General features: G+C 68.0%; 49 protein-coding genes and 1 tRNA gene (1 of these 50 running past the window's edge). 28 read left to right on the top strand and 22 right to left on the bottom strand.

Features of this window, described 5'->3' with window-relative positions:
* The 7 genes from secA to nhaR form a co-directional block, all read left to right on the top strand.
* Positions 1-2,478, top strand: the 3' portion of a protein-coding gene (gene secA / locus QHF89_RS18800; RefSeq protein WP_136969066.1) for a preprotein translocase subunit SecA. Its footprint begins 561 nt before the window's first position; the window shows 2,478 of its 3,039 coding nt (coding positions 562-3,039); its start codon lies off the left edge, out of view; the stop codon is at positions 2,476-2,478.
* Entirely contained in the window at positions 2,475-4,541 is a 2,067-nt protein-coding gene (locus tag QHF89_RS18795; RefSeq protein ID WP_136969067.1) for a hypothetical protein, read from the top strand. The genes secA and QHF89_RS18795 overlap by 4 nt, the downstream gene beginning before the upstream one ends.
* A gap of 89 nt (positions 4,542-4,630) precedes the next feature.
* Complete coding sequence (locus QHF89_RS18790) at positions 4,631-8,500, top strand: hypothetical protein (protein WP_136969068.1); 3,870 nt, start codon at positions 4,631-4,633, stop codon at positions 8,498-8,500.
* A gap of 44 nt (positions 8,501-8,544) precedes the next feature.
* Entirely contained in the window at positions 8,545-9,270 is a 726-nt protein-coding gene (locus QHF89_RS18785) for a Crp/Fnr family transcriptional regulator (RefSeq protein WP_136969069.1), read from the top strand.
* Between the two features lie 125 nt (positions 9,271-9,395).
* Positions 9,396-9,773, top strand: coding sequence for a dihydroneopterin aldolase (folB, locus tag QHF89_RS18780; protein ID WP_136928950.1), 378 nt, complete (start codon positions 9,396-9,398; stop codon positions 9,771-9,773).
* A 36-nt stretch (positions 9,774-9,809) separates the two neighbouring features.
* Positions 9,810-11,207, top strand: a complete 1,398-nt coding sequence (locus QHF89_RS18775) for a CehA/McbA family metallohydrolase domain-containing protein (protein WP_284720668.1) — start codon at positions 9,810-9,812, stop codon at positions 11,205-11,207.
* 82 nt (positions 11,208-11,289) lie between these two features.
* Positions 11,290-12,189: a transcriptional activator NhaR gene (gene nhaR / locus QHF89_RS18770; RefSeq protein ID WP_284720667.1), complete on the top strand. Its 900-nt coding sequence runs from the start codon at positions 11,290-11,292 to the stop codon at positions 12,187-12,189.
* Between the two features lie 9 nt (positions 12,190-12,198).
* Here the strand turns inward: nhaR and cobA are convergent, their stop codons facing one another.
* Entirely contained in the window at positions 12,199-13,809 is a 1,611-nt protein-coding gene (cobA, locus tag QHF89_RS18765; RefSeq protein ID WP_136969071.1) for a uroporphyrinogen-III C-methyltransferase, read from the bottom strand.
* Positions 13,810-13,918: 109 nt separating this feature from the next.
* Between cobA and QHF89_RS18760 the strand changes: the two genes are divergently transcribed.
* The gene (locus tag QHF89_RS18760) at positions 13,919-14,692 is read left to right on the top strand and encodes a GAF domain-containing protein (RefSeq protein WP_136969072.1); all 774 of its coding nucleotides are present in this window, start codon (positions 13,919-13,921) and stop codon (positions 14,690-14,692) included.
* Between the two features lie 36 nt (positions 14,693-14,728).
* Here the strand turns inward: QHF89_RS18760 and QHF89_RS18755 are convergent.
* Positions 14,729-14,803: transfer RNA gene (locus tag QHF89_RS18755), tRNA-Cys, on the bottom strand.
* A gap of 156 nt (positions 14,804-14,959) precedes the next feature.
* Here QHF89_RS18755 and QHF89_RS18750 point away from each other — a divergent pair.
* Entirely contained in the window at positions 14,960-16,177 is a 1,218-nt protein-coding gene (locus tag QHF89_RS18750; RefSeq protein WP_136969073.1) for a hypothetical protein, read from the top strand.
* Between the two features lie 4 nt (positions 16,178-16,181).
* On the opposite strand, the gene QHF89_RS18745 is transcribed toward QHF89_RS18750, so the two are convergent.
* On the bottom strand, positions 16,182-17,393 hold the full coding sequence (locus QHF89_RS18745; protein WP_136969074.1) for a hypothetical protein: 1,212 nt from the start codon (positions 17,391-17,393) through the stop codon (positions 16,182-16,184).
* A gap of 42 nt (positions 17,394-17,435) precedes the next feature.
* Positions 17,436-18,821 (bottom strand): sigma-54-dependent transcriptional regulator, encoded by a 1,386-nt coding sequence (locus QHF89_RS18740; RefSeq protein WP_136928956.1) that lies wholly within the window; start codon positions 18,819-18,821, stop codon positions 17,436-17,438.
* 288 nt (positions 18,822-19,109) lie between these two features.
* On the opposite strand from QHF89_RS18740, the gene QHF89_RS18735 reads away from it, so the two are divergent.
* A complete protein-coding gene (locus QHF89_RS18735) occupies positions 19,110-20,633 on the top strand; it encodes a tetratricopeptide repeat protein (protein ID WP_136969075.1) in 1,524 nt (507 codons plus the stop codon).
* Between the two features lie 56 nt (positions 20,634-20,689).
* Here QHF89_RS18735 and QHF89_RS18730 read toward each other — a convergent pair whose 3' ends face one another.
* The gene (locus QHF89_RS18730; protein ID WP_136969076.1) at positions 20,690-22,603 is read right to left on the bottom strand and encodes a hypothetical protein; all 1,914 of its coding nucleotides are present in this window, start codon (positions 22,601-22,603) and stop codon (positions 20,690-20,692) included.
* Between the two features lie 147 nt (positions 22,604-22,750).
* Here QHF89_RS18730 and QHF89_RS18725 point away from each other — a divergent pair, with 147 nt between their 5' ends.
* Entirely contained in the window at positions 22,751-24,025 is a 1,275-nt protein-coding gene (locus tag QHF89_RS18725) for a metallopeptidase family protein (RefSeq protein WP_136969077.1), read from the top strand.
* Between the two features lie 53 nt (positions 24,026-24,078).
* Positions 24,079-25,110, top strand: coding sequence for a peptidyl-prolyl cis-trans isomerase (locus QHF89_RS18720; RefSeq protein ID WP_136969078.1), 1,032 nt, complete (start codon positions 24,079-24,081; stop codon positions 25,108-25,110).
* 6 nt (positions 25,111-25,116) lie between these two features.
* On the opposite strand, the gene QHF89_RS18715 is transcribed toward QHF89_RS18720, so the two are convergent.
* Positions 25,117-25,932 (bottom strand): hypothetical protein, encoded by an 816-nt coding sequence (locus QHF89_RS18715; protein ID WP_232379501.1) that lies wholly within the window; start codon positions 25,930-25,932, stop codon positions 25,117-25,119.
* A gap of 105 nt (positions 25,933-26,037) precedes the next feature.
* On the bottom strand, positions 26,038-26,661 hold the full coding sequence (locus tag QHF89_RS18710) for a zinc ribbon domain-containing protein (RefSeq protein ID WP_284720666.1): 624 nt from the start codon (positions 26,659-26,661) through the stop codon (positions 26,038-26,040).
* A 67-nt stretch (positions 26,662-26,728) separates the two neighbouring features.
* Between QHF89_RS18710 and QHF89_RS18705 the strand changes: the two genes are divergently transcribed.
* The 3 genes from QHF89_RS18705 to QHF89_RS18695 are packed head-to-tail and all read left to right on the top strand — an operon-like array spanning position 26,729 to position 28,270.
* Positions 26,729-27,025 (top strand): 4a-hydroxytetrahydrobiopterin dehydratase, encoded by a 297-nt coding sequence (locus tag QHF89_RS18705; protein WP_136969079.1) that lies wholly within the window; start codon positions 26,729-26,731, stop codon positions 27,023-27,025.
* Between the two features lie 19 nt (positions 27,026-27,044).
* Complete coding sequence (gene rnc, locus QHF89_RS18700) at positions 27,045-27,830, top strand: ribonuclease III (protein WP_136969080.1); 786 nt, start codon at positions 27,045-27,047, stop codon at positions 27,828-27,830.
* Between the two features lie 23 nt (positions 27,831-27,853).
* Complete coding sequence (locus QHF89_RS18695; RefSeq protein ID WP_136928964.1) at positions 27,854-28,270, top strand: hypothetical protein; 417 nt, start codon at positions 27,854-27,856, stop codon at positions 28,268-28,270.
* Between the two features lie 76 nt (positions 28,271-28,346).
* Here QHF89_RS18695 and QHF89_RS18690 read toward each other — a convergent pair whose 3' ends face one another.
* Entirely contained in the window at positions 28,347-29,507 is a 1,161-nt protein-coding gene (locus QHF89_RS18690) for a hypothetical protein (RefSeq protein WP_136969081.1), read from the bottom strand.
* 104 nt (positions 29,508-29,611) lie between these two features.
* On the opposite strand from QHF89_RS18690, the gene QHF89_RS18685 reads away from it, so the two are divergent.
* A complete protein-coding gene (locus QHF89_RS18685; protein WP_284720665.1) occupies positions 29,612-30,130 on the top strand; it encodes a tRNA (cytidine(34)-2'-O)-methyltransferase in 519 nt (172 codons plus the stop codon).
* A gap of 56 nt (positions 30,131-30,186) precedes the next feature.
* Entirely contained in the window at positions 30,187-30,660 is a 474-nt protein-coding gene (locus QHF89_RS18680; RefSeq protein WP_284720664.1) for a hypothetical protein, read from the top strand.
* A 90-nt stretch (positions 30,661-30,750) separates the two neighbouring features.
* On the opposite strand, the gene QHF89_RS18675 is transcribed toward QHF89_RS18680, so the two are convergent.
* The 3 genes from QHF89_RS18675 to QHF89_RS18665 all read right to left on the bottom strand — a co-directional run bounded on the left by QHF89_RS18675 (position 30,751) and on the right by QHF89_RS18665 (position 33,517).
* Positions 30,751-31,257 carry a CarD family transcriptional regulator gene (locus QHF89_RS18675; protein ID WP_136920397.1) on the bottom strand — a complete coding sequence of 169 codons (507 nt, stop codon included), beginning with the start codon at positions 31,255-31,257 and terminating at the stop codon, positions 30,751-30,753.
* A gap of 443 nt (positions 31,258-31,700) precedes the next feature.
* Positions 31,701-32,651 carry a Ppx/GppA phosphatase family protein gene (locus tag QHF89_RS18670; protein WP_136969082.1) on the bottom strand — a complete coding sequence of 317 codons (951 nt, stop codon included), beginning with the start codon at positions 32,649-32,651 and terminating at the stop codon, positions 31,701-31,703.
* 41 nt (positions 32,652-32,692) lie between these two features.
* A complete protein-coding gene (locus QHF89_RS18665; protein ID WP_136928968.1) occupies positions 32,693-33,517 on the bottom strand; it encodes an OmpA family protein in 825 nt (274 codons plus the stop codon).
* Positions 33,518-33,896: 379 nt separating this feature from the next.
* Here QHF89_RS18665 and QHF89_RS18660 point away from each other — a divergent pair, with 379 nt between their 5' ends.
* The gene (locus tag QHF89_RS18660) at positions 33,897-34,238 is read left to right on the top strand and encodes a histone H1 (protein WP_136928969.1); all 342 of its coding nucleotides are present in this window, start codon (positions 33,897-33,899) and stop codon (positions 34,236-34,238) included.
* A gap of 219 nt (positions 34,239-34,457) precedes the next feature.
* Positions 34,458-35,714 carry a spinster family MFS transporter gene (locus QHF89_RS18655; RefSeq protein ID WP_136969083.1) on the top strand — a complete coding sequence of 419 codons (1,257 nt, stop codon included), beginning with the start codon at positions 34,458-34,460 and terminating at the stop codon, positions 35,712-35,714.
* Here the strand turns inward: QHF89_RS18655 and QHF89_RS18650 are convergent.
* Complete coding sequence (locus tag QHF89_RS18650) at positions 35,711-37,315, bottom strand: hypothetical protein (protein ID WP_136969084.1); 1,605 nt, start codon at positions 37,313-37,315, stop codon at positions 35,711-35,713. The two genes, QHF89_RS18655 and QHF89_RS18650, sit on opposite strands and share 4 nt — an antisense overlap.
* A 15-nt stretch (positions 37,316-37,330) precedes the next feature.
* Positions 37,331-37,978: an AgmX/PglI C-terminal domain-containing protein gene (locus tag QHF89_RS18645; RefSeq protein WP_284720663.1), complete on the bottom strand. Its 648-nt coding sequence runs from the start codon at positions 37,976-37,978 to the stop codon at positions 37,331-37,333.
* 78 nt (positions 37,979-38,056) lie between these two features.
* Here QHF89_RS18645 and QHF89_RS18640 point away from each other — a divergent pair, with 78 nt between their 5' ends.
* Positions 38,057-38,518, top strand: coding sequence for a hypothetical protein (locus QHF89_RS18640; RefSeq protein WP_136969086.1), 462 nt, complete (start codon positions 38,057-38,059; stop codon positions 38,516-38,518).
* A gap of 35 nt (positions 38,519-38,553) precedes the next feature.
* Positions 38,554-38,994: a hypothetical protein gene (locus QHF89_RS18635; RefSeq protein WP_284720662.1), complete on the top strand. Its 441-nt coding sequence runs from the start codon at positions 38,554-38,556 to the stop codon at positions 38,992-38,994.
* Here the strand turns inward: QHF89_RS18635 and QHF89_RS18630 are convergent.
* Complete coding sequence (locus QHF89_RS18630; RefSeq protein WP_284720661.1) at positions 38,991-39,656, bottom strand: HNH endonuclease; 666 nt, start codon at positions 39,654-39,656, stop codon at positions 38,991-38,993. The genes QHF89_RS18635 and QHF89_RS18630 overlap by 4 nt on opposite strands.
* A 192-nt stretch (positions 39,657-39,848) precedes the next feature.
* Between QHF89_RS18630 and QHF89_RS18625 the strand changes: the two genes are divergently transcribed.
* From QHF89_RS18625 to coaD, 4 genes are read left to right on the top strand one after another with little or no spacing between them, the layout of a single operon-like run.
* A complete protein-coding gene (locus QHF89_RS18625) occupies positions 39,849-40,715 on the top strand; it encodes an SDR family oxidoreductase (protein WP_284720660.1) in 867 nt (288 codons plus the stop codon).
* Complete coding sequence (locus QHF89_RS18620; RefSeq protein ID WP_136928975.1) at positions 40,715-41,557, top strand: 3'-5' exonuclease; 843 nt, start codon at positions 40,715-40,717, stop codon at positions 41,555-41,557. Before QHF89_RS18625 ends, QHF89_RS18620 begins: the two co-directional genes overlap by 1 nt.
* Positions 41,558-41,583: 26 nt before the next feature.
* Positions 41,584-43,056 carry a tetratricopeptide repeat protein gene (locus QHF89_RS18615; protein ID WP_136969088.1) on the top strand — a complete coding sequence of 491 codons (1,473 nt, stop codon included), beginning with the start codon at positions 41,584-41,586 and terminating at the stop codon, positions 43,054-43,056.
* A 3-nt stretch (positions 43,057-43,059) separates the two neighbouring features.
* A complete protein-coding gene (coaD, locus tag QHF89_RS18610; RefSeq protein WP_136969089.1) occupies positions 43,060-43,545 on the top strand; it encodes a pantetheine-phosphate adenylyltransferase in 486 nt (161 codons plus the stop codon).
* Here the strand turns inward: coaD and QHF89_RS18605 are convergent.
* Positions 43,542-43,901, bottom strand: a complete 360-nt coding sequence (locus tag QHF89_RS18605) for a hypothetical protein (RefSeq protein ID WP_136928978.1) — start codon at positions 43,899-43,901, stop codon at positions 43,542-43,544. The genes coaD and QHF89_RS18605 overlap by 4 nt on opposite strands.
* Positions 43,902-44,001: 100 nt before the next feature.
* On the opposite strand from QHF89_RS18605, the gene QHF89_RS18600 reads away from it, so the two are divergent.
* Positions 44,002-44,595: a tetratricopeptide repeat protein gene (locus QHF89_RS18600; RefSeq protein ID WP_136969090.1), complete on the top strand. Its 594-nt coding sequence runs from the start codon at positions 44,002-44,004 to the stop codon at positions 44,593-44,595.
* On the opposite strand, the gene QHF89_RS18595 is transcribed toward QHF89_RS18600, so the two are convergent.
* The 4 genes from QHF89_RS18595 to QHF89_RS18580 all read right to left on the bottom strand — a co-directional run bounded on the left by QHF89_RS18595 (position 44,596) and on the right by QHF89_RS18580 (position 50,720).
* Positions 44,596-47,379, bottom strand: coding sequence for a glycosyltransferase family 39 protein (locus QHF89_RS18595; protein ID WP_136969091.1), 2,784 nt, complete (start codon positions 47,377-47,379; stop codon positions 44,596-44,598).
* 247 nt (positions 47,380-47,626) lie between these two features.
* Positions 47,627-48,085: a toll/interleukin-1 receptor domain-containing protein gene (locus tag QHF89_RS18590; protein ID WP_136928980.1), complete on the bottom strand. Its 459-nt coding sequence runs from the start codon at positions 48,083-48,085 to the stop codon at positions 47,627-47,629.
* 27 nt (positions 48,086-48,112) lie between these two features.
* Positions 48,113-48,457, bottom strand: coding sequence for a hypothetical protein (locus QHF89_RS18585; RefSeq protein WP_284720659.1), 345 nt, complete (start codon positions 48,455-48,457; stop codon positions 48,113-48,115).
* Positions 48,458-50,027: 1,570 nt separating this feature from the next.
* On the bottom strand, positions 50,028-50,720 hold the full coding sequence (locus QHF89_RS18580) for a hypothetical protein (protein WP_136969093.1): 693 nt from the start codon (positions 50,718-50,720) through the stop codon (positions 50,028-50,030).
* 285 nt (positions 50,721-51,005) lie between these two features.
* Between QHF89_RS18580 and QHF89_RS18575 the strand changes: the two genes are divergently transcribed.
* Positions 51,006-52,826 (top strand): recombinase family protein, encoded by a 1,821-nt coding sequence (locus QHF89_RS18575; protein ID WP_136969094.1) that lies wholly within the window; start codon positions 51,006-51,008, stop codon positions 52,824-52,826.
* A 90-nt stretch (positions 52,827-52,916) separates the two neighbouring features.
* Here QHF89_RS18575 and QHF89_RS18570 read toward each other — a convergent pair whose 3' ends face one another.
* The 3 genes from QHF89_RS18570 to QHF89_RS18560 form a co-directional block, all read right to left on the bottom strand.
* Entirely contained in the window at positions 52,917-54,077 is a 1,161-nt protein-coding gene (locus QHF89_RS18570; protein WP_136969095.1) for a hypothetical protein, read from the bottom strand.
* 2 nt (positions 54,078-54,079) lie between these two features.
* Positions 54,080-54,475, bottom strand: coding sequence for a hypothetical protein (locus QHF89_RS18565; protein ID WP_136969096.1), 396 nt, complete (start codon positions 54,473-54,475; stop codon positions 54,080-54,082).
* Positions 54,476-54,807: 332 nt separating this feature from the next.
* Entirely contained in the window at positions 54,808-55,548 is a 741-nt protein-coding gene (locus QHF89_RS18560) for a hypothetical protein (RefSeq protein ID WP_136969097.1), read from the bottom strand.
* Positions 55,549-56,685: 1,137 nt separating this feature from the next.
* Between QHF89_RS18560 and QHF89_RS18555 the strand changes: the two genes are divergently transcribed.
* Positions 56,686-57,567, top strand: coding sequence for a hypothetical protein (locus tag QHF89_RS18555; protein ID WP_284720658.1), 882 nt, complete (start codon positions 56,686-56,688; stop codon positions 57,565-57,567).
* Positions 57,568-57,671: the final 104 nt, after the last annotated feature.

Raw genomic sequence — 57,671 nt, 5'->3', positions numbered from 1 at the left:
CGCGACAACATGAAGTTCTCGGCGCTCGACTACCACCAGCGCCCGCTGAACTACGCGATCGTCGACGAGGTCGACTCCATCCTCATCGACGAGGCCCGCACGCCGCTCATCATCAGCGGCCAGGGCGAGCGGTCGAGCGACAAGTACCGCGTCATCAACGACATCATCCCGCGCCTCCGCAACGAGGAGCACTACAACGTCGACGAGAAGGGCCACTCCGTCACCCTCACCGACGACGGCGTGGAGCTCGCCGAGAAGCTGCTCGAAGCGATCGGGGTCCTGAAGAGCAAGAACCTCTACGACCCGGTCAACCTGGAGACGCTGCACATCCTGAACCAGTGCCTGCGCGCGCACTCGCTCTACAAGCGCGACGTCAACTACCTGGTCAAGGAAGGCAAAGTCCTCATCGTCGACGAGTTCACCGGCCGCGTGCTCGCAGGCCGCAGGTGGTCGGACGGCCTGCACCAGGCCGTCGAAGCCAAGGAGAACGTGCGGATCCAAGAGGAGAGCCGCACGATGGCGACGATCACGTTCCAGAACCTCTTCCGCATCTACAAGAAGCTCTCCGGCATGACCGGCACGGCGGACACCGAGGCCTCGGAGTTCCACAGCACGTACAAGCTCGACGTCATCATCATCCCGACGAACAAGAACATCATCCGCAAGGATGAAGAGGACGTCGTCTATAAGACCGAGCGCGAGAAGTTCACCGCCGTCGTCAAAGAGATCATCGAGAAGAACGAGAAGGGCCAGCCGATCCTGGTCGGCACAACGAGCGTCGAGAAGAGCGCCGCGATCGCGAAGATCCTCGCGAAGAAGGGGATCAAGCACAGCGTGCTGAACGCGAAGCAGCACGAGAACGAGGCCTACGTCGTCGCGCAGGCGGGCCGCAAAGGCGCGATCACGGTCAGCACGAACATGGCCGGCCGCGGCACCGACATCCTCCTCGGCGGCAACCCCGAGATGCTCGCGAAGCTGCGCTTCAAGGAGCAGAACCGCCTGCCCGAGGCCGAGCCCGAGGCCTTCGAGGAGCTCACCGAGCAGATCCGCAAGGAGTGCGAGGCCGAAGGCGCCGAGGTGCGCGAGGCCGGCGGGCTCTTCATCATCGGCACGGAGCGGCACGAGTCGCGGCGCATCGACAACCAGCTCCGCGGCCGCGCCGGCCGCCAGGGCGACCCCGGTTTGTCGCGCTTCTACCTGTCGCTCGAGGACGACCTCATGCGGATCTTCGCGGGCGACCGCGTGAAGAACCTCATGGAGAAGATGGGCATGCCCGACGACGAGCCCATCGAGCACCCCTGGGTCACGAAGAGCGTCGAGAACGCGCAGAAGAAGGTCGAAGAGCGCAACTTCGACATCCGCAAGAACCTGCTCGAATACGACGACGTGATGAACGCGCAGCGCAAGACGATCTACGACATCCGTCAGCAGCTGCTCGTCGGGCGCTACTCGCCCGACATCGTCGACGAGGAGGGCAAAGCGACGGGCGAGAAGCGCACGATCAAGGCGCTGTCGAAGCTGGTCGAGGACGTGGTGCCCGACGTCGGCTACCTGCTCGGCATGTTCGCGTCCGACCCGATCTCGCCGCGCGACAAGGAAGGCAACCCGCGCACGCTGACGCGCAAGGACTTCGAGAAGGTCGAGAAGTTCGTCGAGACCGACAACCTGCAGAAGGAGCTCTACACGCGCTACGGCGTGAAGATCGACTTCGAGGGCCGCGAGGACGCGGGCGTCGAGATCTACGACGAGTGCGTCGACCTCGTCCCGCGCGCGCTCACCGAGCAACGCGAGCGTTTCCTCGACCTGATGGACCGCATCATCGGCGCGATGGTCGAGGAGAACTGCCCGCCCCGCAAGCCGCCGGAGGACTGGGACTGGGGCGGGATCTTCCAGGGCTTCCGCGAGCACTTCGGGATCGAGCTGCCCGACGATATCGCCGAGCACGCCGAGCCGCAGGCCCTCGCCGAGGACCTCTTCAACCGCGCCGAGAAGGCCTTCGAGGCCCGCGAGAAGGAGATCGGGACGGAGCTGCTCCTGCGGATCTTCCGGCACGTGTACCTGGAAGAGCTCGACAAGTCCTGGGTCGATCACCTGACCGACATGGACCACCTGCGCGACGGCATCGGCCTGCGCGGCTACGGCCAGAAGGACCCGAAGCAGGAGTACAAGAAGGAAGGCTACAACCTCTTCGTGACCATGGTCGCGCGCGTGCAGTCGAACGTGATGACCAAGGTCTTCGCGATGAAGGTGCGTCGCGAGGAGGAGGAGCAGGCGATCGAGGAGCGAGACCTCGCCCGCCACCAGGAGCAGCTCGACCACGCCGTGGCCCACCACGACGAGGAGCTGCCGCCCGGCGCCTCCGAAGAGCCGCCCGCGCAAGAGCCGATCATCGCGGCCGAGCAGGAGTGCCCCTGCGGCAGCGGGAAGCCCTTCATGCAGTGCCACGGCGCCGAGATGGAGGACGAGGCGTCGGTATGAGCACTGCTGCATCACAAACACCGGTCCACCCGTCGATGGTGCTCGGGGCCTACCTCGAGCGCCTCGTCCGCGCGCGTCGCGTCGCCGTGCTCGGTGACGCGACCCTGGAGCTCGCCGAGAGGCTCGTCGAGCGCGGCGCGAGGCTCGTCCACGCCTACGATCCCGATGCAGCGCGCGCGGCCGAGGCCTTCGCGCGCACCGCGCAGGATCGCGACCGGCATGTGATGCACGCAGTGCTCGCAGGAGACCTCGGCGTGCGCGACGGGGCCTTCGACGTGGTCGTTCTGCCCGACCTGTCGATCTTCGCCGACCCGTCCGACGTGCTCCGCAGAGCACGGAAGCTCGTCGGCACGGCCGGCATCGCCGTGATCGCCTCGCCGAACCCGGATGCGTCCCGGCGCCTGCTCGCGCTCGCCGCGCCGCGCGGCAAGGACACGTCGCCGCCCGGGTACTACGCGCTCTACGACCTCGTCTCGCTCCAGTTCCCCGTCGTGCGCATGCTCGGGCAAGCGCCGTTCGTCGGGTACACGGTGGCAGACTTCGCCGCCGGCCCGGATCTCGAGGTCAGCGTCGACACGTCGCTGCTCAAGGCGACGGAGGAGCCCGAGCACTTCATCGCGATCGCCAGCGAGCGCAAGGTCTCCGTCGACGCGTTCGTGGTCGTGGAGCTCTCGCTCTCCGAGGTGCGCGACGCGATCGGGACGGCGGGCGCGAAGGCCGCAGACACGGGCCGCGTGAAGGAGCTCGAAGCCGCGCTCGCCGTGCACGACGAGCGCAGGCGCGCCGACGAAAAATCCGCCGAGGAGCGCGCGGCCGCCGCCGTGGCGACCGCGGCGCGCGTGGTCGACCTTGAATCGAAGCTCGAACGGCTGCGCGACGTGGACACGCGCGCGGGCGACACGCACGTGCGCGCCGAGCGGCTGACACACCAGATCCGCGACCTCGACGAGGAGCTGCGTCGCCAGCGCGACCGCGCGACCAAGCTCGCGAAGCAACTCGACGACGAGAAGAAGTCTCGCACGAAGGCCGAAGTGGAGCTCGGGCTCGCTCGCGGCAGGCCGGAGATCCCGGGCGCGAAGGAGCGCATCGAGCAGCTCACGGCCGAGCTCTCCGCGACGCGCTCGCGGGCCCTGGAGCTCGAAGGCGAGCTCAGCGCGGCAGGCGTCGGCCTCGAGGAGCTCTCGAACGATCGGGCTGGGCTGCGCGCGCGTGTCGCCGAGCTCGAGCTCCGGCTCGCCGCCCAGGAAGCCGCCGCGCGGGAGCCGGATCCCAGCCTGCTCTCGCGCGTCGCCCAGCTCGAAGCCGCGCTCGAACGGTCGGAGGCCACACGGCAATCCGCCGTTCGTCGCGCCGACGAGCTCGCCGAGACGCTCGCGGCCACGACGGCCGAGCGGCTTCACCTGGCCGAGAAGACGCAGACGCTCGAAAAGCAGACGGCCGCGCTCCTCGCCGAGCGCGCCGCGAGCGAGTCGCTCGCGCCGGAGATCGACGCGCTCGAAGCGCAGCTCCGGGCGCGAGGCCTTCGCATCACGGTGCTCGAAGCAGAGCTGCGCGAGGGCCTACGGGTGGGCAAGGAGCTCGTCGAAGAGCTCGAAACGCTCCGCGGCGCCGCCGTGGCCCCCGCAGGCGAGGCCGCTCCTCCGGCGGCCACGCCGCAGAATGGCGCGCCCGTCCCCCCGTCGACGCTCGTGGGTCATGCCTCGGCAAGGGAAGCGGCTCCCGCAGAGACCGCCGACGCAACGCCCGTCGACGACACCGAGACGATGAAGACGCAGCTCGACACGCTCGCCGCCCGCGCGGCCCGCTCCGAGGCCGATCTCAAGGCTGCGGAGTGGCGCATCGCGCAGCTCGAGCTTGCCCTCGCGTCCGCCGAGCGCGGCGAGGGAGAGCCCGCGGCCGTGGCGGTCGAGCTGGAGCAAGCCCTCCTCGCGGCCCACCAGGAGCTCGCGACGCTGCGCCGAGCGGTCGGCCCCGAGGGTGGGCACGTCGCGCCGGGCGTGGTCGAGCAGGCAGTCCTGCTCCACCAGATCTCGAATCTGACGATGGGGGACTCCGCTCCGTAAACGGAGCAGCGCCCCCCACCCTCGCCAACTCGACGGCGTCGTTCCCGGACGGCTCGCCCCCCCTGCTTGGCCGCGCTAACACGTCGGCCATGCGTTCTCGCCTGATCGCCGCGATCGCTCGCATCGCAACCGCCGCCACGCTCGTCGCGGCCCTCGGCGCCTGCGGATCGGCCGTCCCCAAGACGGCCGCTGATCCGATCGAGGCCATGCGCGCCGATGCGAGCGCCTCGCAGGACGGCGAGGTCCTCGGCCGGTGGCTCCTCGGCGAGCTGCTCGTCCCCGGCGGCGACGCGGCGCGGGTCCGCGAGGCGCGCGGCAAGCTCGACAAGGCCTCGAACAAGGGCCTCTACGCCTCGCTCGCGCGCGCCGTCGACGACGAGATCCACGGACGCTTCCGCGCGGCCGCCCTCGCCCACCTCGACGCCGTGAACGCCGCTCGCACCACCGATCACCCCGACGCGCCGCTCGTCGGCTGGTACGCGGCGAGCCACCTGCTCCGCCTGCGCTCCAGCGTCCCCGGCATCTGGGACCTCGCGAAGGACACGGTCCTGCGCACGATCGATCAGCCGGGCCACATCGGCTGGCGCGCGCGCAGCGACCTCGCCGAGTGGTGGAGCGTCGAAGGCCTGCGCAAGGACGCCGAAGGCAAGGACAAGAGCCCGACGGAGATCGCGGCCGATCGCTTCGGCTGCGCCAAAAAAGCGCGCGTCGCCGGTCCTTTTGGCCACCTCGCCCCGAGTGATCACCGCATGCATTTCGAGGCCGAACGCGCCGGCCCCTGGCCTCGCCTCTTCCCGGCCGATCCGCGCCGCGCCGATCGCCCGCGTGTCCTCGCCACCGAGCGACGCGGCTGCCAGATCCGCAGCGCCGAGCCTGTCGCCGGCGGCGTCTTCTACGCCGAGACCTACCTCGAGTTGCCGGCCGAGCGTGAGCTCATCGTCGCCGTGCAGGGCGCGTTCTCGATCCGCATCGACGACGTCGAGGTCATCACGCGTGACCCGCGCGACTGGGGCATCTGGCCTCGTTTCGGCGCGCGCGTCCGCCTCTCTGCGGGCCGCCACCGCATCCTCGCGCGGATCGGCAGCGCCGAGACCGGCATCCGCATCCTCGCGCCGAACGGCTTGCCCCTCGGCGCCGAGACCTCCGACGATCCTACGGCGCCGTACGTCCTCGAACCGCCGCTCGTCCTGCCCGATCCCAACGTCCTCGAACCGTTCCTCCTCGCGCTCGGCGTCCCCGCCGCGCCGCGCACCCCGCGCCCGGCGCCGCGCGACACGAACGATCCCGTCGCGCGTTACCTCGCCGCGTGGCTCTCGCACATCGAGGGGCAGGACGACCTCGCCTCCGTGTTGCTCGAACCGCTCGTGAAGGATCCCTCGCGCGCGACCGGACCTGCGCTCTCCACGCAGGCGCTCTTCATCGAGAAGGACCCGATCTTCCCGCAGAACGACGCGCGTGATCTCGTGAAGGACGTCCGCGCGCGCGCCGTCGCCAAGGACCCGGACCTCTGGCTCTCGCTCTTCTGGCTCGCGCTCGACGAGGCCGACAAGGTCGGCGCGCCCGAAGCCGCGGCCAAGGTCGCGAGGCTCGCCGATCGTTTCCGCGAGGTCCCGGACATCTTGAAGGGACTCGGCCGCATGTACGCGCAGATCGGCTGGAGCGTCGAGCATGCGCGCACCGTCAAGGACACAGCCGCGCGCTTCTCCGAGGACACCGAGGCCCTCTTCGCGCTCCTCCGCCTCCACGACGAGCGCGGCGACGTCGCCGAGGCCGACAAGATCGCCAAGCGCATCGAGGCCCTCGACCCCGACGCCGAGGTCGCCCTCCAGCGCGCGCTCGAACGACGCGACTGGGGCGGCGCGATCCGCGAACTCGATCGCATCGGAAAGACCCGCCGCGATCGTACGGACGTCGCCATCAAGATCGCCGATCTCCTCACCCGCGCCGGCGCGCAACGTGAGTCGATCGACGCCCTCGAACGCGCCGTCAAGACGGACCCCGAGAACGCCTCCGCGCGCCTCGCGCTCGCTGACGCGCGCCTCGCCCGCGGCGACAAAACGGCGCTCCGCAGTGCGCTCGTCGAGGCCATCCAGACCGGCGCGGATCCTTCGGCGCTGCGCGAGGCCATCGAGCTCGTCGAGGGCACGACCGAGCTCACGCCGTATCGCATCGAGGGCAAGAAGGTCATCGCGCAGTTCGAGGCGTCGGGCGTCACCATGCCCGGCACCGCGGCGCGCGTCCTCGACTACGCCACGTTGTGGGTCCACGCCGATGGATCGGCGCGCATGCTGGAGCACGAGATCATCGGCATCCAATCGCGCGAGGCCATCGAGGAGCTCGCCGAGCAACGCGTGCCGCGGGGCCTCGTGCTCAAGCTCCGCACCGTCAAGAAAGACGGCCGCGTCCTCGAACCCGAGTTCGTCGACGGCAAGCCCACCGTCACCATGCCGCACCTCGAAGTGGGCGACTACATCGAGACCGAGACGCTCTACACGCTGCGCGGCGATGGCCGCGGCGGGCGCAGCTTCGAGGGCCCGCGCTGGTTCTTCCGCGAGGAGAAGATCCCCTACTTCATCAGCGAGTACGTCGTCGTCACGCCCAAGAACCGCCCGCTCGACGTCGAGATCGGCGGCAGCGTCCCGAAGCCGACCCTCAAGGAGAACGGCGCGTTCGTCGAGCGTCGCTTCCGCGTCGATCGCAGCCCCGCGCTCCCCGAGGAGCCGGGCAGCGCGCCGACGCAGGAGTTCTTGCCGAACGTGCGCATCGGCTGGGGCATCAACCTCGAAGACCGCATCGACCGCCTCGTCGACGCCACGAGCGACGAAGTCCCGCGCGACCCGCGCCTCAAGCGGATCGCCGAGAGCATCGTCACCGGCGCCGCGCCCGACGCCGAGGACAAACCTGCCAAGCCGGCGTCCGTCGACGAGCAGGCGCGACGCATCTATCGCTGGGTCCTCGCGAACGTCGAGCAGGGCCGCGATCAGTCTCGTGAAGATGACGGACGTCGCATCGTCATCGGCAAGAGCGGCAACCGCACCGAGGCCTTCCTCTACCTCTGCCGCCTCGTCGGCATCGACGCCTCGCTCGGCATGGTGCGTGATCGCCTCACGCCGCCTTCCAACGGCCCGCTCAGCGACGCCGAGTCCTTCAACGCGCTCGCCGTCCGCCTCGGCACCGAGCGTGGCGCGCGCTGGATGGTCGTGCGCGACAAGTTCGCGCCGTTCGGCTACCTCCCGAGCTCCTTGCGTGGCCAGCCTGCCGTCGTCCTCAAGGAGGGCGCGCCGCGCGAAACCACGCCGCTCACGGGCTCGCGCGACGGCGTCACCTACGAGGGCACCGTCGATCTTCGCGCCGACGGCTCGGCGGCGATCAAGCTCGAACAACGCTTCGAGGGCAAGTTCGCCATCATGCTGCGCAGCGCCCTCGAGAGCCTGCCTGACGCGCAACGCGACGAGGCCATCGAGACCAAGCTCATCGGCCAGGCCTTGCCCGGCGCGCGCCTGCGCTCGCTCGACATCAAGAACGCGGCCGACCTCGACGCGCCCCTCGTCCTCGTCATGGACCTCGAGATGAACGACTTCGCGCGTGTCCGCACCGGCGACATGGTCATCTCGCCGCCCTTCGCGCTCCGCCTCTCGCCCTTCGCCGCCCTCCCCGCGCGTGAGACGCCGCTCTACATCTCCGAACAATCATCGGTTTTTTCGAATGTTCGGCTCCGCGTGAAACTGCCCGAGGGGGCCCGTGTCACGACCCAACTTGCGGCGGCTTCCACCCAGGACGGAGGACGTACGGCGACCGTCAGCGACCGCGTGGATCGCGACACCCTCGTCTTTGAACGGGCGATCACCATCCCCGCTGGCCGGGTGCAGCCCGACGCGTATGGGACATTCCAGAGCTTCGTCCGCGAAGCTGAGGCCGCGTTGCACCGCGACATCGTAATTTCAGTCGGAGCACGTTAGCGATCTCGCGTTACGCCCAATCCTGGTAATATGGACCATGAATCATGGTCACGATCCAGGATAACCGACGCCCCTCGGTGGACGCGCCGAAGGTACGCATCAACCGCGCGTTGAAGCTCTGCCCCCTCTTCGAAAAGGTGGCTCGTGCGACGTTCGACAACGCGCTCGAGGTCGCCGAGCTCGACGTCGTCCGTGCTGGGATGTCCATCCAGAAGCAGGACGACAACGTCACCTCCCTCGCGCTGCTCGGACACGGGCGAGCGCGGCTCGAGCGCAAACTTCCGTCCGGACAGACGGTCCCCCTCGGGTACCGCGGCAGCGGTGATCTGCTCGGCGAGGCTGCGCTCGCCGGCGCGCAAACGTACACCGAGAGCGCGATCGCCATCGACGAGAGCGAGGTCGTCCGCTTCCCGGTCGCCTCGATTCACGCGTGGCTCCGCGACGATCCCGCGCTCGGCGTGGCGCTGCTCGGCCTCCTCGTCGACCGCCAGCGCGCGGCGGAGGATCGCATCGAGTCGTTGCTCTTCCGCAACGTGGAAGGCCGCCTCGTCGAGTTCCTCCTCGCCGCCGTCGATCGCTGGGGCGTACCCGACACGCGAGGCACGTTGATCTCTGCGCCGATCACGCATCTGGAGATCGCGCAGTCGATCGGCTCCACGCGCGAGACCGTCACCATCACCCTCGGCGCGCTCCGCAAGGACGGATTGCTCGCCGTGGCGGGTCGACGGCTCATCGTGGTCGACCGCGACGCACTCTCGAAGCGGCGGTAACGTAACGCGGCTCGAACATCGGGGGCGTCCTCGGCTCGTCCGAACGGAGCCCCCGCGCCTCGACCACACGCGCGCGTCCTTTTCGCGTGCTCGGCTACGCTCGGGCGTGCTATCGCCCGACCGCGATGTCGATCGCCCAGAGCTACCGGATTCGACTCGAAGGGATCCGGTTCCGCGCGCGCCATGGTGTCTCGCGGGCCGAACGCGACTTGCCGCAGGACTTCGTCGTCCATGTCGAGGTCACGTTGCCCGTCGCGAGTCTGCCCCGGACGGACACCCTCGCGAAGGTCTTCAACTACGACAAGCTCGCGACCCTCGTCGTCGACGAGGGCACGCGCGCCTCGTACAAGCTGCTCGAAATTCTCGCCGAGCGGCTCATCGCGCGCATCCTCGCGGACACGCCTGCGATTGCCGTGACCGTGCAGGTCAAGAAGTTCGGCCCGCCCACGTCAGTCTCGGTCGACGCGGTCTCCGTCGAGCTCTCGGCGAACAGGCCCGCGTAGCCATCCCTCCCGCGAGCGAGCGGCCTATCATGGGCCATGCCTCGCCTCTCGCTCCTCGCGGCACCGCTCGCACTCCTCGCCCTCGCTTGCTCCGGTGAGGACGTAACCCCCGCCGTCAAACCTGCGCCCCGCGCCTGGGACAAACTCGCCACGCCGAGCGACGTCGCGCTTGGCCCCGTGCGCGGCTTCACGCAGGCCCGCGGCATCGTCCACAGCCACTCGCCCTACTCGCACGACGCTTGCGACGGCAAAGGCCTCGACGACGGCGGCGTGCCGCGGACCGACTGCGTCGCGAACCTCCGCCGCGGCATGTGCGACGCCGCCGAGGACTTCGTCTTCCTCACCGACCACGCCGCCCACATGGCGGACGCCGCGTTCCCCTCGTTGCTCTTCATCCAGCCCGGCGACGAACCCGTCCTCGGCGCGGACGGCGCGCCCATTGGCAACTACGTCGCGTGTGGCGACGGCCGCCGCGTCCTCGTCACCGCGGGCAACGAAAACACCTTCATGTCCGTTGGCCTCGAACGCCACCTCCCCGGCGACCCGGCCACGCGCCGCGCGACCTACGAAGGCGAAGACGCCTCCACCGTCGATGCGATGCACGAAGCAGGCGCCCTCGTCTTCATCGCGCACACCGAGTCCCGCACGCCCGCGTGGCTCGCCTCGATGCCCTTCGACGGCGTCGAGGTCTACAACGTCCACGCCGCCATCGACCCGGACATCCGCAAGGACTACCTCGGCCTCGAAGCCTACGGCGGCGGCGCCTCCATCCTCCCGTTCACCCGCCAGGACGACGACGGCCCGCAGCCCGACCTCGCGTTCCTCGGCTTCTTCGAGGAGCTGCCCATCTATGGCCAGCGCTGGGACGCCTTGCTCGCCACGCGCCACGTCACGGGCATCGCGGGCACCGACGTCCATGAGAACAGCTTCCCGGGTGTCCTGCGCGACGGCGAGCGTGGCGACAGCTACCGCCGCCTCATGCGGTGGTTCTCGAACATCGCGCTCGTCGACGGCCCGATCACCCCGACCTCCGTCAAGGCTGCCCTCGCGGCTGGCCGGAGCTACGTCGCGTTCGAGATCCTCGGGGCGCCGGCCGGCTTCGACTTCCATGCCGAGACAAACGGCGCCGTCGTTGAAATGGGTGGGCAGGCTCCCGCGGGCTCGACAATCGTGGCCCGTGCTCCCAAGGTCCATAACCTCGATCCTGGCGTCAATGCGCCGACGATCTCCATGCGCTTGCTCCGCATCGACGCGTCCGGGACCACGGTCGCGGCCGAGGGCGACACGATTCGCCTCGAAAATGCGCCAGCCGGCGTGTACCGCGTCGAGGTCCGCATCCTGCCGACCCACCTCCGCCCGCACGTGGGCGACACCGGCGAGGGGTACATCCGCGAGCGCTTGTGGATCCTCGCCAATCCGATTCGGATTTCCTGAAGCCGAAGCGAGGTCACTTGCCCGAAAAACCGATGGATCGGACGAGAGACATCGGGAAAGACGATGGTATGCTGGCGCTACTGTGGAGTGGCTCAACTATCATCATCTCCTCTATTTCTGGGTCGTCGCGCGAGAGGGGAGCATCGCGCGGGCGAGCCACGAGCTACGGCTCGCGCAGCCCACGATCAGCGGGCAGATTCGTGCCCTCGAAGAGGCGCTCGGGGAAAAGCTGTTCGTCCGCAGCGGCCGCCACCTCGTCCTCACCGAGGTCGGGCGCGTCGTTTTTCGTTATGCCGACGACATCTTCTCCCTTGGCCGTGAGCTGCTCGACACCGTCAAAGGCCGTCCGACGGGCAGGCCGCTTCGGTTTGTGGTGGGAATCGCCGACGTCCTGCCCAAGCTCATCGCGCACCGCCTGCTCGAACCGGCCCTCGGCCTCGCGGAGCCCGTGCGGATGGTTTGTCGCGAGGACAAGGCGGAGCGGCTGATCGCCGAGCTCGCGCTCCACAACCTCGACATGGTGATCACCGACGCGCCGCTCGCCTCCGGCATGAAGATCAAGGCGTACAGCCATCTGCTCGGCGAATGCGGGATCAGCTTCTTCGCCGCGCCCTCGGTCGTGCTCGACACGCGACGGCCTTTCCCGGACATGCTCGACGGCGCGCCGTTCCTCTTGCCGGCCGAGGGCACCACGCTCCGCCGCTCGCTCGAGCAATGGTTCGAGTCCGAAAGGATCCGGCCGCGCGTCGTGGGCGAGTTCGACGACAGCGCGCTCCTCAAGGTCTTTGGCCAGGCCGGCGCGGGCGTACTCGTCGCGCCTTCGGTGATCGAAGGGGAAATCCAGAACCAGTACGACCTGCACGTCGTCGGCCACACCGACGCCGTGAAAGAGCGCTTTTACGCGATCACCGGCGAGCGAAAAATCAAGAATGCCGCCACGAGCGCGGTCGCCAATGCCGCGCGCAAGCACATCTTCGGCTGAGCCCGCCCGTCATTTACGCGTAAAATACCTCTCCACCGCCTCCACGAGCCCCTCCATCGTGCTCGTCTCCGCCGTCACGGCGACCTCGATCCCCCGGGCCCGCGCGCTCTCCGTCGTGATCTCTCCAATGCTCGCGACCGTCACGCCCGAGAGCAGCGCGCCTGCCTGCGCCCCGAGCGCCGCGACGAGCCCCTCCACCGTGCTCGTCGCCGAAAGCAATACGACGTCGATCGATTTCTCCGAAAACCGCTGCACGAGCTCCGCCGCCCGCTCGGGCCCTGCTCTCCGTGTCTCGTAGACCGGCACGACCCGCACCTCGCAGCCCGCCGCCCGCAGCATCTCGGGCAGCGCCTCCCGCGCCACGAGCGCGCGCGGGATCACCACCCGCACAATCTTCTTTTCCGACAAACGTTTCCGTATTTCCTCGTCCGCCAGAATCGCGACCGCCAATCCCTCGCCTCGAAAATCCGCGGGCACGATATCGGCGCGAATCCCCCGGGCGAGCAGCGCTGCCGCCGTCCCCGTCCCGATCGCCGCCACCTTCGCGCGCCCGAAGGCCCGCGCGTCGAGGCCCGCCTCCGCGATCGCCGCAAACAGCCGCTCCACGCCATTCTCGCTGGTGAACGCCACCACGTCCCACGCGCCGAGCTCGTGCACGAGCGCCGACACCGCGGACGGATCCGGCGGCGGACCAATCTCGATCGCCGGCCACACGTAGGGCTCGGCCCCTCGCTGCCGCAGCCGCTTCGCCGCCGATTGCGCTTGACCTAGCGGCCGGAGCAAAGCCACGCGTTTCCCGAACAGCGGACGTGTATCGAACCAGCGCAGCGCCTCCCGCCGCGTGGCCACCGCCCCCACGAGCACGATCCCCGGGCTCCCGAGCCCTTCAGCGCGCGCCTTGTTTGCGATCTCCGCGAGCGTCCCCTGCACGACCCGCTGCTCGGCCCGCGTCCCCCACTGGATCACCGCCGCCGGCGTCGCGGGATCCCGCCGCGAAGGCCCCAAAAGCCCCGCGACGACCTCCTCCAGGTTGTGCATCCCCATCAGCACGCAAATCGTGCCTTTCACGCTCGCGAGCTCCGACCAGTCGTATCCCGCGCCCGATCGCATCGTCCCGCTCACGAGCGTCACGCTCGACGCGAGATCCCGATGCGTCAGGGAAAACCCTGCATACGCCGTCGCGCCGAGCGGCGAGCACACGCCGGGCACCACCTCGAACGGAACGCCGGCCCGCGAAAGCGCCTCCGCCTCCTCCGAGCCTCGCCCGAACAGGTAGGGATCACCGCCTTTCAGCCGCACCACGCTCTTTCCTGCGCGCCCGAACCGCACGAGCTCCGCCTCGATCGCGTCCTGCTTCGCTTGCTTCGAGGCGCGATCCGCGCCGCGCTTGCCCACGGCCATCACGACGGCGTCGGGCCGCACACGCGAAAGCAAGGCCGGATGAATCAGCTCATCGTGCAGCACCACCTCGGCGCTCGAAAGAAGCTCGGCCCCACGTTCGGTCAAAAGTCCCGGATCTCCGGGCCCTCCGCCCACCAGGTACACCGTCCCCGGCACGGCAACTCGTGCCGCAGAGCGCGTCAAATCCCCGCCTTCTTCGCCTTCTGCCCGATTTTTCATGATCCCCGCGCGTACTTTCGTCTTCACCCGATTGTCGTATCCTTGACACAATGCGCAACTGGCCTAGATTCCGCCCATCACGTCCCTTCCTCGTTAGGGATTTTGGCGTATGCGATCCATCAAGCTGCTCACCGAACCCAGCGCGGGTGTCGTCGATCGATGGTACGTGTCCGATGGGGCGACCGCGGTGGGTCCTGTCGGCATCGAGCTCATCGCGCGTGGCCTCGAGGCGGGCAAGGTGCCGCTGGGGAGCTACGTTCGTCACGAGGCGTGGAAGGTGTGGCGACCTCTGTCCGAGCTCGCGGTGGTCTCGGTCGACTCCGCGGCGCCCACGCCGCCCTACCATCCTCGCCCCGCGGAGACCATCCCGGGCGGCGGGTGTGACGACATCACGCAGCCGGGTCGGCCGGTTTTTCCCGACGAGGTGATGCCGCAGGACGTCCTCGCGGGCGCTTCGGACCTCGACGACGCGCTGCTCCTCCTGTTCAACGCCGCCGTCGTGCGCACGGGGGCCGATGCCGGCCTCGTGCACGTGGTGCGTCCCGACGGTGCGGTCGTCCTGTACGCCCACGGCCCCTTTTCGCGGGACATGGTGGGCGAGCGGACGAGCCTCGTGGATCCGGCGCTCGCGGCGGCGGCGGAGGGCAACACGGTCGTGGCCGAGCCTGCGCCGGGCCCTGCGGGGCAGGCGGTCCGGGATCGGCTCCTCGCCCTCGGCGTCGCGTGTGACGCGGCGTGGATGGTTCCTGTGCTCGCGAACGGCCGGCTCGCCGCGGCCATCGAGCTTGGCCGCAAGGCGCCGCGCCTCCGGGCGAGCGAACTCGCGGTCGTCGAGGCTCTCGTCGACGCCCTGTCGTACCGCGCCGATCACGACGCCTGGTGATCAGGCCGAAGAATCCCGGCCGAAGAAGGCGATCTTTGGAGGTGAGGACGGGATTCGAACCCGCGTATGACGGTTTTGCAAACCGTTGCCTAACCGCTTGGCTACCTCACCGCGGTCAGCGAGGCGCGTTTTTGCCCCATCCCGCGCCCTCTGTCAAGCGTCCGTGCACGGCACCTTTCAAGTGACCCTCAGCACATCCCCTTAAACTTTTTCGGCGCCGCGCTGCGATCCGGTACGATGGCCGTGGAGGGCGAGCGGAGAACGGGCATGCGTGCGATCGTCGGATGGGTTTGGGCCGCTTGCCTCCTCGCGACGCCATCGTTTGCCCTGGGACAGGGCATCACGTCCACGCCTCCGCGCCGTGTCCAGCGGGAAGCGGACGCGGCGCAGAAGACGGAGTCCGGGTCCAAGCCCGCGGACGGCGGCGCGACGAAGGACGCCTCGAAGCCGCCGAAGGAGCCGCCGCCGTCAAAGCCCTTGTTCAAGATCGACCTCCACGGCGGCGCATGGCTCTTCTACTACCAGCCCTTCCAGCCGCCCGAGGAGAAGCCGTTCCTCCGGATGCACGTCGCGCATCTGAATTTCGACGGCTCGATCGGCGATTTTGGCCTCTTCTTCAACGCGAGCGCGCGCGACACCCGCATGCGCGAGTTCTACGAAGGCCCGGCCTGGCTGGAAGAGGGCTATTTTTATTACAAGCACCCGAAGGTCATGGTGAAGGTCGGCAAGGCGTACAGCCGCTTCGGCCTCTTCTGGGACAACTCGTTTTTCGGACCCATCCATTTCTACGACGGCATCAAGCTCGACCCGAATTACGGCGTCTCGATCGAGGGCACCGTGGGCAAGGAGAAGGGCCCGCGCCTCGGCTATTTCGCGCAATACTTCCTCGTCGACGGCCGGACGAACGGCTCGTACGTCGGGCGCGACACGATCAGCATCCCCGGCGCCAGGCGCCGGAACATTGCCGTCCTCCGCCTCGAACCGGCGTACCATTGGAACAAGGATACCTCGCTCCTCCTGGGTGTGTCGGGGCAATACTTCCAGGCCGACATCCCGGCGCTCGCCGGGACGAACCGGGACGTGCTCCGGTTCGCCCTCGATTACACGGTCAACGTGGGCCCGGTGAGCGCGTGGGGCGAGGCCTCACGCCAGCTCGGCCAGAGCGTCACGGAATGGCCGATCCCGCCCGTCCCGGCGACCGCCACGACGCCCGCCGTCCCTGGCCGCGCCTCGGCGAAGAACGACTACCTCCTCGTCGGCGGCGAGGCGCGCATCTGGAAGTTCGTGGCCCGCTACAACCTGAGCGCCGCGCGTTTCCACGACGTCGGCGTCACCGAGTACATGCACCAGCCGGGCCTCGGCTACAACATGAACGACTACCTGCAGTTCCTCGTGGAATACGCGCACTGGACGCAGCACGACGCCCTGGGCTACGGAAAATTCCTCGACCAGAGCGTCGCGACCACGATTCACGGATACTTTTAGGGAATCACTTCACGCACGCGCCGCTGTTCGCGCAGGCGAAATCGTCACAATCGACGAACGGGTTACCGTCGTTGCTGATGCCGTCGCTGCACTCGGCGAACGTGAGCTCGTGCTGGCAGACGGTGATGCTCGACTTGCGGCTGCAGGAGTTGTCGGCGCAATCGACGAACGTATTCCCGTTGTTGTCGACGTTGTCCGAGCACTCGGCGTCGTTCGCCTCGGGGCAGATCGTGACGTCGGGGCTCAGCGAGCAGCCGAAATCCGCGCAATCGATGAAGTTGTTCCCGTCGTCGGTCGCGCCGTTCGAACACTCCGCGTTCGCCAGCGCCGTCCACTGGTTCGCCGGGGGCATCGGGTCCGCCGGCACGTTCGCGTTGCACACGATGATGCCCTCGCGCTGACAGCCGGGATCCTCGCAATCGGAGAACCCGTCCTTGTCGTCGTCGAGGCCGTTCGAACAGAAGATGTTCGAATCCTCCCGGACGAGGTTCTTGCACGCCGACACGTCCGGGTTCACGAGGCAGGCATTGTCGGCGCAATCGATGAAGTTGTTCCCGTCCTCGTTTTGCCCGTTTGTGCATTCGTCGTTCGCGAGCGTCCCCCACTCGGCCTGCGCCGGCATCGGGCTCGCCGGCTGGTCGCCCGTGCAGACGACGATGCCCTCGGCCTGGCAATCGGTGTCCATGCAGTCGCTCTTGCCGTCGCCGTCGTTGTCGATCCCGTCGGAACAGCGGCCGTTCGACCATTCACGCTTGCAGAACGCGAGCGCCTGACACGCCGTCTCCTCGCAGTCGGTTTTGCCGTCCATGTCATTGTCGATCCCGTCGGAGCAGAGCGGGTTCGACGCTTCCTGGATCTTCGCGCACGGCGCGACGCTGTCGCAGTTGAAGTCGTTGCAGTCCTTAAAGCCGTCGCAATCGTTGTCGAGGCCGTCGCTACACGCGGCCGTGGTGTTCTCATCGCCCGTCGGCGTGCACATCGAGCCGCTCGACGACGAGCCGCCCGCCGCGCCCGTGCTCGTCGTGGTCATTCCGCCCGAGCCCATACCGCCCGACGCGCCCACGCCGCCGCCGCCCGACGCGCCTGCGCCGCCCGAGCCGCCCTCACCACCTTCGCCGCCAAATCCGGTCGTATTGTTGCCCGTCGCGCGACACGCTCCGAGCCCGAGACCCAGAGCACCCGAAAGAACCAAAGCAACGTACGTCTTCGACTTCATGATTATGCTCCTCGCCGCGGCCTACCTCGCCACGACCAAGCTCTACCCTTCGTCCTCGGCCTCCGCCTTGTCGCCGCGCAGCCCGAGCGCCTTGCATTTCTTGTAAAGGTGGCTCCGCTCGAGGCCGAGGCCGCGCGCCGTCGACGCCATCGCCCCGCCGTGGTGCGCGAGCGCCTCCTCCAGGATCCGCCGCTCCGCCTCCTCGGCGAGCACCCGGAACGGCGTGCCGGGACGAAACAGGCCCGTCGGCGTCCCGGCCGACGCGCCACCCAGACAAACCCGCACGTCCTCCGCGTCGATCTTCGCGTCGGGCGTCAAGATCACGAGCCGCTCGATCAAGTTCCGCAGCTCGCGCACGTTGCCGGGGAAGCCGTAGCCCGTGAGCACCTCGACCGCGCCTTCGGCCAGGACCATGCCGGGCCGATCGTTCGCGGCCATCGCGAGACCCAGGAAATGCCGCGCGAGCAAGGGCACGTCCTCGCGGCGCGCGCGGAGCGGCGGGAGCGCGAGCGGCACGACGTTGAGCCGGTCGTAGAGGTCGGCGCGGAACTCGCCCTTCTGGCAGGCGGCTTCGAGATCACGGTTCGTCGCGGCCACCACGCGCACGTCGACCTTGATCGTCTCGTGCCCGCCCACGCGCTCGATCTCGCGCTCTTGCAGCACGCGGAGCAGCTTCGCCTGCATCGGCATCGGCATGTCGCCGACCTCGTCGAGGAAGAGCGTGCCGCCGCTCGCGCGCTCGAACTTCCCGCGCCGTTGCTTCGTCGCGCCCGTGAACGCCCCGGCCTCGTGCCCGAACATCTCGCTCTCGATGAGCTCGCTCGGGACGGCGGCGCAGTTCATCTTTTCGAGCGGCCCCTTCGCGCGTTTCCCGGCGATGTGGATCGCGCGGGCCACGAGCTCCTTGCCCGTCCCGCGCTCGCCCGTCACGAGCACCGTCGCGCTCGCCTTCGCGGCCCGCGCGATCTGCTCGCGCAGCGCGACCATCGATCGGCTCTCGCCGATGAGCTCCCCGAGCTGCCCGACCTGCGCGCGCAACGTGCGCGCCTCGGCCTCGGCCCGCACGAGGCGGAGCGTGTTGTCGAGCACGAGCAGGAGCCGATCGGTCGAGAGCGGCTTCTCCAGGAAGTCGAGCGCGCCGAGCCGCGTGGCGCGGACGGCGGCGTCGATCGAGGCGTGGCCGCTCATCATCACGATGGGCAGGTCCGAGCCGGAGACGCGGACCTTCTCGAGGAGCGAGACGCCGTCGCCGTCGGGGAGCGCAACGTCGAAGAGCGCGAGGTCGTAGCTCTTCTTGGCGAGCTTCTCCTCGGCGATGCGCACGCCGCCGGCGACGTCCACCGTATAGCCTTCGAGGGAGAGGGCCTTCTGGAGCGTGGTGAGGATGGAGGGCTCGTCATCGACGACGAGCACATGGCCGCGCGGCATTCGCAGACCCTAGCACCCGTCCGGCCAGGGGGGACAACCCCCGACCCGAGGCCCCCTTCACGGCACCCGATCGAGCGGAAACCGTAACGAAATGCTAGCGAAGTGAGTCCAAGCACCACGGGCGCGCGTGGCCCCCGCATCGCCCTGCCCGCCCCCGTTCCGTGGGCCTGTACGCCCCTCCGAGCCGCGCTCCCGACCCGGCGGCTTCCCAGCGGAAAGTTCCGTGGCACCCACACCCGGGCAAACGGTGTACGAACGATGGTCGCTTCGTGGTACCTTCGAGCCCTCATGCCTTCCGAGATCCTTCCGACAGCAGAAGGCGATCTCGGGCGAACGCCCTTCGCGCACCTGCTCGTCTACGTGCTGGACAAGCAGCTCACAGGCGCGCTTTTCCTGCGCGAGGCCTCGGGCGTCGAACATGCGATCCGCCTCGAAGCGGGCGCGCCCGTGAAGGTCCGCCCCGGCGATGGGCATGCGCTCCTCGGGCAGATGCTCGTCGAGGCAGGCGCGCTCGACGAGTCCACGCTGCAAGGCGCGCTCTCGATGCACGGGCTGCTCGGCGACGCGCTCTTGCTCGCCGGCTGCGTCGAGCGCGAGCTGCTCGAGCAGACGGCGGCACGTCAGTTCACGACGCGGATGACGCGTCTTTTCAGCCTCGGCGCGGACACGACGTACAGCTACTTCGACGGTCGCACCGACCTCGTTGACGACGCAGCACCGGCCTCGACGATGCACCCGCTCGCGATCCTCTGGGCCGGCGTGCGCGCGCACGCGGCGGCCTCGTCGATGATGGCCGAGACGATCGAGCGCCTGCACGACGTCACGATCCGCCTCCATCCCGCGGCCGCGATCGAGCGGTTCGCGCCGACGCCCGAAGAGCGCGAGATCCTCGATCGGATCCGCGAAAACCCGCTCCCGCTCGCGCAGCTCTTCGCCGCTGGTTTCGCGCCGGAAGAGACGCTCGCCTGGATGGTCTACGCGCTCGTCATCACGCGTTCGCTCGACCTCGACCTCGGCACGACGCCGCTCTGCGCAGAGATCCAGCCCGCGCCGCCGCCGGCCGCAGCGCGCCCCGTGACGCTCGCGCGGATCCGCCTGCGCGCCGCCGCGTCGCATCGCATGGGCGCCGCGGCGCCGGATCTCGCGGGCGATGGCGAGCGCACGCGCGTGCAACCGCGCCCGCGCAAGCGAGGTCGTCCGAGCGCTTTCACGCTCGCCGCGCGCCGCATCGAGACGCCTCCGCCGAGGGAGGCCGTGAGCGAGCCGCCGCCGTCCGCGGTCGTCGAGACGGACCCCTCGCCGCCGGCCGTCCCCAAGCCCGCGGCGGCCGAGCCGCCGACGCATGACACGCCCTCCTCGGAGAGCGACAAAGCGCCCACCGTGCCCATGCCGCCCGAGGGGCAACCGGACGCCGCGCGCCCGGCGCACGCGCTCTACTGCCTCGCGACGTCGCGCATCGCGGAGCGTGATCTCACGGGCGCGCTCGCGGCTTGCCAGCTCGCGCGCGAGGTCGATCCTACGCAGCCCGACTATGCCGCGCTCGCCGTGTGGATCCGCTCGCTCCTCGGCGGCGCGGATCTACGTGCCCGCGTGGCCGAGCTCGACGCGCTGCTCGAAGCGCGCGACGACCACGCGCAGGCCTTGTTCTACCGGGGATATCTGCGCCGTCGGATCGGCGACGAGCCGGGCGCGGTGCAGGACCTCCGTCGCGTGCTCGACCTGGATCCAGGCCACCAGGATGCCGCGCGGGAGCTCCACCGGATCGCGATGGGCAAGCCGGCGAAACGACCGAGCGGCTGGTACCGGATGTAGCGGAGGGCGCGGCGATCGTTGGTGCTCCAAGGAGCCGACGATCGCCGCGAGGTTCGTCAGGGCGCGAGCCGGACGCCGAAGAGATCGGCGCCGCCGCTGCTCGGGATGGTCCCAAGCGGGTCGCCAAACGCAATCTCCGATTCGAAGCTGCCACCTAGAATCACGTCGCCCTTCGCGTCGACGGCGGCGGCATAGGCGGTCTGCGTGCCGGTGACGCCGAGCTTTTTGGTCCAAAGCGGCGCCCAGTTCGACGCGGCGAGCTTCACGACGAAGACATCGAATCCACTGCCGGTCGCGATCGGCCCGGCGCCGAAGTCGAGCGACCCGTCGAAATGCCCGGTCACGAGGATGTTGCCCGCGCCGTCGGCGGCGATCCCGGCCCCGCGCGAGGTTCCGGTGATCCCGTAGCGCTTGCTGTTCACGTGATTTCCGTTCGCCGCGAGGAGCTCGGCCACGTAGAGGTCCGCCGCCCCCACCGCCGTCATCGGTCCGCCGCCAAAATTGAGCGAGCCGGTGAAACGGCCGGTGAGGAGGACATTGCTGTTCGGCGCGGCAGCGATGTTTCCGTGGAATTGATCCCCAGCCGAACCATAGAGCTTGCTCCAGATGTGATTGCCGTTCAACCCGTTGTACATCGCGACCACGAAATCACGATCGCCGGCCCCCTGCAAATGGCCGTTGCCGAGATCCACGCCGGTGTCATACGTTTCACCCAAAATCGCGACGTTGCCGTCCTTTGTGACCGTGAGGCGCCTTCCTCGCTCGTTACTATTGCTGGCAAAGATCTTGCTCCAACGGTGATTGCCTGCGGAATCATAGCTCGCCAAGAAAATGTCTTCGCCGTCGGGGTCGAGGTTGTTGCCCCCGAGGCTTACACTTTCGTCCGTGACCCACCCCGTGACGAAAAGATTCCCCGCGGCGTCGACGTCCACGTCCTGCGCGGATTGCGCGTTCGTCGTGCCGAACTTCTTGCTCCAGACGTGCGTGCCCGCCGCATCGAACGTGGCGATGAAGATATCGAGCTCCTGGCTCTGCAGGGCGTTCCCGCCGAAATTGATCGAACCGTTGTATTCGCCCACCACGGTGATCTGACCTGCGCTGCTGACGGTGACGCCACGGGCGAGGGCGACATTCGCAGAAAACGTCTTCGCCCATTGCATGTTTCCGTCCGCGCCGACCTTCGCGACGTAGGCGCTGCCCTGGCTCCCGCTGAAAACGAAAAGATCCGGCCCGAGCGCCGCGTCGACCACCCCTGCAACCACGTATCCACCGTCGGGCGTGAGCGCCACGTCGTACACCCCGTCATCCAGCGGGTCCGAATTTTTCCCGGGCGGCGTGAAACCTTGCTTCACCGTGCCCGTGCACATGGCAATGGCCGTCCCGTCGCAATCCTCGTCGGTCGCCGTCGTGCAATTATCGAACGCAGGAAAGGTCACCTGCATGCAGCCCTCGATGGTCTTCCCATCGCTACTGCACGTCCCCTTCCCAACGGCGCAGGTACCTTCGAGATCCGGCAAGTCGCACTCGACGTCTGCTCCAGGCGCACAAACACATACCTTATCCATCTCGTCGGCTTCGTCATTGCAATCCTCGTCCCCGGCCACGTTGCAATCTTCGGCTGCCGCAGGAACGACCTGAGCCTCGCACGGACCAAACTCCGAACCATCGTCCGCGCAGAACTGCGTGCCTGCTTGGCAGTTGCCGACGCCCTCCGTGCCGGCGGGCCCCGAATAACACGGCCTCGTCTCGCCCGCCGTACACAGCTCGCCGCCCGTGCCGCCCATGCCCCCCGAAGCCCCCGCGCCGCCCATCCCGCCTGCGCCCGCTATCCCCCCCGAGCCGGCTGCGCCGCCCGGGTTCACGGGCTCCGATCCATACTTGTCGAGCCCACACGCGAGTGGCGCCGCGGAGAGGCCGAGCACGGCGAGCAGACCCAGAGAGCGACGAATTCGACGATCCGCGTGAGGCATGACCATTCTCCTGTGCGAAAAGCAATACGCGCCGAAGACGCGCTGGGGGAGGAATCGACTTTACGGGAGCACGGCGGCCGAATCAATCGGCCCGCGCCCACGAGCCGACGGGTTGACGCTGGCGCGCTCCGGCATCATCGCCTCGGCGTGCCCCGCCTCTCCGCCCGCGTGCACCTGCCTTCCGGCCGCGTGGCGCGCCTCTCCGACGAGGCCGCCCGGCGCGCCGCCGCACACGCCCGCACGCCCGACGTGCGACCCGGCGGCAGCATGGAAGCGCTCGGGATCCTCGAAGCCAAGGACGTCGCGCGGACCGACGCAGGCGCGCCAATCGACGTGCGCGGGTTGTCCTTGCGCGACTTCCACGTGCTCCGCGCGCTCCTGGTCCACGCCGGCGTGCAAGCCGAGGCGCCCGCCGAGCTGCCGTGCGAAAACTGCGGCGAAGCCTTCCGCGTCGCGCCTTCGAGCCTGCTCGAGATCGCGCCGTTCGTCGACGCAGAGCTCGACGACCCCGAGCTCGACGCGCCCTTCGATCACGAAACGGCCCACGTGATCCCGGCGATCCGCGTGGGCACCGAGCTCGCCCGATCGATCCGGATCGCCGCGCGTACGGTCGAGGAGGCCCTGCCGCTCTTCCGCGCCGAATCCGCGCCGACCCGGATCACGCCTGCGCTCGTCGTCGCCATGGGCATCACCGCGCTCGGCCGCGAGCGCCGCGCCTCCGCGATCGCCAAGGCGCTCGCCGCGGCCCCGGACGAGGCCTACCAGGCCGTCGCCGATTGCCTCTACGAAGCGCATTATTCGGCGCGCCTCGTCGCCGTGCACCGCTGCGCCGCGTGCGGCGCGCGCAACGACCTCGACGTCCCCTGGCAGCGGGAAATCCCCTACGAGATCGGCGAACCCCGCAAGGCACGCCGCGCCTTCCCGGACCTCGACGCGTTCGAGGCGATGGTGGCGAGCGCCGCCGATCGCATCTACCAAGCGCGCCGCGTGCGCAACATCGACCTCATCGTCGACGACGGCGTGCCCGCTTGCGACGACGGCGGCGAGCCGCTGCTCGGCTGCTACACGCCCGGCGGCACGGACGCGACGCTCGGCATCCCACGGGCGCCCGAGATCCGCTTGTTTTACCGGACATTCCAGGCCGAGCACCGCCACGATCGCTCGTTCGACGTGGCCGCCGAGATCGACGAGACGATCGACCACGAGATCACCCACCACCTGCACCACCTCGCCGGCGACGACCCGCTCGACGAGGAAGAACACGCGGTGATCGAGAAGGAAGCGATCCGCAGGATCGGCAAGCGCGAAGCCGCGCGCCGCGCGGGCCGTGGCCTCGCGTCGGAGCTCGCGGGGTTCGTGCGGACGACGTGGCCGCTCTTCGTGATCGCGTTCGTCGCCACGTATTTCACGTTTTGCCGCTGAAAGAAGCGAGCCGGCTTGACCTCGGCCCCCGCCCGGCAAGAATGGCCCTCGTCATGCGTCCTGCCTCGATCCTGCGCGCGATCCTCGCCTCCTCGATCGCGCTCGTCGCCGCCACGGCCACGAGCTCGTACGTGCTCGCCCAGGCGGCCGCGCCGAGCGACGGCGACGCGGTCGTCGCGAAGGTTGGAGTTCGAACGATCACGGTGCGCGAGGTCGAGCGAAAGCTCGCCACGATGCCGCCGTTCCAGCTCCGCTACTTCGGCAAGACGCACGACGAGATCCGCCGCAAGTTCGTCGAAGAGACGATGCTCAAGGAGACGCTCTACGCCGAGGGCGCCGAGGCCGCGAAGATGCGCGATCTGCCCGAGGTCGGCGAGCGCATCCGCAGCGTGCTGCGCAACGCGATCGTCTCGCAGATCCGCGCCGAGGTCGCCGCGCAGGGCGCCGTGACCGACGAGGAAGTGCGCGTCTACTACGACGCGAACCGCGACAAGTATCACGCGCCGTCGCGCGTCGCGATCTGGCGCATCCTCGTGGCGACGCGCGAGCAGGCGCTCGACGTGATCCAGAAGGCGAAAGCCGACCTCTCGCCGAAGCGCTGGAACGAGCTCGCGCGCGACCTGTCGCTCGACAAGTCGACGAACATGCGCGGCGGCAACCTCGGGCTCGTGGCGCCTGATGGAACGACCACGGACCCGAACGTGAAGGTCGACGTCACGCTCGTGAAAGCGGCCGAAGGCGTGAAGGACAGCGAGCTCGTGCAAGAGCCTGTCGCCGAAGGCTCGTCGTGGGCCGTCGTCTGGCGGCGCCAGAGCATCAAGGCGGTCGACCGCCCGCTCGACCTCGAAGCGCCCTCGATCAAGCAGATCCTGATGCACGAGCGCACGCAGAAGAAGATCCAGGAGCTCGTGGCCGCGCTGCGCAAGGAGCACCTCGGCGAGACGAACACCGACCTCCTGGAGATGCTCGGCGTGAGCGCGATGGGCGAGGTCGCACCCGCCAAACGCCCCGGCACCTTGCCCTCGTCGCGGCGCCCCGCCGCAGGCCCGCCCGCGCCCTCGCAGACGCCTGCGGGCCCGCGCTGACGCAGCTCAAGCGAACGCGAACGCCAAGAGCAACCCGAGCGCCGACACGATCGCCGAGATCACCGCGACGACCGTACCCGTGCGCCGCGCGCGCAGCGCCGCATCCTCGGGCAAACCGTACACGCCCTTGAGCAGCGCGTCCGAAGCACGACCCGGCACGCGCATGGAGAGCGCGAGCACCTCGGCCGCCGCCTTCGCGCCGCGCGATCCGAGCATCCAGATCGCGCCGAGCGGACCCGTCATCAGGTCCCAGCCGCAGGAGTACAAACCAAACCGGAGCGCGCGCCTCCGTTGCGGCCGCGCTCCCTGCTTTCGCGCGCCCGCGTCGAGCGCCGCGCCGTGGCTCGCGTGCGCCAGGACCATCCAGAGCGCGAGCGCGGGCACGCCGATCACGAACCACTCGAGCGCCCGCACGCGCATCTCCGGATCCCCGATCACCTGCAGCGCGAGGTGCGGCAACGCGAGCGCCGCGATCGGCAGGAGCATCGCCACCATCGATCCGACCGCGAGCATCTCGGCGACGATCGCGAACCGCACGGCCGGCGGCAACGCACCATCCGGCAGCGCCGAGAAAAACGCGTCCGCGCCCTGCGTCGTCGCGAGCGCCGTCCCCCAGAGGCGCGACCACGAGGTCCCTCCAGGACGCTCCCAAGGCACGATGGCCATCACGCCCGAGGCCGTCTCATCCGCCGGCGTGCACCCGGAGCAATCCGACTGGCCGCAGATCGTGCAGAGCACGGCCGCGGGCACCTCGAATGCATCGGTGTCGGACGAGTCCGCTCTCGGCCGGACGCGTTGCGCGCTCATCGGTGTCTTGGCCATGGCGCACCTCCGACGGACCCGCCCCGCGCCGCGCGAAGAAAAGCCGCCGCCCACACAATACGCGAATCCTCGGCCCGTGTCGACCTGGGGCGGCCGCAAAAGCCGCTAATGCAACATCTCGTCGCCCTTGCGTGCCTCGTTCGAACGCATGTCGTCGACGCGCCCGCCGAAGCGCGTCGCGACGCCGAGCGCGAGCAAGCCGAGCACGAACGTCACGTGCAGGCCGTACGCCCACTCGAAGCGAACAGGCCGATGGCGCGTGCTCTCGGGGACCACCGCGACGCGCATGATCACGGTCATGATCACGATCGCCGCCAAAAATCCCACCGCGAGTCGCGCCCCGCGCATCGCATGAATCGAGCGGCGCGAGAGCACGAGCGGGAGCATCACCACCCACGACACGAAAGGCGCCCACATCCACTGCAAGCGCTCCGCGAACCCGAACCCCGTGAGCACCTGGAGTTCCGGTGCCTGCTCGCGCACCCAGGGCAGAAAAAAAGCGACGAGCCCGAGGAGCGCGATCCCAGCAAGCGCGCCGCGTCCACGCGCGGCGTACAGGAAAGGCACCGTCTCCATCTCGGGCGGCACCGGCGCCTCGTCTTCGAGCGCCTCGCGCGAGGGCGGCAGCTTGCGGATGTCTTCGAGCGGCAAGCCACACTCGGGGCAGACACGCGCCTCCGAGGGCTCGAACATCTCACGGCAGAAGGGACACGCGACGAGGGCAGGCATCGACGGCGAGGAGTTTAGCGCGCGCCGGGTTCCCAGCGCGCGCCCCACCGTTTACAAATGCCCCACCATGTCGAAGCGACAGAAGCTCGAAGACGACGCCGTCGCCACGTTCCTGGGCGCGCACGCAGGCTGGTCGCGCGCAGGCGAGGCCATCCAGAAGACGTACAAGTTCCCCGACTTCTCCACGGCGCTCGCCTTCGTCGTGCGCGTGGGCCTCGCCGCGGAGAAGCGAGATCATCACCCCGACGTCCACCTCGGCTGGGGCCGCGTCACGGTCGTCTGGTCGACACACGACGCGAGTGGGATCACGGGCGTCGACACGGAGATGGCCGAAGCGACCGATCGCCTCTACGGAGGCCCGTGAGCGAGGATCCGACGCGGTGATGGATTCCCCTCGAGAAGCGCTCCTTTCGCGGCTCGGTCTGAGCGGCGAGTTGCCTCATCTGGAAGAGGCGCTCACGCACCCGAGCTTCTCGAACGAGCAACGCAAGGGCGCGTGCGCCGACAACCAGCGGCTCGAATTCCTCGGCGACGCGGTGCTCGGGCTCTGCGTGGCCGAGCTGCTGATGCAGCGCTTTCCCGGCGCAGACGAAGGCGAGCTCTCGCGGATGCGCGCGGCCCTGGTGAACCCGACCCCGCTCGCCGCATGGGCGCGAAGCGTCGAGCTCGGCGCGGCGCTCCGGCTCGGTCGAGGCGCGCAAGCCGCGGGCGAGCGCGACCGCACGAACGTGCTCGCGGACGCGGTCGAGGCGATCATGGGCGCGATCTACCTCGATCGTGGCTTCGACGCGGCGCGGCTCTTCGTGCACGCGGTGATCGCTGAGCCGCTCGCACTCCTCACGCAGGGCCCGCAGCGCACGCGAGATCCGAAGAGCGAGCTGCAGGAGCGTGTGCAGGCCACGGGCGGCACCTCGCCCCGCTACCGCGTCGTGCGCGTCGAGGGACCGCCGCATCACCGGGACTTCACGGTCGTCGTGGAGATCGACGAACGGATCGTGGGCGAAGGCCAGGGCCGTTCGAAAAAGCTCGCGGAACAGGAAGCCGCGCGAGCCGCGATCCTGAGCTTGTGGTCAGGTGACGTGAACGTCGAGGAGGCGGTATCTTCAGGATCGAACGAGTCCGAGGTTCGTCCGTCCAATGAAGCCCTCCCGCGGACGGAGGACGCCTGAGACTTTCGAGGAGGTTTTTGAAGATGCGCCGGATCGCGCTCGCCGTGCTCGTGACGCTCGCGCTGGTCTTCACCGTGCTGCCCGCGTGGGCGGGCAGTTACCTCGACCGCGCCGCGCTTCTGCTCGACGAGGCGCGCAAGGAAGGGGACATGCTCCAGCCTCGTACGTTCGACAAGGAGCTCGTCCTCGTGGTGAAGGCGCTCGCGGAGGCGCGCGCGCGTGTCGGCAGCAAGATGGAGGTGCCCGCGGCCGTGACGAAGGCACACCCGCACCTCTTGCTCGTGCTCGCGAACTACGAACGCGCGGCGTCCGCGGCCGAGGACGGGAACTTCAAGAAGTTCATGGAGCACCTCAACGCCGCGCGCGACGAGGACCGGAACTTCCGCGCGATCCTGAAAGAGCTCGGCTACGCGCTGCCGGACGTGAACACGAAAAAATAGCCTCGCGCAGGCTTGAAACGAAACGGGCCGCCTCGAACGAGGTGGCCCGTTTTCGTTCGTGCGCCGTCGCTCGTGCCTAGAGCACGAGGCCGATGTCGAAGGCGAGCGTGTACTGCCGAGGCATGCCGTCGAACTTGTTCACCTTGGTGTCCGCGGCGTCGTTCGGATCCGGCGTGAAGACCTGCGAGTCCTCGTCTTGGTTCGCCTCTTGCGGATCAATGACGTCGGTGACGAAGTGCGCGCCGATGCGGATCATCTGGAAGCGGAGCTGCAGGCCCGCGTCGATGCGATGGCGCGTCATGCGCACCGGATCGAAGACGGCCGTGTTGTTGAAGTCCGCGCTCGTGCCCGCGCCGCAGACGGGCTGGCCATCGCGGTAGGGCTTGCTGGGGTCGGGCGTGGCCGGGGAGTTGCCGCCCTGGTAGCCGCAGTAGTTCAGCGCGTCGGTGTTCGGCGTGAGGTCGATGAGGCCCGAGTCGCCGAAGATGCGGAGGAACGAGTAACCGACGTACGGCGTGAGCACGACGCTGCCTGCGATCGGGATGGGCTTCGAGAGCTGCGCGTCTGCGGCCGCGACCGTGAGCTGAAACTCGGGGTTGCCCGTGAGGGTCGTGACCGAGCCGCCGACCGCGATGTCCGGGAAGATCGCGGGGATGCCCGTGCGGAAACCTTCGAGCAGCGCGATGCGCACGTCGGCGCCGAGGATGCCGATGTTCGAGTTCGCCATGAACCCGATCTTCGTGCCGAGCTCCATGCCGAGGATGCCGAGCGGCAACGAGAGCGGCGCGAAGCCGTACCGGGTCTTCATCGAGAAGACCTGGAGGAAGTCGTCCGGGCCGGTGTTGCGCGTGGAAAAGAGCTTGTTGTTCGGGTCCTGCTTGCCTTGCGTCCCGAGCGCCCAGTACTGCGAGTCCGACGAGATGTTCGTGAACGCGCCCTCGAACGCGAGATCGAACCCGCCGTAGCCGGTCGTCCGCGCCGGATGCATCGCCGTCGGCGCGAGCGCGAAACCCCACTCGCCGATGAGCTTGGCGAACGCGAGATCATCCGTGCCGCAACGGGAGTAGCCCGACTGCGGGTTGTAGTAGAGGCCGCCGTTTCCGCCCGGCGCGCGGCAACTCTCGTCCGTCACGAGGCGCGCGAGGGCCGGGTCCATCGTGTCCGCCTGTGCCTGGCGAGGCACCGCCACAGCCGCGACGAGCGCGGCAGCCGCCGCGATCCACCCGAATCGACGCATACCAGGATCTCCGAGGCGCGAGGCTACGGTGGGGGCCGCTTTCCCGTCAAGGTCTCTGAGGGCGGAAGCTTGTGCCTGGGGCGCATGGGGCTAGAAAGACGCCCGTGGCCAAGGACCAGCGCCCTCGCCTCCGCGCAAAACCGCTCGATCAGCCCTTCCACGTTGTGCTGATCGAACCCGAAATCCCGCAGAACACCGGCAACATCGCCCGGCTCACGGCCGCCACGAAGAGCAAGCTGCACCTCGTCGGCAAGCTCGGCTTCCGCATCGACGAGCACTCCGTACGCCGCGCCGGCGTCGACTACTGGCACCTCGTCGAGCTCGAACAACACACGGACTTCGAGCAGTTTCGCGCACGCTTGCCCGCTCCACGGCTCTGCCTCTTCAGCGCCCTGGGCACGAAAAGTTACCTCGACGCGGGCTACAAGCCCGGCGACGCGCTCGTGTTCGGCAAGGAGAGCAAGGGCCTCGACGACACGCTGCTCGAGCGCTTCCCCGACGACGTCTACGGCATCCCGACGCTCGGGCCCGTGCGCTCGCTGAACCTGGCGAACGCGGTGAGCATCGTGCTCTACGAGGCGCTGCGGCAGATCGGCGCGCTCTCGCAGACGACGCTCGGATGAGGCCCGGCCGCGCCTTTACGCGCACGGACGCACGCGCTACGCCCGGAGCCCGCTCGATGCCGAAGCCTCTCTCCGCATGCCTCGCCGCGCCCCTGCTCGCCGCGACCCTGCTCGTCACGGCCGCGGGCTGCAACCGGCGCCCCGTGAACGCCTCGCCCGACGGCGCCGTGCGCGAGCTCGTCGAGCGGCTGCGGCTCGTGAACGGCGATCCGGCTGCGGCAAAGTCTGCGTTCGAGCTGCTCTCGAAGCGCGCGCGCACGAACCTCGCCGAGCGGGCCCAGCGCTACAGCGCGGCGAGCGGCAAGACGATCGCGCCCGAGGCGATGATCGTACCCTCGCGCTTCGTCGTGCGTTTCGAGCCGCAGCGATATGCGGCGCAGATCTCCGGCAACCACGCGCTCGTCGAGATCATCGGCCTCGGGCCCGGGGATCGCGCGCAGGTCGCGTGCGTGTTCGAGGACGAAGCGTGGCGCGTGGATCTCCCGTTTCCCCCGCTGCCGCCCGTGCAGGTTCGTCCGGGAAATAATTAAAAAGCCGAAGGGCCGATTCCTGCTGGAATCGGCCCTCTTCGGGGAACCGGGCGGGGACCCCAAACCCCCTTGCCCGCACGGTTCTACGGTTCAGTTGGCGAGAAAGATCGCCTCGATCTCGGTCTTCACCTGCTCCTCGGTTTGACCGCGCGCGATCGCGATCTCCTTCACGATGAGCGAGCGCGCCGTGTCGAGCATGCGACGCTCGCCGAAGGAGAGCTGCTTGTCCGTCTTCAGACGGTAGAGATCACGCAGGACCTCGGCGACGTCGTAAATCGAGCCCGTCTTGATCTTGTCCATGAAACCGCGGTAACGGCGGTTCCAGGTCTGGTTGTCGAACGCGATCGTGCGCTCGCGCAGGATGTCGAAGATCTCGCGGATCTCCTGCTCCGAGATCACCTGACGGAGCCCGACGGCGCTGGCGTTGGAAACCGGCACCATGATCTTGCGGTCGGTGTCGAGGATACGGAGAACGTAGAAGCGCTGGCGGTTCCCGGCGATGTCTTTCTCTTCGATGTTGACGACCTCGGCCACGCCCTGGGCCGGATAAACCGCCTTGTCGCCTACCTTGAACTGGATCTCCGAACGAGCCTGCATACTGTCTCCTTTGCCTACCGCCCCGCCGCTACGATCTCGTGTCCCCGCTGGGCCGAGCGATCCGATCGCTCGAGGTCGGCCAGGAACCGTTGGATCTGGGGTCTCATTCCGAAGAGCCGAGCGCCGCCGCGAAGACCACGATAAGGGCCTGGGGGATGCGGGAGATCGCAGAGCGCTGCTGGTTCGGTCACCATCGAAGACACCGCGGGGGAGCTGACGGTGGAAGGGGTTTCGGGGTTGTTGAGAGAAGTCCCCTCACGTCTCGAGATCTCGACGCCTCGGTGAGGGGTTAGTTTGCGCCAGGCGCGCGCACTCTAGTGAGAACGCCGGGATCTGTCAACCGAATTGGCTCTCGCCGGCGGGCTTCCATACAGTTATGGCAACGGTCCGGTGAAACGGCAACGGACACGCGCATGATTGGGCGGAGGAGCGAGCGGTCGTCGTTACGGAAGGCGCCCTTCTGCCAGCCTCCGCGCGAGCCCCCAGCGCACACCGCGATCCGACACCACGAGCTCGACGCTGGATTCCACGGCGGGCGTGTGCGCCACGCGCGCCTCCGAGGCCCACGCGAGCACCTCCGCGACGAGAACCCCACCCGCGACGATCACGTCCGCACGCTCCGGCTTGATCGTCCGCAAGGCCCGTCGGGAATTGAGCGGCATGGCCGCGAGCGAGCCCACGGCGCGGACGACCTCGTCCTGCGAGAGACGCGCGCCATGCACGCGGGAGGCGTCGTACGGGAACACGTCCCGTGCATAGGCCGCGAGCGTCGTCACCGTGCCGGCCACGCCGACGAGCGCGCCGCTCGGCGAGAAGCCCGTGCGCTCGAGCGAGGCGCGCACGTCCGCCCGCACCGCTTCGAGCTCCGCCGCCGTCGGCGGGTCGCTCTTCACGTGCCGCTCCGTGAGCCGCACGCTGCCGATGTCGAGGCTCGTCGCACGCGCGAGCCCTCCGGCTGCGTCCCCCGTCACGATCTCCGTGCTGCCGCCGCCGACGTCGAAGACCGTGACGGGCCCCGAGAGACCAAGGCCTGAAAGAGCGCCCTCGAAGGTGAGCTCTGCCTCCTCGCGCCCCGACACGACACGCGGCTCCACGCCGAGCCGCGCCTTCGCCTCCGCGCGGAACGCGTCGCCGCCGCTCGCGTCACGCATCGCGCTCGTGCCCACGGCGGCGACCTTCGAGGCGCCGGCTGCGCGAAGCTCCTCGCCATACTGCGCGAGGCAGTCGAGCGTGCGCGTCACGGCCTCGGGCGCGAGCTTCCGCGTCGCGTCGACGCCCTGCCCGAGGCGCGTGATCGTGGCGCGCTCGACGATCGGCACGAGTTCGTCGCCCCGCTGCTCGACGACCAGCAAAAGGACGGAGTTCGTGCCGATGTCGATCGCGGCGAATCGCATGGAGCTCCAATGATTGGGGGTCGAAAAAACGGACGCTCGGCTCAGTTCGCGAGCGTCTTCAGGTCGAGCATCTCCTCGACGTTCGGCAGCACCACGAGCTCGCAGCGGCGGTTCGCGAGCTTGTTCTCGGGCGTGTCGTTCGGCTTCACCGGATCGGTGTCGCCGTAGCCCGCGGCGCTCCAGCGCGCGGGGCTCAGCCCGCCGCCGTTCTTCTCGGGCGTCTCGATGAGGAACGCGAGCACCTCACGCGCGCGCATCACGCTGAGGCCCCAGTTGTCCTTGAAGCGACCGCCCGCGAGTTTGTCGCTGTCCGTGTGACCGGCGACCTGGAACGAGCGCTGCGACAAGGCCGAGTCGTTGCGCACGACCTCGGCGACCTTGAGCAGGATGTCCTGCCCGTCCTTCTTCAACGTCTCCTTGCCCGGATCGAAGAGCACGTCGCCCGGGAGCTGGATGACCATGCGGTTGTTGCGCACGGTCACGTTGAGCCCGAGCTTCGTGAGGGCCTGGAGCTTCTCGCGCAGCGTCTCGAAGCGCTTCTTGATCGCCTCGAGCTGCTCGGCGCGGCGGCGGTACTCCTCGAGGGCCTTCGATTGTTCCTCGAGGTTCGCGTTGAGCTTCGAGATATCGACGCCGGCGTTCTTGAGCTGCTGCTTGAGCTGCTCGATCTGCGCCTTCGCGTCGTCGAGCTCGCCGCGGGCCTTCTTGTTTTGCCTCTCCTGATCGGAGAGCTGGCCCTTCAGGGCCTCGATTTCACGGACTTTGGCTTGCATCTCCTCCTCGGAGTAGCCGCACCCGGTAGCGCCCGTGAAGGCGAAGAGCGCGGATCCGAGCAGGAGCCATGAGGTCGTGCGACGCATCGACATCCTGTCCTCCTGGACGCTTGACGAACGTCCGGACCGTAGCCGAGGTCCTACGCATCGCACAAGGGGAGACATACCCCGCGACGCTCGATGCATGAACCGATGCCCATGTCAATAGGCGACGTTTGACGACGAAAGGGGAGGTTGTAGGCGCTTCGGATCGCGAGGGACACCACACCCCATCTGTTCCTGCGTTCCGCCCCCTCGCAATGCTTGCAGAGCGATCTCCCTTCAACCGAAGGGGTACATCAGAGCAGGCCTTGCAAGAATTTCCTTGACCGTCACCATGCGTGGCAATATACGTCGTGCAACATCTGTTGTCTCGGGGCTCGCGACTCAGTGCAAAAGCGAGAGCGAGGCGGCCAATCAGGAGGGTCTACAGATGGCTGCGAAGAAGACTGCGAAGAAGCCCGCGAAGAAGGCGACCAAGAAGGCCACCAAGCCGGCCGCCACGAAGGCGACGAAGGCCGCCAAGAAGCCCGCGAAGAAGGCTGCCGCGAAGAAGACGGCCGCCAAGCGCGCCCCCGCGAAGAAGACGGCTGCCAAGCGCGCCCCCGCGAAGAAGCGCGCCGCCGCCACGACGAAGCGCACGGCGAAGAAGGCCACGAAGCGCGCGCCGGCCAAGAAGTCGGCCGCTCCACGGGGCCGCGCCGCCGCCAAGCCCGCTGCTCCGAAGTCCGCGCCCGCTCCCGCGCCCGCCGCGTCGAGCGACGACGAGGAATAGGCCCAGTAGCTAGCCCGCAAGCTCTTCGCAGCCGTCCCGGAGGCGGACATCGAGTCCGCCTCGCGGGCGTCGGGGCCTCGACGAAGATCGAGGGATGATGTGCCCCGAACCAGCTTGGATCCGCGGCGTTAGGGACATCGAAGAGCCTCGACCGAATGGACGTCGGAAGACCGTACGTCCATTCGTGTTTTTGTGCGCCTCTTTCCGTAGTCTCGTCCCGTGATCAAGAGCCCGCGCGCGATCCTCGCGCTGCTCACGGCCCTGAACCTCCTGAACTACGTCGACCGCTTTGTCGTCACGGCCGTAGGACCGCGCATCCAGGAACACCTCGCGCTCTCCGACAAGGAGCTCGGCTTCGTCACGAGCGCCTTCATGCTCGGCTACTTCGTCACGAGCCCTGTCTTCGGGTGGCTCGGCGACAGGTTCCCCCGCAAAGCCCTCATCGCCGCCGGCGTCCTCGTCTGGTCCGCAGCAACCGCAGCCTCGGGCCTCGCAGGCGCGCTCGCGTCGCTCCTCGCCGCGCGTGTCGTCGTCGGCGTGGGCGAGGCGAGCTACGCGACCTTGAGCCCCACGATCATCGACGACGTCGCGCCCGCCGAGAAAAAGAACCGCTGGCTCGGCATCTTCTACGTCGCGATCCCCGCAGGCTCCGCGCTCGGCTTCATCCTCGGCGGCTTGCTCGAGCATCGCTACGGATGGCGCAACGCCTTCTACATCGCAGGCGGGCCCGGCGTGCTGCTCGCGCTCGTCGCGCTTCTTCTACGCGAGCCGGAGCGATCGCTCGCGCAAAAGAAAGACGAGCGCGGCGTCATCGCGAGCTTCCTCGACGACACGCGCGCGCTCGCGCGGAACCGCTCGTACGTGCTCACCGTCGCGGGCTACATCGCGCAGACGTTCGCGCTCGGCGGCTTCGTGCAATGGGCCGTGCCGTTCCTCTACCGGAGGCTCTGCCTCGATCTGCACGTCGCCGACGGCGCGTTCGGCAAGCTTACGGTGGTCACGGGGCTCGTCGGCACCGCGATCGGCAGCCTCGTCGCGGAGCGCGTGCCCGGCGAGGATCGCGTGCGCGCGGCGCTCTGGGTCTGCGCGATCTCCTCGGCCGTGGCCACGCCGGTCGCCTTCCTCGCGATCTTCGCGCCGTCGTCGACGAGCTTCCTCGCGCTGCTCGGCCTCTGCGAGCTCGCGGTCTTCGCCAGCATGGCCCCGACGAACCTCGCCATCTTGAAGTCGGTGCCCGATGATCGACGCGCGAGCGCGATGGCGCTGTCGATCTTCTTGATCCACCTGCTCGGGGATCTGATCTCGCCGCCGATCGTCGGCGCGGTGAGCGACGCGTTCGGCGACGCGAAGGCGCAGTGCACGTCGGGCACGGGCCTCTTCTGGGGCATGCTCCTCTTGCCCGTCGCGCTCGCGCTGTCGGCCGCGTTCTGGTTTGCCGGCGCGCGCCGGACGAACCCCGCGTCTTCGTCGAGCTAGTCGCCGAGGTAGAGCTTGAGCGATCGCGCCGCGGCGGGACGATCGAAGGGCACGCCCGCGAGCTCGCGTTGCGACATGCGCTCGAAGAGCTGGATCGAAAAATCGTAGAACGCCTCGCACTCGCCCGCGGCCACGTCGAGGCGCGTGGGGTCGAGCAGATCCGCGTCGCGGAGCGCTGCGAGCGAAGCGACGAGCGAGCGCGCGCGCGGGTAGTCGCCGAGCACCACGAGCGGATATCCCATCGCGCGGAAGTAGCCGAGGAAGTCACGCACGAAGCCGAAGCTCTCGGGCACGGCCCACCGGTCGCTCGTGGGATCGGCGTGCCGGAGCTTGCTCGCGAACGCGCGCGTGATCTGCGCGAACATCCACACGTTCTGCCGCACGCGCGCGATCGTCCCGCGCCGCACGCCGACGTCCTCGAAGACGCGCCCCTCCTCCAACGTCGCCCCGAGCGCGCGCCCGAGAAAGAGCACGCAGAGCTCGATCGCAGGCCGCAAGAGCGCCGTCGCTCCCTGGATCCGCGCGCGCAGATCCTGCTCCGTCAGCTTCGAGTCGGCCGGAGGTAGTTCGTGCTCAAATATTCGGCGGAGCTCCACGCGCAGGCTCGCCGACACCGTGAGCAGCGCGTCCTTGATCGCCGAGAGCCTTTGCCCTTCGGCCACGAGCGCGTCGTGCCGCGCCCCGATGTCCGACGCGCCAACGCGCCCGAGCTCCCGACCGAACCCCTCTGCGAGCAGCTCGCCCGCGCGCCTGCGCAGGTAGTTCGAGAGCGCGCGCCCGTCGCTGCGCAGCACCGCGAGCACCAGGTACGCGCGCCCCGCGACGCGACGGTCGGTGTGGTCGAGCGTGATCGCGTCGAGCAGGCGCAGGTACCGCAGCATGCGGTAGAGCGACAGGAACGTCAGCGCCACGAGCCGATGCGGGTGCTCGCCCGTCACGTTCTGCATGAGCTCGAGCACCGCCGACGAGCCGATGCGATCGAACTCGGGCCGGAACTCGAGCGCCGAGAGCGGGTTGAAGAACGCGCTCTGCGTGATCTCGCGCATCGTGATCGAGAGGTGCGCGTAGAAGACGCGGTAGCTCACGCGCGGCAGGCGCAGCATCGCCGTGCCCGTCTCGATCAGGTTCGTGAACGCTTGCCGCAAGAGGAACAGCGCTGCCTCGGGCGACTCCTGCGCCATCGTCGCGTAGACGAGCCGCGTGCGCGAGTTGTCCTCGGGCAAGACGGTCTCCAGGTACCGCTGGAACACGAACGCTCGATCGCGCTCGCCGAGCATCATGCGCGCGAGCTGCACGACGCGCAGCATGCCGTCCTTCGCGTGCGCGAGCTGCTCGCGGAAGTCGTGGCTGACGATCGTTTGCCTGCGACCCGAGCCCGGGTGGTTGCGCGGGTTTGCGAAGCAGGCGAGGCCCTTCAGGAGGATCTCGAGCTCGAAGAGGATCTCGTCCTTCTGCTTCTCGGCGAGCTTCGAGAACCAGGCGTCGCGCGCCTCGCGTTGCTCGCGGCGCAGGCCTCGCGAGTCGCGCAGGAGCTCGACGTACGCGTTGTGCGCGCCGCCCTGGCCCTGGCCGCGTGTGGGAGGGTTCGAATCGCTCGTCAAGGGCTCGTCCGGCGCCTAACGGCGCGCCTTGAACTCGAAGGGGTACGTGAAGATCGTGTCCTTGCCGCTCGGCGACTTCGGGTACGAGAGCCCTTTGGCGACGTCCTGCATGCAGCTCTCGATCTCGGGCGCCTTGATGTCGCTCTCTTCCTGCTTGATCTTCGACTCCTTCAGGCGCCCGTCCGGCGCGAGCTCGAACGTGAAGGCGACCTTCCCCTTCTGCCCCGGGTTGTTCTTCGCCCACAGATCGAAGCAGCAGCGGAACGCGTCGCGCTTCGACTTGATGAGCTCGCTCATCGGCTGGAAGCGATCACTCGCGCCCGCGTCGCCCGCGGTCTGCGCGTTGTTCATCACGACGCCGTTCGCCGGCGGCTCGTTCGTCAGCTCGGCGAGCATGTCCTTGCAGTCGGACGCCTTCTCCGGCGCCTTGCGCGGCGCAGGCGGAGGCGTCGTGGCCGCGCCCGTGCCTTGATCGGCCGCCGCGGCGCCCGGCGAAGGCTTCGCCTCGTCCTTCGGCGCTGCCGATTCGCCGCTCGTTCCCTTGTCCGGCGAGGCTTCGGGCGAGCTCGCCTCGGGAGGCGATCCGCTCGCGCACGCCGAGAACAGCGCCGCGAAGGTGAGGCTCAACGTCGCGAAGAAGGAGGCTGTCGCGCAGGCTCGCATGGCGGCCATCCTACCCGATCCTGCCGTAAACCCGTGCGTCACCTCGCCCGGACGCGCGCGCCGAGGCATCCTTCCGTCATGCGTAGGCTCCCCGCCAGGCTCGCGCTCCTCGTGATCCCCCTCGCATTTGCCCTCCCGGCCGCATGTGGCGACGGCTACGAGGTTCGTCCGTGTGGTCAGATCCCCGAGAAAGGCTGCCCCGTGGGCCGCGGCGGAACGTGCGACGACGCGACGTGCGCGGCCCTTTACGATTGTGTGGACGGCGCCTGGCGCCACACCGAGGCCTGCCCCGGCGGCGGACAGGACCCGGACGCCGGCGTCTCCCCCGATGGTTGCGCCAAACCTGTGATTGACCACACGGGCGAGACCACGGGGTGCATGCCGGATCTCCAGAACCCGGACTGCCCTGCGGTCGCGGCCGAACAGTGCTTCGAAACCGTTTGCCTCACCGATTGCATCGATTTTTTTCTTTGCACCAAGGAAGGCTGGAACCTCGTGGCATACTGCAATGAAGAAGGGACACTGGAACTGACGCAGTGAGGCGACGAGATTTGCATCGAGGTCCGGGTGCTGCGGTGGTCTTCGCGATGGCGATGGCGCTCGCGGGCTGTCCGGACGAACGTGGTTCGGTCGAGGTCGTGGAACCCGCGGCCGAGACCGCGGCGAAGAGTGCGCGCGCGCCGATCTCGGGCATGGTCGTGGAGGTCGCCTCGGTGCGCTCGGAGGCGGCGATCGACGCCGACGCGGTCCGCGCCGTGCTGCGCGACGCGGAGCCCGCGTTCCTTGCGTGCCTCGACGCTGAGGGCTCGACGGGCGTCATCGCGCTGAAGCTCGGCGTCGAAGAAGACGGCGCGACGCTGGAGGTGGCCTCGCAACAAGCGACGACCTACGGCACGGACGACGCGCGCGCGTGCCTCGAACGAATCGTGGCGGCGCTGCGGTTCCCGACGACGCAGTTACGCGAGCGCTTCGAGCTCCTCGTCTCGCTCGAAGTACGGCCGCGCCACGAGCTTTAGGCCGATTTCAGAAACGGCTCCCACTCCTTGAACGGCTCGGGCCGGCCGAGCAAAAGGAGCATGGAGGCCGACCAGCGCGGCGCCGTCGGCGTGCGAAGCAGCCGCATGCTGGCCTCCTCGGGCGTGCGCCGGCCTTTGCGCAGATTGCAGGGGCGGCACGCGGTGACAAGGTTCTCCCACGAGTCGACGCCGCCGCGGGATCGCGGCACGACGTGGTCGATGTTGAGGTCACGCACGGGCGGCCGCTTCAAGCAGTACTGGCACTGGTGTGCGTCGCGCAGCATCACGTTGCGGCGCGAGAGGCGCACCGTCGGGCGCCGGACGCGCTCGTAGCGGCGCAGGTGCAGGACACGCGGCACGCGGAGCGAGCCGCCGACGATGGGCAGGCCGTCGTCGCTGTCGCGCACGGGCAAGCCGCGCCAGGAGGTGAAATCGTGGACGTCGCCGGCCTCGTCGATGGCGTGCGCGGTGCCGCCGAAGAGAAGCAGGAATGCGCGGCGCGCGGTCGTCACCTGGACAGGATGAAAATGCCGGTTCAACGCGAGGACCGGCAACGCCAGCGGATCACGGCTCCGCCTCTCGGGAGAGAGGATCGTCGGGTGCGCGAACGCGAGATCGTCGTCGATTTCGAACGAGCCATCGAGCTCGTCGAGCCCACCCACCACGTCGGCGTCACCAACATCCGCGGGGCTCGTCTGAAGGAGCGAGGCCCCCAATCGCTCGGAGCGCTCAGGCCTTGGCACAGCCTGAATGTAGCAACAAATGGCCCGGCCTGGCGGCCCCCCGCGCGAAAAAAAAGAGCGCCACCGGCCGCGGGTCTTTGCCCCGCGCTCTCCATCGCTTACAGGCTCCGCATGTTCAAAGAGCGATGCTTGCAAGGCAGGACCGCGATCGTGACCGGCGGCGGCACGGGCCTCGGCCTCTCCATGGCGCTCCGCCTCGCCGATCTCGGCGCGAACCTCGTGCTGACGAGCCGCGACCCCGGGCACATCGAGCCCGCCTGCGAAAAGGTCCGCGAGCGCGGCGCCAAAGCCCTCGCGGTGCGCTGCGACGTCCGGCACTTCCCCGAGGTCGAGGCCATGGTCACCGAGGCCGAGCGCACGTTCGGATCGATCGACATCCTCGTCAACAACGCCGCTGGAAACTTCCTCTGCCCCACGGAAGATTTGAGCCCCAACGGCTTCAACGCCGTCGTCTCCATCGTGCTGAACGGCACGTTCCACGCGACGCTCGCCGCGGGCCGGCGCATGATCGCGGCCGGCAAGGGCGGCGTGATCCTGAACATGCTCGCCACGTACGCCTGGACGGGCTCGGGCTTCGTGATCCCGAGCGCGTCGGCGAAGGCGGGCGTGATGGCGATGACGCGCTCGCTCGCCGTCGAGTGGGCGAAATACAAGATCCGCGTGAACGGCATCGCGCCCGGTCCCTTCCCCACGGAGGGCGCGTGGAAGGCGCTCGTGCCGGAAGGCATGGACAGCGTCGGCAAGAGCAAGATCCCGCTCGGTCGGTACGGCGAGCACGAGGAGCTCGCGAACCTCGCGGCATTCCTGGTGAGCGACTATTCCGCGTACATCACGGGCGACGTGATCACGATCGACGGCGGCGCGTGGCTTACCGAAGGCGGCACGTTCAACCAGATCGCCATGATGGAGCCCGACACGATCAAGCCCGTCATCGCGATGATGCGCGGCGCCGGCGCAAAGCCCAAGTCGAGCGGCTGATGGCGACCGCGGAGGCAGCCGGGCCGCCGCGCGGTTCGCCGTGGGACGATCCCATCGACGAGGCGCCGCTCGTCTTCCTGGACCTGGAAATGACGGGGCTCCGGCCCGCGTCCGACCGCGTGATCGAGCTCTGCGCCGAGCGCACGCGCGGCGGCCGCGTCGAGGCGTCGCTCACGACGCTCGTGCGTCCCGACGACGGCGTCTTCGGCAATGCCCACGTGCACGGCATCCAGCGCGAGGACCTCACGCACGCGCCGACGTTCGCCGAGATCACCGACAAGCTCCTCGCCGTGTGCGCGGGCGGGATCCTCGTCGCGCACGCGGCCTCGTGGGACGTGACGTTCCTCGAAGCGGAGCTCGCGCGGGTGAACCGGCCCGAACGGTTTCCGTTTTTCCTCGATACCCTCGTCCTCTCGCGCCGCGCCTTCGCGCTGCCGACGCACGCGCTCGGATCGCTCTGCGCCTCGCTCGGCGTGGCGCAGGCCCGCGCGCACCGGGCCGAGGACGACGTGCACGCGCTGCGCGAGATCTGGAAGAAGATCCGGGACGTCCTCGCGCCTGCGACGCCGCGGGACCTCTGGCATGTTCGTATCGGCCAGCGCTACGCGCGCCCGGCCATCGTGGCGGCGGCCGTCGCGGCGGCCGAGATCGGGAGACCCGTGCGCCTCCGCTACCGCCCTGCCCATCGCGGGCCCGAGGACCTCGAGTTCTGCGTGACGAGCGTGCGAACGGACCTCGACCCTCCGCGGGTTCTCGGCTATCTGCTTCCCTCGCGCAGCCGCAGGGAGCTACGAGCCGATCGGATCCTGCTGATCGAAGCTCCCGGCGAAGCGGGAAAGTAGAAAGCGAAACGTCCGTGGGAAGCAGTATGTCTCGACGAGATTCCGATCGGCCGCTGGGCCGCGTTTCCCTCCTCGGCGCGGCCGCCTTGGCGCTGCTCCTCTCCGGGTGTCCCACGGCGGGCACGCTGCAAAATGCGCGGCCTGCCACGGCCGACAAATGGTTCCAGCGCGCGCAGCAGGACTTCAAGGTCGCCGACATCGAGGATGCGCGGGACGCCGTGAAGCGGGCGCTCGCGATCGTCCCCGACGACCCCGAGGTCCGCAAGCTCGCGGCCCGCATCGCGCTCGCGCAGCTCGACTACGCCGAGACGATCCGCCTGCTCAAGGGCATCAAGGGCTCGGAGGCCTCGGGCCTGCGCGGCCGCGCGCTCTGGTACAAGGGCGACCTCGAAGCCGCGGCCGATCAGCTCGACGCGATGCTCAACGATCCCGACGTGGTCGACGACTGGGCCAAGGGGATCACGAAGCTCGCGCGGCGCGGCGCGGGGCGCACGCCGTTCGCGCTCTCGGGCGCGTTGCTCGCGGCGGTGGAGCTCCCGCACGTCAGCCCGCTCGCGCCCTTCTTCGTCGTGCCGGTCGAGATCGACGGCGAGAGCGCGCTCGCGATGATCTCCACGGGCAACGCCGAGGTCGTGCTCGACAGCGCGACGCGGCCTGAGCCGAGCTGGATCTCGCTCCGCTTCGGCAAGAAGCTCGAAGTGCACGACGTGCCTGCGCTGACGCAGGATCTCTCGGGCATCTCGAAGCAGATGGGCGCGCCGATCAAGGCGCTGCTCGGCGTGAACCTGCTCCGGCACCTGCACGCGACGATCGACTACGACGGCCACCAGTTCGTGGCGCGGAGCTTCTCGCCTCCGCCGCCGCCCGACGCGACGCGCGTGGACCTCTCGTACATCCGCGGCGGCGGCATGATCCTGCGCGGCAAGTTCGGCGGCGAGCGTGGCGAGCCGGTGAGCCTCTTGCTCGACACGTCGATGACCTTCCCGCTCGCGCTCGACGAGGGCGGCTGGAAGAAGGCCGGCTCCGTCGCGAAGGACCTCAAGATCGTGGCGGAGGATCCGGAGCAGAAGCTGCGCGAGGGCGTGGTCCCGATGGTGCGCCTCGGCGCCTTCGACGTGCCCAAGGTGCCCGGCGTGTTCGGCACGCCCGTCGACCAGATCGAGCGGCAGATCTCGCTCGACATCGACGGCGTGCTCGGCACGGGCCTGCTCGCGCCGTTCCGCGTGACGTTCGGGGATCAGGGCCGCCTGATGTGGCTCGAAGACACGACGCTGCTCATCCAGCGCATCCTGGCCGAGAGCGGCAGCGGGCAGCCGCTCCCCGACGACCCGATGCCGGGGATGCCCGATCCGCTCTCGCCCTTCGGCCCGCAGCCGGGCCTCGGGAATCCGGGTGGGCTGCTCGCGCCGCCGGGCGGCGGCCTCGCGCCTGCACCTGCGCCCGGCGGCAACGCGCCGCCCGGTGGGGCGAAGCCCCCGAAGAAGGCCCCGGAGCGCTGAGCCATGGAGCACCCGATCGCTGTCTACGCGGGCAGCTTCGATCCGCCGACGCTCGGCCACCTCGACCTGATGGAGCGCGCGGCGAAGCTCTTCGATCGCGTGATCATCGCGATCGGCCGCCACCCGACGCGCAACCCGCTCTTCAGCTTCGACGAGCGCCTCGCGTTGCTCGCCGAGGTGACGAAGGGCATCCCGAACCTCACGGTCGACTCGTTCGACGGCCTGCTCTTCCAGTATTGCGAGAAGGTCGGCGCGCGCGTGATCGTGAGGGGTTTGCGCGCCGCCACGGACTTCGAGTACGAGCTGCAGATCGCGCACGCGAACGCCGACATGGCGCCGCACATCGACACGGTCTTCCTGCCGACGCGCACGAATTACGGATTCGTCTCGGCCTCGCTCGTGCGTGAAATCGCGAGCCACGGCGGCGACGTGAGCCATTACGCGCCGCCCGCGGTCAGCGAGGCGTTGCGGAAGAAATTCGGCCGCTAGCGATAGGGCTTTACGCTCGCACGTTCCATCGCGAGCAGCGTCCGCACCACGTACGGCACCGACGCGACGCCGGCCAGCTCGGCGAGCGCATACGCAATGTGCTCGCGGCTCGCGTGCGGCGGGATGCCCACGCTCGCGATGCGGTAGCCCTCGCGGGACAGGTCTTCGACGGTCTCGATCTGGACGGCGCTGACGGTCTTGTAGACGGCGATGCGCAGGCGCTTCGGCCGCAGGCGGTCGAGGGCGCGCATGGCGAAGTCGATGCGATCGAACTCTTCGGGGTCGTGGTACTCGACCAGGCGCCGCGGATCGGTCTGCTCGAAGCGGGCGTCCTGGAGCGTGGCGCGCGAGCGCATGGCGCAAGCGTAGCCCTATCCCGTTGGCCTGGACAGCCCCCGGGCACGGTGCCCACGGAACCCTGTTGCTCCGGCCCCACGTCGCGCCGACACTCCCTGCGTGCGTGGCTCGTCCCTCCTCCTCGCGCTCGTTTGCGTCGGCTGCGCGGCTCAGTCCGAGCGCTCGGCCGCGCCCATCGTTGATGTCGCCGCGCCCGTCGCGAAGACGGATGGAATCCCATCGGAGGACACGGACGGGCGTGACGCCGACCGCGATGGGATCCCCGACGACACGGACCGCTGCCCGAACGAACCCGAGGATCGCGACAGCTTTGCAGATGACGACGGCTGCCCCGACATCGACAATGACAGAGACGGCGTGGCGGACGCGAACGACAAGTGTCCGGACGAACCCGAGAACAGGGATGGCCGCGAGGATGAGGACGGCTGTCCGGAGACACCACAGGTCCTCGCGAAGCGGGCCTTCAAGGAGGCGCTCCTCGCCTCCCAGCGAGGGGACCTCGCCCAGGCGCGGCGGCAATTCGAGGAGGCGTACCGCATCTTGCCGGGGGACCTGGTCCTCTTCCACCTCGCGACGACCGCGCACGCCCAGGGGGACCACGACGCGGCTTGCCGGTATTACAAGCAATGGCGCACGTCGCCCAAGGCGCAGGAAAAGCCCCGGCAGATCGCAGCGCTCGACGCCTGCCCCTAATCATTCGAACGTCGCGCGCACCAACCCGAACTTGTTGTTGAGCTCCGGCGTCGTGAGCTTGTCGAAAATGCGCGGGGCGCCGAGCTCGTTCGCGAGTGAGCCCATGCGGCCGTGCTCGGTCATGAAGTAAAAGGTCTTCACGCCCTTCTTCTTCTGCTCCAGGACGTAATCCTGGAACTTCTTGCCGCTGGAGACGAAGGCCGGGACGGCGTTGCCGTTGTAAAAATTCTCGCCCTTCCAGTTCATCTGGAACGCGATGATGGGCCCGGGGATCTCCTGTTTGGCGCGGTAATACGCGAGCACCGTCTCGCGTTGCCCCCAGTGCGGCGAGGTCTTCACGAAATAGACGTCGATGCCCCAGGCCGTGAAAAGCACGGACACGGCGCAGAGGCCCGTGACGACGTGGCGGCGGGCGCGGGCCCACACGAGGGCGAGCGTGAAGAGGGCGGCGGCGCTGGTGAAGACGAGGAGCGCGGTCCGGAAATCGAGCGTCGAGGGGAACACGCGCTTGTAGTTGTACGTGAAGAGGTGGAGCAGCCGCACCGGCCCGAGCATGCCTTCGCGTGCGCCCGCGAGGTCGCGGCCCACGAAAAAGACGAGCAAGCCGCCCGCGATCGCGGCGGCGCCCCACAACACGCGCTCGTATTGCTCGGCGAAGGCGTCCGTGATCTTTCGCGCGCCCGAGCGTTGCACCATCTCGTCGAGCAGAATGCCCGTGAGCATCGCGGCCGGCGGGAGGGCCGGCATGATGTAATGGTGGAACTTCGTGAGCATGAGCGTGAAGAGCACGAACGCGAAGAGGAACCACATCGCGAGGAAGATCGACGCGTCGCTCCTGCGATCGCCCTCCTCGCGGCGCCGGAGCCACGCGACGAGCGCCGCGGGCACGAGGCCGGTCCACGGGAACATCGCGTAGCCGAGTTGCCAGACGTAGAAACGGAAGCCGACGTCGTCCCCCTCGTTCGTGTCGTGCACGTGCGTGAAGGCGCGCTTGAACATGTCGTGGAAGAGCAGCCGATCGGTGAACGGCTGCCCGTGCCGCGCATACATCGCGACGAACCACGGCAGGGCGACGGTGAGCAGAATCAAGAGGCCCGCGACGATTTCGAGGCGGAGCAGGTCGCGATACCGGCGCGACACGACGATGTACGCGAGGGCGCAGAGCACGGGCAAACCAAAGCCGGCCGGCCCCTTGGCCATCGTGGAGAGGGCGGCGAAGAACCAGGCCGCCAGGAAATAAAGCCGCTGCGCGCGCCGCTCGCCCCAGCACATGTAAAGCAAGAGGCCGAGCGCCTGGATCCAGAGGACCGCCTGGAGCGCGGGCTGGAGGCCCTTCAGCACGGGGGACGCGTCGCCGCAGGGCTGGTTGCCCGGGATGCCGCAATTCATGGGCGAGCCGGAGCGGAAGGCGTCGGCGTGAAACCGCAGGGAGAACGGCGACGGGAGGATCTCGAGGTTGCGCGAGATCAGGTACAGGATCTGCGGCAATGCGCAGGCGATGATCATGCCGAGGACGAGGTGATACCCGGAGAAGCGGTATTTCGCTTCGCCCACGGAGACCTCGTACACCCGCACCTCGCGCTCCGCGTCCTCGTGAATGCCGAGCAGGAAGAGGGCCATCGCCGCGGACATCGTGGCGACGAAGGGCATGTCGGTCACGGTCTGGTGCGAGACCAGAAACCACTGCGGCATCGTGGTGAGCACGAGCCCGCCGAAGAAGCCTGCGCGACGACCAAAGACACGCGCGACGGCCTTGTACAGGAGGTACGTCGCGACGAGCGTGATGAGGAAAAAGGGCAAACGGACAGCCCACTCGGGCCAGGGCACGCGCCCCTCGGCGACGGCGGAGAGCATGGCGCCGGGCTGATACCGAACGCCGAACGTCGCCATCGCGATGGCCTGCATCCAGAAATCGAGGACGGGCTTCGACCAGAACCAGCCGTCCTGGGCCCACCAGAGCGAGATCCAATCATTCCGCGCGAGGATCTCGCGCGCGACCTCGCCATAATGGGTCTCCCACGGATCGCTGAGCGAATGGCTGCCGAGCGCCGGCAAATAAAGGAGCGTCACGAGGGTGACGAGCCAGAATCCGTGGCGACGAAGGAGCGGAATGGGTTTGCCGGAGGGCTTTTTTTCCCAAGCGCCGAGTTTCTCACCGACGCGGTAGGTGGAGACGACGGCGCCGAGAAAGCAGGCGGGAACGGCGAGGCCGGCGCCGATCGGGCCGAGATATCCGGAGACGGCGAGGGAAACCGAGGCCAAGAGGCCAAGGACGGAGCCCCCGAGGAGGGCGAGGGGCTGGGCGAGGTCGGCGAGCGCGACCCGCTTGGCGACGCGCTCGTCAGGGTCGTCGAAGGTGCCGCAGAGGTCGAGGAGGCCAAAGGTGGCGACGAGGATCGCGACGATGCCGATGGGAACGCCGACGCGGTACTGCGGGCGCAGCGCCATGAGGAGGAGCGCGACGAGCGCGCCGGTGGCGAGCGTGGAGGCACCGCGGACGAGCTGGAGCGGGTTGCCAGGGCGGAGGAGAGGATCGGGGGCGGGAGGGGATTCGGGGTCGTCGCCGGGGTCGTCGGCGTCGGGGTCGTCGTCGTCTGCGGCGTCGTCGTCCGCGGCGTCGTCGTCCGCTTCCGCTTCCGCGTCCGGACCCGCTTCCGCTTCCGCGTCCGGACCCGCTTCCGCTTCCGGGCCCGCTTCCGTCTCCGTCTCCGTGGCCGGCTGATCTTCCGGCCGGTCGGCTTTTTCGTCGGCTGCGTCGGTCGGATCTTGCTTGATCTCGCTCATGGCTCGCGGGCTCGGGGAGGCCATGCACTAGCAAGCCTTCGGGCCGGGGCAAAGGGGGAGGTTTCTCCAAGCTCGGGCCTGCGGCGGGAAAGGCCGATGCGCGAAATCACCCCTCCTCGTAGGGAACACGACCCTGGTAGGGGCCGGCTTCCAGATCCTCGACACGCTCTCCAAGTCGCAGGCGGCGCCCTCTCCGAGGGACCTCTCGCCCCCATCGTCTACGCCGAGCTCGCGCACGCGGGCTTTCCTACGGCGCCCTGAGCTTCTCGACGACCCGACGAATCCCCCGGGCGACGTCGGTCCACGCCTCATCGGGATCGGCCCAGGACTTGATCGGCTTTCCGTCACGCGGCAATGCCTGAACCGCCCCAAAAGGAGTATTCTGCCATCCGTCGCATTGCCGCAGGATGATCGGAATGACGACTGCCTCTCCGGCCGCGCGGCGCTCCATGGCCCGCTTCAACTCGATATCATAGCAGTACTCGGAAGCCACAAAATCGGCACTCACGAGCAGCAGGATGATCGCGGCTTGATTGAGGTTCCCGTCGATGGCGCGCTTCCACTCGTCACCCGCGCCGATCTGCCGGTCGTGCCAGCTTCGGATGGCACCGCTGCGCCTCAAGAGGGAAAGGTGCTTCTCCAGCTCGACCCGATAGGCCTCATCCGTGTGCGAATACGAAATAAAGATGTCGAGCGGCGCATTCATGGGATCTCCTTGATGACGTGACAACACTCACGGATCGTCCAGAAGCACGACGACCTTCGTCGTCCTGTCGGCGTTGGGCGGCGGCGCATCGGAGGTCGGGCTGAGCGGCAAATTCAATCCAACACAAAGAGCAGTCCGCTTGATATCGTCGTATGCGACGTCCCCCGTTGCCCACGCCGTCTGCCCGACCAACACCTCGACATGGAGACCTTTGCGCTCGAGCATGTCTCCGATGGTCACCGGAACGCGCCGTGGAGAGCGCCCACTTCCTCTCGTATAGGCATCCGAGATCGGGATACAGCCTATCCATTCGCGCGCGTCGACGCTCCGAAAACATACCTGGGCGTCGTCGGGGACATCGTTGCCGTTCACGCGGACACTGTACAGTCGAATTAAATGGCGCTGCGTCGGCGAAAGAGCGTCAGCGCAAGCGCCTGGGACCGATGCACGACCCGAGGCACACTGACCACAGTACTGGGCTGATTCCTTGCAGATCGTTTTCAGCTTGCTCGTGTTGTACGCGTCCGTTCGGCACTCGACACCCCCGCAGCAGGGGGAACCACTTGGCGTCTGAGCAACCGGGACCGTCGTTTTGACGGAGGACTCATGGCCCTGCTCGTTGACGGACGGAGGAGAAGCGGCCTGGTTCGGAGAGGTGCTCCCGTAAATACCTTTGAAGATACCCACGCAGAACAGGACGACAAAGATACCCGCGAGCATCATCCATGACGTGCGAGACCACGAACGAGCTTCCGAAGCGCGCTCGAGCGGCCCGGTACCGGCTCCAGGAGACGACAGACTCACATGAGGCTGACTCCAACGAAGGTCCGGCGAAGATGGATGCGCCCCTCCGAAATCTGGGGAGGACGCGTGCATCGGTCTCGGATCGGACGAAAAGGAGGGCGCGCTCGACCTGTGCGACGGGGATGCGCCTTGGTTCTGTGCCTCGATACTCTTCACGAGATAGCGAATGGACTCCGCGACCAGGCTCCAAGCGTCATCCGGCTGTGGCCACCTCTCCACGGGCACGAGATTGGAGGGGAGCACGTGGAGCCCGGCTGGCCTCACGCCCGTGGCTCTTATATCGAGCGCCCGCACCAGAACCGGCACGACCGACGCCGTACGCTCCTCATGCCGCGCATAAGCCCGGTGTTCCTCGGCGTTGCACTCGCGGGACGCAGCGTAATCCGAGGTGAGCAAACATAAAATGATCTGTGCGCGTTCGAGGTCGGGATGGACATCAGGCCGTGTCTGGCCAGCCAAGACATTTCCGGTGTGGGAAATTCGTATCCGTCGGCGGGTGAGGAGCCCGGCGAGATGCTTCTCGAGCGCTCGGTAGGCTTCGACATCCTTGGGTGCCCTCGCGGCGAAGGAGATGTAGACGTCAACAGGCATCCGCGACACTCCAGGTGGCCCAGCGGGTGATCCGTGCTCCGTCTCCGGAAGCCGGAAGAGTGTGCAACACTACCGCGGTTGGTCGGCCGCTGGCAAGTGCCGAGCAGATCCCGACCTGGGCAGCCCCTGCGACAGGTCGCGCGCGTCAAACCGCCACCGCCTGCCTCCCTACTTTCCCTTTTCTCCTGCCCCCACCCACTCCCCTCCGTACGCGCCGCTCTCCGCCCCGCACCATGGCAAACGCCGCTTTCCCCCCTCGACACGCGTCCACCCCGACGGTCCACCGTGACCCGTGCCCCCTGACGCCCGTCTACCCCGGCAGTCCATCCTGACCCGCCCCCGTCGCCACGCGTCAACCCCCGCAGGCCATCCTCACCAGCCGCCGTCGCCACGAGGCGACCCCCGCAGGCCATCGTCACCTGCACCCCTCGCCACGCGGCGACCCCCGCAGGCCATCGTCACCTGCGCCCCTCGCCACGCGGCGACCCCCGCAGGCCATCGTCACCTGCACCCCTCGCCACGCGGCGACCTCCTCGGTCAGCTCCGATCAGAGCGCGCAGGCTCCGCAGGTGCAGGTGCCTGCACTGCATTCGCCGTTCGCCGTGCAAGCGGCGCCGAGATCACACGGGGTCTGCACACAGGGCGCAGGCATCGGGGTCGCGCCGGCGGGGACGTCGAGGCAGGCCCGACCTCGATCGATGACCCGAAGCATCTCTTGCATACGGAGCGCGACCTGGTCGGCGACGAGGTCTTTGATCGCGTTCGCGACCGCGCCGAGCGCGCCTGCGTTGCAGATGTGCGTCGCGTCCAGCAGCGCATCCTCGTTGAGCGAGACCCGCGTGAGGGTGAGCGGTTCGCACCCGAATCGGATGGCGCCATTCGCAGATGCCACGCCCATTCCCTGGATGAACACCGGGATGTCCACCCAGGCGGGCATGCCGCACATGCCGCCCACCGTGACGTGGTAGTTGATGGGGCTCCCAAAAACGACCGTACGCATGGGCAGTTGATCGAGCCGTAGTCGCAGCGTGCCGCTGACCGACACCGGGCCGCACGTATCCGCGGGAGCCGTGGCCGCGGGGAGCTGCGAAAGGTCGAGTTCGGCGATGCAGCGTTTGGGGTTGCTGTCTGGATCGGGACCGCCGACGCATATCTTCGTGTTGTATCCGGCAACCGACGTGTCCTGCGTCTCGATCGGCACGGAGAGGGTACACGCATCCGGCAGCTTGCAGGTGGCCATGGGCACGCCGCCATCCATGTCGCCCCCGGCGCCGCCGCTCCCGCCGCCGGCTCCGCCTCCGCCTCCGCTTCCGCCCCCGCCTCCGCTTCCGCCTCCGCTTCCGCTTCCGCTTCCGCCTCCGCCCCCGCCTCCGCCCCCGATCCGGAATCTATTTGCTACCTACTACCTAGGCAGCAAACTTAATGATTCCGACCACTTGCAACACACTGACAGCGACCCGCTGCCCGGCCAAATAGACTGATCACGCGTTCAGTAGTGACGCAATCAGATCGAGAGGTCTCGACCATGGAAGCCAGGACCGGCATCATCCCGAGCATGGGCGGCAAGAGCAGCAAGGGCGGCAAGGGCGGCAAGGCGCGCGGAACGGCGCAGAAGCGCGCGCACGTCAGCCCCCCGCGCGAGGTCTCCATCCTCGAAGCGGCGCCCGATGCGCCCGCGGTCGTGAACGCAGGGCCCACAATCGCCGATCCTTCCTCGGTTCGGCGGGTCCTCACGGTCAACGGTCCTCACGCGGGGACGTCGCGAGTCCTCGCCTATCGGCGCGTCTCGACCATGGAGCAAATGCGATCGGGCACGTCGCTCGACGCGCAGGACGAGGAGATCCGGCGTTACTGTCAGTACGCCCGCCTCCCGGATCCGATTGACTTTGAAGAAACGGAATCGGGCGGCGTCGAGTCACAAGAGAAACGGGAGAAGATCGCAGCCCTGCTAAAGGCCGTCCGCCCGGGGGATCTCGTGGTGGTGGCGAAGCTCGATCGGTTCTCTCGCGATATCGTCTTCACGATCTCCGCCGTGCGCGACATCATCAAGCGGGGGGCGCGCTTCCTGTCTCTCGCTGAACGGTTCGACGCCTCTACCCCCGAGGGGGAGACGCAAATGGCGCTGTGGGCCTCTATCGCGCAAATGGAGCGGGCCCGCATTCGCGAGCGCACGGAAGGCAACCGGAAGCGGCTGCGGGCCCTCGGGAAATTCGTAGAGGGACAGCCCCCGTTCGGCTACGTTCGGGCCAAGGGCGCGGACGCACACGATAAGCCGCGCCGATTGGAGATCGATCCGGTCAAGGCGCCGATCGTTCGCGAAATGTTCGACATGTGCCTTGCAGGCAAGAGCGCGCGAGACATCGCGCTCCATTGCCAGACGACCTATGCAGGACTCGCGATGTTCCGGACCGTCTGGATCCTGCAATTGCTCAAAAACCGAATGTACGCCGGCCAGATCGCGACCACGCCCGTCCGGCCCGACAAAAACCGCCAGTTGACGCAAAAGCCCGCGGAATGGGTCGACGCGCACGAACCGATCGTTTCCCTGCAAATGTGGCACGCGGCCCAGCACGCGCTAGCGGGACGGCGCTCCTACGGGCGCAAGCCTCGCACGGACACGATCACCTCGGAATGGTTGATCCGAGGGCTCGCCCGTTGCTCCATTTGCGGATCGATGATCACGGCCAAGCCTGCAAGCGAGAAGAATAAGCACGCGGGATACTACGTGTGCCGGAAGCGCTACGCGCCAGAGTTGAAGAATGCCACGCGCGAGCGGTGCATGGAGGCGCCCTGGAATCGGCAGGATGAGATCGATCCGAAGATCGAAAGGCTCGCGGCGCGGCACTTCAAAGCGCTTGACGGGCATCTGTCGAAAGCGCCCCCGCCGTCCCCCCATGCGCCGAATTTCAGGGTGCAGCGGGCCAAGCTCGTAACGGCGCGGAGCAATCTCGTTTCCATGGTCTCCTCGGGCCAGTGGGGGATGGACGTGATCCGGGCGGAAGCGGCGCGGATCGAGCGCGAGCTTGCCGCGATCGATGCGGAGGAACGAGCGCTCTCCGCGGAAGCTTCGGCCGATACGGTCGAGAATCGGAAGGGCGCGCTTTCGTGGTTGCGCTCGATCGTGGCGCAATGGGGGACGATGGGCGTCCCTGCTCGGCGCGCGGCGCTCGGCGCGATGCTCGACGGGATCAAGATCGGTCCGGAGGGGATCGCAATCGAATGGAGCGACGCCGCGACGATGGCCGTCCGGTACGCGGAGGGGCGCCTACCCGATCCCGCGACGCTCGACCATGCGAGCGACGATCCGCGCCGCCCTGCTCGCCCGATGCTCCCGGGAGGCGCCTAGCGACTTGGGCTTGCCACCGAGCACGCTGGCGAGCGGAGCGAGCCTGCGGTGCTCGGTCGGATGCAAGCCCTTGTTGGGCGGCTCTTCCAATCAATCGACGACATCGAATCGAACCACGTCGTCGATCCAACGCTGCGAGCCGTGTAGCGACTTCTTACCAACAATAATCACGTGCTTTCCGACGTCGTGTGCGCGAACGGCCTTGCGATAGTCGAGCGGACTTAGGTAGGCGCGCAACTGAAATCCTCTTCCCCCATCATCAACATCTATGTTCACCTGGCCCGTGTTGCTTACGAGCGTACGCACCCTGCCTTTATATGGCTCTTCCCGTGTCTCCGAAAGCGCGCGCAGTTGGCGCGCCCCCTCTTCCATAATCTCGAATTGCGGCGGCGCCACACGGACCGGGGCAATTCCTGGCAAAGATTGGCCCTGGCTGCCGAAATGTGACGAAAAATCAAGCATAAGCTGTGGATCGTCGGGCTTCAACTCAAGCATCGCCTCAAGCATGTTCGCGTTCATGCCATCTGAGTATGAGTGCACCAGTTGTTCCGACTTACGCGTTTCGGCAACAATACAGAGCCCGTGCATGATCCGTCGCATTACGCGACTCGAAAAAGATGACGCCATCCCGAATTCGAGGGTTGCCGAAGGGATCTCGATGTTGATGACGAAGCTGCCCAGCTCAGTCTGTCCGAGGCGACAAGCATCACCGAATTCCATGTCCCGCTTCCGTGGAACAAGGTGCGAAGGAGCGGGTTGGTCCTCCATTCTTGCCGCGGATACGAACAATGCTCGAAGACCCGACATCGTTTGCACCGCGGTTTTCAGCGGCAACGAGCCACCTCTGGTGGATTCGGACGAAAGGCACACGCTAAGCCGATTGGTCGACATAGGGCGGAGGTTGTCCTGTCGTTCGGGGCGCGCGAGGACACTCGCGTGGCGGCCGACAACCTTATCTACTCGCAATCTCACGGCGCTGCAAACATCATATAGTGCTTTGCCGAATTCGCCGGCAGAAACGAGGTCATGCAGCGGCAATGTTTCCGCTCTGCTGAAGCGTGCACGAACTTCGCCGACGTAGAGATCGAGGACCAACCGCGGGTTTTTATTAACCGCGATTTCAGAAATTGATCGCGCCTCAAACTCTAGCAATTGCAGAGCTTGAAGCTCAACGGCCTCATTGGAGCCCCACATTCCGGTGCGATCACGGAAGGCCAGTAGACGAGCATCTACAAATCGCTTAACGTCCATGGCTAATCATCCGACTGAATTCCGGGGTCGACGCTTTCCACGTCCACTGCCGATTCGCGAATATCGTCCGGGTATTGAAAACGAAGAGCGAGGTATTGGCGAGCAGGGTCGCCGGAAGGACCAGTTAGCGCATCTACACGATGCTCGATCACCTCCACGAGAACATGGTGATACCATTTTCGGTGACCGCCCGTGGTCAAGAGGTAGGGAGCGGGCTCGACAGGTAGCAACTGGATCCCGTATGCTCCAGGATGCACTTCTTTCGCAACTGGCAGCACCCGCCGCGCTGCCGCGGCGCATTTGGAACTGTCCGCAGGATACTTCGCGAGGGCAGAGCGAACCTTGCGGCGTTGCGTTACGTTCCAAGGGATGGCCACTTCCCGCTCCTTGTTTATCATTTACAGAGTACCGGGTCGGCTTGATTCGCGTCAAGCCCAACGTGGGCGCGCAGTTGCAGCGCGATGGAGCCTGCTGAACGTGGACACTGCCACGTTTGGCAGTCGTAGACCTCTCGTGCCCACCCAACACCCGTTTTGCGGGGGGCTCGATCTCGGGGTGACGGATGCGCGCCCCGAGCGTCGAGAGCGCGTAAAGCCCCCCTCTCGCCCTGTTTGGCGCGGTCGTGCTCGACGGCGCTGCCCTCGGGGTGCTTGGCGCGCGCAAGCGCCACCGCGGGAGCTTCCGCCCGAGCACACCTAAAGCGCCGAGCGCTTCACATTCCTGGATCGTCTCATGCACCGCCCATCACCACACCACAGCTCTTGCATTGTGTGAGTTCCGCTGGGGTTAGCTGATTGCAGAAGCGGCACCGCATCACGACAACCTGCCGCTCGATGACCTCACGCTCCCTGTGGACCACGGCCGGCATGGCGGCCGGCATGGCGTGCAGCGAATGCTGACGCGCATTCCGAGCTTCGCGCAACGAATGAAGCTTGGCTCGGAGAAGACTTACGGCCGCATCGGCACCATGCCCCGGATACCTGAGACCTCCACCCGAGCTCAAGGCGACGACGAGGGCCCCGTTTACGAAATCGACGTTGCTGATATGCTCATAGTAGACTTCACGCGTACTGTCCCCACGGTAAGGACGTTTGTTCTTAAGGTCGAATCGGGGCCGGTCATACACCCGAAGCGCGCCTTCTCCCGGGTAGAGGATCACGAACCAATAGTCGGCGCAGCATTTGATGAAAGGTTCAGTTCCCCATGCTGTCGAGATGACAATGGGTGCCACATTGGCAAATTGTTCCGGGTTACCAACGCCGTCACGCATGAACTGCGCTACGGCGGTATCAAGGATTTTCTCGTGGTTCGAGTTGATGACTGTAACCCCCCAGAACCAGAGCCCGAGACATCCGGCGGCCAGGACCATGCCGAAGGCGGGATGCACGCCAGCGCCGAAGACGAAGAGAATTACCGCGCCGATCGCTGCTACTTTGAAGCGCCAACCTAACCACCAAACAAATCCCTCCATCGCTCTCCTCCACTGTAGTCCCGAACCCAGAACGAGCAGCATACAACCGAGGGGAGTCATGAGGCTAGTACCCGCGACGCTCGACTGGACGAACGGCGCAGCCCTCGCGACGCTCGGCGCGGTCGTGCTCGACCGACGCAGCCCTCGCGACGTTCGGCGCAGGCCTTGCGCGTTCGGCGCAGGCCTTGCGACGTTCGGCGCAGCCCTCGCGACGTTGGGCGCCGTCGTGCTCGATGGCGCGGCCCTTCCACGGAAGACTCGCAAGGCGTGGCGTCGCGGCTCGCATGCGAGCCGCCCCCTTGGCGGCGCCGCCGCTCTCGGTCTCACGCGGGCGCACTCTCACGCGTGAGGGCAAGCCTTGCGTGAGCATGTGAGGGGACCGCGGGAGGCGGCGCGGTCCCCTCGCGTGGACCGCTTACGCTAAGCGTCCCGCTCGCCGCGCAGTGTGTCCCGCTCCGCGAGTGTGCCGTGGCACGGTGGACCGATCAGCACACCGCAGCACACCGCGGGCGCGCCGCGACTTATCGTAAGTCCCGCTCGGCGCGGTCGTGCTCGACGGCGCAGCCCTCGCGCGCCGCTCGGCGCACGCAAGCCCCCCGCGGTCGCTTCTGGCTTGTAGCCGTGAGGCTTGGGCCACAAGCCTCTTGTGGCCACAAGCCCACAAGCACCTCGTGATCCACGCGGCACGCTTCCCCTTGACGGGCGCCCCCTCGCGTCGCTCGGCGCAGCCCTCGGGGCGCTCGGCGCGGTCGTGCTCGACGGCGCAGCCCTCGTCCCTCCGCCGTGGCGCAAAGGCCGTGTTTTGCAGGCGAAATAATTGTCGGGCTTCTCGCGGCGCTTCGTTTCAAGGGGTCTGCTGCCGTTCGTTCGTCCGGAATTAGAAAACGCACGACACTAATCTAATTCCACGGAACCTTTTGAAGGGTCTAAATTCGGACACTTAGCCCACGAATTAGAATACGAAACCCTGAACTAATCACATGCCCCTTGACGGCGCAGCCCTCGGGGCGCTCGGCGCGGTCGTGCTCGACGGCACAGCCCTCGCGGCGCTTGTCAAGGGGTACGTGCGAGGGGGCGCATGTTCCTTGTCACGTTGTCTCGGGGGGGCTTGTCTCACGAGACACACGGCCCCGAGACATGCGTGACAACACAACGGCGCAGCCCTCGGGGCGCTCTCGACGCTCGGCGCGTCGTGCTCGACGGCGCAGCCCTCGCGGCGATCGGCACGTCGAGCTCGACGGCGCGGCCCGCGCGGCGCTCGGCGCGGCCCTCGCGGCGATCGGCGCGGTCGAGCTCGACGGCGCGGCCCTCGCGGCGCTCTCGACGCTCGGCGCGATCATGCTCGACGGCGCGGCCCTCGCGGCGCTCTCGACGGCGCGGCCCTCGCGGCGCTCTCGACGCTCGGCGCGATCATGCTCGACGGCGCAGCCCTTCGCGGCGCCCGTCCTGGGGCGGCCCTCGGGCCCGCGCGTGTATCTCTGCCAGAGATACGCGGCCCTCGATCCACGCGTCACCCCGCGAGATCCATACAGAAGGTCCGGATCGGCGCGATGTTTTCCGGTGCGGAGAACGGGGGGACGGCGCAGCCCTCGGGGCGCGCTCGACGCTCGGCGCACGTGCTCGGCGCGGCCCTCGCGGCGTGCTCGCTGCTCGGCGCACGCGTTCCGCCTCCCATTGCCGAACGAATCGCGCGCTTGCAGCTCCGCGCCCGCGATGGACGGCGCAGTTCTCGCGGCGATCTCGACGCTCGGCGCGGCCCTGGGAAGCTCGGCGCGGCCCTGGGAAGCTCGGCGCGTCGTGCTCGACGGCGCGGCCCTCGTGGCGCTCGGCGTGGCCCTGGGAAGCTCGGCGCGCCGTGCGACGGCGCGGAAAGCGGGGGACGCCGCAAGGCTCGGCGCGAGTTATTACAGCCCCCCGGAGCGAGTTATTACAAGTAAGAACCCGTGCGTATCACGCGGCGCGGCGCAGTCCTCGGGACGCTGGGCGCGACGCTTCGGTGCGAATTTCGCGCGATCGTGACCACCCGTTTCGCGGCATCGTGACCACCTGTTTCGCGGCATCGTGACCACCTGTTTCGCCATCGTGACCACCTGTTTCGCCATCGTGACCACCTGTTTCGCCAT

This window comes from Polyangium sorediatum (assembly GCF_029946465.1).
In the GTDB taxonomy this organism is placed as follows: Bacteria; Myxococcota_A; Polyangia; order Polyangiales; family Polyangiaceae; genus Polyangium; species Polyangium fumosum.
Note: the sequence above shows the minus strand (reverse complement) of the source record. Positions and strands in the feature narration are given on the sequence as shown.

Bases quoted from the DNA above. Each gene is read 5' to 3' on its own strand.
- QHF89_RS18710 (WP_284720666.1), bottom strand. From the start codon at position 26,661: ATGCCTGCCCTCGTCGCGTGTCCCTTCTGCCGTGAGATGTTCGAGCCC.
- QHF89_RS18785 (WP_136969069.1), top strand. From the start codon at position 8,545: ATGGTCACGATCCAGGATAACCGACGCCCCTCGGTGGACGCGCCGAAG.
- folB (WP_136928950.1), top strand. From the start codon at position 9,396: ATGTCGATCGCCCAGAGCTACCGGATTCGACTCGAAGGGATCCGGTTC.
- QHF89_RS18705 (WP_136969079.1), top strand. From the start codon at position 26,729: ATGTCGAAGCGACAGAAGCTCGAAGACGACGCCGTCGCCACGTTCCTG.
- QHF89_RS18565 (WP_136969096.1), bottom strand. From the start codon at position 54,475: ATGATAAACAAGGAGCGGGAAGTGGCCATCCCTTGGAACGTAACGCAA.
- QHF89_RS18620 (WP_136928975.1), top strand. From the start codon at position 40,715: ATGGCGACCGCGGAGGCAGCCGGGCCGCCGCGCGGTTCGCCGTGGGAC.
- QHF89_RS18735 (WP_136969075.1), top strand. From the start codon at position 19,110: ATGCCTTCCGAGATCCTTCCGACAGCAGAAGGCGATCTCGGGCGAACG.
- QHF89_RS18590 (WP_136928980.1), bottom strand. From the start codon at position 48,085: ATGAATGCGCCGCTCGACATCTTTATTTCGTATTCGCACACGGATGAG.
- QHF89_RS18715 (WP_232379501.1), bottom strand. From the start codon at position 25,932: ATGGCCAAGACACCGATGAGCGCGCAACGCGTCCGGCCGAGAGCGGAC.
- QHF89_RS18640 (WP_136969086.1), top strand. From the start codon at position 38,057: ATGCGTAGGCTCCCCGCCAGGCTCGCGCTCCTCGTGATCCCCCTCGCA.
- QHF89_RS18675 (WP_136920397.1), bottom strand. From the start codon at position 31,257: ATGCAGGCTCGTTCGGAGATCCAGTTCAAGGTAGGCGACAAGGCGGTT.
- QHF89_RS18740 (WP_136928956.1), bottom strand. From the start codon at position 18,821: ATGCCGCGCGGCCATGTGCTCGTCGTCGATGACGAGCCCTCCATCCTC.
- QHF89_RS18575 (WP_136969094.1), top strand. From the start codon at position 51,006: ATGGAAGCCAGGACCGGCATCATCCCGAGCATGGGCGGCAAGAGCAGC.
- QHF89_RS18625 (WP_284720660.1), top strand. From the start codon at position 39,849: ATGTTCAAAGAGCGATGCTTGCAAGGCAGGACCGCGATCGTGACCGGC.
- QHF89_RS18555 (WP_284720658.1), top strand. From the start codon at position 56,686: ATGCGTGACAACACAACGGCGCAGCCCTCGGGGCGCTCTCGACGCTCG.
- QHF89_RS18645 (WP_284720663.1), bottom strand. From the start codon at position 37,978: ATGCGAGCCTGCGCGACAGCCTCCTTCTTCGCGACGTTGAGCCTCACC.
- QHF89_RS18665 (WP_136928968.1), bottom strand. From the start codon at position 33,517: ATGTCGATGCGTCGCACGACCTCATGGCTCCTGCTCGGATCCGCGCTC.
- QHF89_RS18790 (WP_136969068.1), top strand. From the start codon at position 4,631: ATGCGTTCTCGCCTGATCGCCGCGATCGCTCGCATCGCAACCGCCGCC.
- QHF89_RS18595 (WP_136969091.1), bottom strand. From the start codon at position 47,379: ATGAGCGAGATCAAGCAAGATCCGACCGACGCAGCCGACGAAAAAGCC.
- QHF89_RS18720 (WP_136969078.1), top strand. From the start codon at position 24,079: ATGCGTCCTGCCTCGATCCTGCGCGCGATCCTCGCCTCCTCGATCGCG.
- QHF89_RS18570 (WP_136969095.1), bottom strand. From the start codon at position 54,077: ATGGACGTTAAGCGATTTGTAGATGCTCGTCTACTGGCCTTCCGTGAT.
- QHF89_RS18745 (WP_136969074.1), bottom strand. From the start codon at position 17,393: ATGAAGTCGAAGACGTACGTTGCTTTGGTTCTTTCGGGTGCTCTGGGT.
- QHF89_RS18605 (WP_136928978.1), bottom strand. From the start codon at position 43,901: ATGCGCTCGCGCGCCACGCTCCAGGACGCCCGCTTCGAGCAGACCGAT.
- rnc (WP_136969080.1), top strand. From the start codon at position 27,045: ATGGATTCCCCTCGAGAAGCGCTCCTTTCGCGGCTCGGTCTGAGCGGC.
- QHF89_RS18695 (WP_136928964.1), top strand. From the start codon at position 27,854: ATGCGCCGGATCGCGCTCGCCGTGCTCGTGACGCTCGCGCTGGTCTTC.
- QHF89_RS18580 (WP_136969093.1), bottom strand. From the start codon at position 50,720: ATGGCCACCTGCAAGCTGCCGGATGCGTGTACCCTCTCCGTGCCGATC.
- QHF89_RS18760 (WP_136969072.1), top strand. From the start codon at position 13,919: ATGCGATCCATCAAGCTGCTCACCGAACCCAGCGCGGGTGTCGTCGAT.
- QHF89_RS18615 (WP_136969088.1), top strand. From the start codon at position 41,584: ATGTCTCGACGAGATTCCGATCGGCCGCTGGGCCGCGTTTCCCTCCTC.
- QHF89_RS18730 (WP_136969076.1), bottom strand. From the start codon at position 22,603: ATGCCTCACGCGGATCGTCGAATTCGTCGCTCTCTGGGTCTGCTCGCC.
- cobA (WP_136969071.1), bottom strand. From the start codon at position 13,809: ATGAAAAATCGGGCAGAAGGCGAAGAAGGCGGGGATTTGACGCGCTCT.
- QHF89_RS18660 (WP_136928969.1), top strand. From the start codon at position 33,897: ATGGCTGCGAAGAAGACTGCGAAGAAGCCCGCGAAGAAGGCGACCAAG.
- QHF89_RS18750 (WP_136969073.1), top strand. From the start codon at position 14,960: ATGCGTGCGATCGTCGGATGGGTTTGGGCCGCTTGCCTCCTCGCGACG.
- QHF89_RS18680 (WP_284720664.1), top strand. From the start codon at position 30,187: ATGCCGAAGCCTCTCTCCGCATGCCTCGCCGCGCCCCTGCTCGCCGCG.
- QHF89_RS18560 (WP_136969097.1), bottom strand. From the start codon at position 55,548: ATGGAGGGATTTGTTTGGTGGTTAGGTTGGCGCTTCAAAGTAGCAGCG.
- QHF89_RS18690 (WP_136969081.1), bottom strand. From the start codon at position 29,507: ATGCGTCGATTCGGGTGGATCGCGGCGGCTGCCGCGCTCGTCGCGGCT.
- coaD (WP_136969089.1), top strand. From the start codon at position 43,060: ATGGAGCACCCGATCGCTGTCTACGCGGGCAGCTTCGATCCGCCGACG.
- QHF89_RS18670 (WP_136969082.1), bottom strand. From the start codon at position 32,651: ATGCGATTCGCCGCGATCGACATCGGCACGAACTCCGTCCTTTTGCTG.
- QHF89_RS18795 (WP_136969067.1), top strand. From the start codon at position 2,475: ATGAGCACTGCTGCATCACAAACACCGGTCCACCCGTCGATGGTGCTC.
- QHF89_RS18775 (WP_284720668.1), top strand. From the start codon at position 9,810: ATGCCTCGCCTCTCGCTCCTCGCGGCACCGCTCGCACTCCTCGCCCTC.